This window comes from Bacteroides sp. A1C1, assembly GCF_004328515.1.
Taxonomy (GTDB): Bacteria; Bacteroidota; Bacteroidia; order Bacteroidales; family Bacteroidaceae; genus Bacteroides; species Bacteroides uniformis.
This window is the reverse complement of record NZ_CP036491.1, coordinates 3,229,602-3,287,272: the sequence shown is the minus strand read 5'-3', so window position 1 is coordinate 3,287,272 and position 57,671 is coordinate 3,229,602. Positions and strand designations below refer to the sequence as shown.

The following is a 57,671-nucleotide window of genomic DNA, read 5'->3' as shown; positions in this document are numbered from 1 at the left end:
CGTAGAGGAAGCATCAGGCTCTTTCCCGTTGTAGCGGGCAGCCAGCTCATAGGACTTTTCCAGCAGAGCCATCTTTTCTTCCAGAGTCTGGCCTTCCGCCTGTTCTTCCGCCGGCTTCCTTTCTTTTTCCAGATCCTCAATACGGCGGAGCAGATCGGCATTTGGCTGATTTTCATTCCGGGTATATACAGTGCCCAGCGAACGGTTCATATTCCGGTAGGCTTCTGCAGAGGAACGGATGGAGCCGGGGGCTTTCCCCTTTTCCGGTTCCGGCGGAAGTTCCATGTTTGCTTTTCCTGCGGTAAGACCGGCAGTATCCTGACCGTCCTTGTTGAGCAGTTCGGACATTTCCTGGAAGGTTCCCCTGCGCCATTTTTCCTTTTTTGCCAGTGCTTCCTGCTCGTAGGCGCTTACCTTGTTGCCCTCCATTTCCGAATCTTCCGGTGAAGGCATCTCCACGTTGAAACCCTTGCCTTTTTCCATTTCCGCCTTCTCCTTTTCCGACGGGCTGAATACCAGCAGGAGGAACCCCATGCACAGCAGGCAGAAAAACGGATAGACAATATACTTTGCGCGCCGGCGCTTCTCTTCGGGAGTCAGCGGCTTGTCATTTGACACTCCGAGCCGTTCCCTGATTTTCTGAAAGTCCATTTTCATGTTTATGGATGTTTGAATGAATGTTTCTTGTTCTTTCCGGCCGGAACACGACGGAACGGATATGTCCCATTGCCGGTCTTTGGCCCGGCTCCCCGAAACGGGATACACAGGAGAGAATCGAGTACAGGCAGGAGGCAGCAAGCAGGAACGAGGCCGTGCCTGCCAGAAGGATGCGCTGCTTTCCTGTCAGCCGCCGGCAGAACAGCCGTACCCGGCTGTCCGCATGGCCGAAGAATCCGCGTTTTCCCCTCATCGTTCCGCACTTCTTATGTCCTTATTCTCCAGCACGGTAAACTGCTCGATAATGAATCCGTTGGGATTGTCATCCGAACGTCCTGTGTTCTGAAGCGAGCAGGAAGTTACGAGGCTGCGCTCGGTCACGTTGCTTTCACGGATAATCAGCTGCCGGGCGTATGTCCGCACCTTGTAAGGGTAGGCGGCAAAGTCGCACACCACGCTGTCCACATGCACCACCTGGTTGATGTTGCCTGAAATCAGGCGGTTGTAATACCCTCTTTCGGCAAAATCCACATAGTAGTGATAGGCACTCTTGTCTGCCAGTTGCAGGGCACGGTTGATATTGTGCTCGATGGCATCCTTCTGGGGTGAGAGCGAGAAAAACAGTTCGTGAAAGCGCCTTACATGTTCCCGCGCCTCGGCAGGCCTGTTCTGTGAGAGGTCCTGCGAAAGGGCCATCATCAGCGATTTGCCCCCGTCAAGCACATAGATTTTCTCGCGTTGCTTCTCGGCAAAGCGGTATGAGCTCCACAGCGCATATCCGGTAACGAGCGCACAGCAGCAGGCAAAGACCGCCAGCATCAGGCGGATGCGCTTGAAGCTGCTCTCAATGTTTGTCAATGACTTGAATTCCATTTTTTTTGATGTCTGGTTTGAATGAATAAATATTTCCGGTATGAAGGGACATCCCGTTCCGACAGGTCACCGGACCCGTCATCTTGGGTTGCCCGACTCATGGGAAGGAGGCTCCGCAGGGTTTATTTGCCCCTCAGCCTGCCTCCGATATTCCCCAATACGGCACCGCCTGCTCCGGCTGCAAGACCGCCTGTCTTGGTGGCCGTACGGTTCAGGTTACGGCTGAAGTTTCCGGCACCGCCTGCCTGCACTATCCAGCCTGCTACCGTAGGCACGGTGAAGTATCCGATAATCCCGATCAGCATAAAGATGATATAGACACTATTCGAGTTGTCTATCGAGTAGTCCGGATTGTTCTGCAGTTCCTGAATGTCATTCTGAAGCATCAGTACCTGAAGCTTGGCAAGCAGGGTGCTGAACAGGTCGCTGACCGGAAGCCACAGGTAAACGGAAATATATCTCGTGAACCACTGTCCGAGCGTGGACTGGAATCCGTCCCATACACTGAAGGCGAACGCTACCGGTCCCAGTATCGAGAGTACGACCAGGAAAAAAGTCCTCACGGTGTCTATCAGCAGCGATGCCGCTGCGAATATCAGCTCCAGCAGGCTGCGGAATGCGTCCCGGATTTTCTTTTCCAGATTATACATCCCGACTTCCACATACATGCCCAGCCGGGAGGCGGTATCTATGGTTGACCAGCCCAGTTCATCCAGCTGACGGTCAAACTCCTCGTCACTTACCAGATATGCTGTTTCGGGATTGCGGAGCATGGCCTCCTTTTCCAGTTCCTCCTTTTGGATCCGGTACTGTTCCATATCCATCGTCTGCCCTTCGAGCATCTTGTGTGTGCCCTGCACGATGGGACTGAGAATATTGTTCAGCGTGCCGAGCACCAGCGTGGGAAAGAGCAGGATGCAGATGCCTATGGCAAAGGGACGCAGCAGGGGATAGACATCTATCGGTTCGGCACGTGCCATCGACTGCCATACACGGACGGCAACGTAGAACAACGCACCCAGTCCGGCAAGTCCCTTGCCCACGTCCATCATGTCCTCGCAAAGGGGAAGCATCTCGTCATACAGGGTTGCCAGTATGGTGTGCAGGTTGGCAAAATCTATCGACAACGGCATCATGGCTACCAGTATTTGGAGGTTTCATTCCCATAGAGCCGCATCACACGTTCCAGGTCGTTCTTCTTTCTGGCCCTGAGGTAGCTTACGGCTATGTTCTTGTTCGTATAATAGCTCACAAGGTTGCGGTAACGGCGCATCTCGTAATAGCAGTTGTCCACCACGTCCATACGGTCCTTGTCGGTCATGGACAGGGTACTGACATTGATAACCTGTTTCAGGTCCTGCAACACGCCGTTGCTCTCTTCCAGCAGGCGGGTGTAACCGAAGGCGATGGCGTCCAGTTCGCGCGGTGAGAAGTTTTCATCGTTCATCATCTTGCCGAAGTTGGTTACATAGATGTCGGACACGTCGCCCACCATCAGGATGATGTCACGCACCTTGCGGGCATCCTGTATCAGGTTGTTGACCGATTTCAGCTGGTCGTAATATTTCTTGGCCTGCTCATAGATCTTTACTGTCTCGGCAAAGCTTTCTGCCGTATTGACTGCCGTCTTTGAGGTATGGGCGATATTGTCCGACATGTTTATGATGCTTTGGGCCAGATTGCCGGGATCTGTCACCACCCATTGGGCGCGTGCTCCGGTAACGCCCAGTACAAATGCCGTTCCGATCAGAAGCGTTCTTGCCTTCATGCCCGTTCCTCCTTCCTTACATAGTCTCCGCCCGGTGAGAATGTCAGCACGTCGGCTGCCTCATTGTAGGACACATCGACACGGTAGCCCGTATTAACAAACAGGTTTCCGTTTTCTTCCACCAGCAGGTAAGTCTGCGGCTTCAGCTTTCGGGTTCTCCCGCTACGGGAAAACACCGTCACCTTATAGCATTCTCCTTCCTTGTATACCAGTACGTCAGGTCTGCCTTCCACGCTGGTCCACGTTCCGCAGATCTTGTCGCGGTCGATACCGCTTTCCGAACAGCTCTGCAATATCATGGCGGCCATGCTTATCAGACATACCGCCAGCCTCATAAGGGGTCTGTTTCTCATAATCGTTTTCATTTCGGGTTTGATACCTGTTTCTGTTCCTCTCGCTTTTTCTCCGCCAGACGGCGGATGGCTCCCTCCAGACTGCCCTCCGGCCCTCCGGCAATCCGTTGTACTTCCAGTTTCTCCGACTCCTCGGTCGTGAACGTGAAGTATTCTTCCTCGCTCACTTCCGTGGCATATACTGCCGAGCAGGTTCCTCCAAGCCCTATCCATACCTCCCGGTAGAAGCGTCCGGGATGGTTCGCCTGGTTGATGGAAAGAATCTGCCCTTTCTCTTTCTCGGTCAGACCGAGCAGCCGCTGGATGTGCTCGAACTTGTTCATGTATTTCCGCTGGTCAAGCAGGATCTTGCAGTCAGAGTTGTTGATGATGGCCTCTTTCACAATCGGGGAGCTGATAATGTCGTCCACCTCCTGTGTCACCACCACAGCCTCGCCGAAATATTTTCTGACGGTCTTAAAAAGGTACTTGATGTATTCGCTCATATTGGCGGACATCAGGGCTTTCCAGCATTCCTCTATCAATATCATCTTACGGATACCTTTGAGCCTGCGCATCTTGGCTATGAAAGTTTCCATAATGATCAGTGTCACCACCGGAAGAAGCACTTTGTTGCTGCTGATATTGTCCAGTTCGAATACGATGAACCGTTTGCCTGTCAGGTCCAGTTCCTTGTCGGAGTTCAGCAGGAAGTCATAGTCTCCGCCTCGGTAGAACGGTTCCAGAACGTTCAAAAAACCGTCAATGTCAAAATCCTTCTCACGCACCTTTTTCTCTTCAATCATTCTTCTGTAGTCATCGGCGACAAACTCATAGAAACCGTTGAAGTCCGGTCTGATGTTCCGGTTCTCCGAAATCTTTCGGATATAGGCGTTCACTGCTCCGGAAAGAGCGACCTCCTCCGAACGTTTCGGCGACTCGTCTTCCCGTTTCCACAAGGTCAGTATCAGCGTGTTGATACTGTCACGCTTCTCCACATCGAATTTTCCGGATTCGGTGTAGAACGGGTTGAAGGATATCGGATTGTCCTCTTCATACGTGATGTAAATCCCGTCCTTCCCGTTGGTACGGTCATGGATCATCCTGCACAGCCCCTGGTAGCTGTTTCCAGTGTCCACCAGCAGGATATGCGCTCCCTGTTCATAGTATTGGCGGACAAGGTGGTTGGTGAAAAAGGATTTTCCGCTGCCCGAAGGCCCGAGGATGAACTTATTTCTGTTGGTGATGATTCCTCGCTTCATGGGCAGGTCGGAAATATCCACATGCACCGGTATCCCGTTCTGGCGGTCTGCCAGCCGGATTCCGAACGGACTGGGCGAGCTCTTGTAATTGGTCTCTCCGGCAAAGAGGCATACGGCCTGTTCCAGGAAGGTATAAAAGGATTCTTCGGATGGAAAGTCGCCTGCATTTCCGGGGATTCCCGCCCAATAGATGACCGGTGTGTCAATGGTGTTATACCTTGGCGTGCATTCCATCATGGCCAGCTGGCTGCCCGTGTCGTTCCTGATGCGGCGGAACTCTTCCGCATCCTCCGCCCAGGCGATGACGTTGCAGTGGCATCTGACGGGAAGCACTCCTTTGGTATGTGCCTCATCAAGATACATCTCCGTCCACTCCTGGTTAATGGCATTGCTCCGGCTGTATTTTGACAACGAGAGCATATTGCGCGAGTTTTTCTCCATCATCTGCAGGATTTCCTGTGCGTCGTCGATGAACACGTATTGCGAATAGATGTGGTTGCATGACAGCAGCAGTCCTACGGGTGCGGCAAAGGAGAGGCGGCAGTCGCTGCGGTCCGTGGACATCCTCTCGTAGCGCATGTCCGTGGAAAGTCTGCCGGGCAGGTCTTCCGTATCGGAAAGGGTATGCAGGCAGAGGCGTTTGTCGCCGATGCGCATCCTGCCGGGCTTGAGGCAGATGTCCTGCAATACGGCGGTCTCATCCTCCAGCGAGAGGGAAAAGTATTTTTCCACCAGTCCGGGACGTTCCTTCGTACCGGTGATTTCGTCTGTTTCCAGACGGCGAAGCCTTATATGTCCGGAATCATTCATAATACGCTCGAACTGTTCCACCGCCTCAAGAAAGCGGGCGGCAGCATCCTTGTCGGTTATCTCTTTGGGCAACAGGAATCCCCGGCAAAGGGTATTGAAGTCACTCTTCCGGCGGCTGCGTTCGCGGGTTGTCTTCGTCAGGAACAGGTAGCATTTGTGATTCAGGTAAGGTCTTTCATTGAAATGCAGCTCATAGCTGCGTGTCAGGAAGCTCTGTTCTCCGTCATCGGTCTTCGGACGGTAGGTTTCCTTGACGAACCAGTCCTGTTTGCAGACGACACTATGTTCCGGCAATACCTTCACGGCTTTGATCCAGGAGGAGTGCATGGCCTCATACTCGTCTGCCGTTACCGTGTACAGTTCGGGCAGTTCCACTTCGAAAGCCACGGTCAGGTCTGCATCCTTGCTCACGATACAGCCGTTTTCTACCGATAGCAGGGGGAACCTGCGTTCCAGCGTTTCCGCCTTTAATACATTTCTCATGATTGTTGTTTTTTTCTTCTTCTTGTGAATAATCTGAAAACTCTCTTGCGGTGAATCAGATAGCGTGGATGTCGTTTTTCAGCCAGCAGCTTCATCAGCCCGTGTTCACCGTAACGGGCATTCAAACGGAATATCACCCACACCAACAGGCTGCCGGACAGGATTCCGAAGGATAAGCATATCCATTGGTCCACCCCCGTCAGGTAAAGAAAGACTACCATAAGGAGCACCATCGCAAGCCCTCCGGCAAAGACGAACAGGTATTGCGACTTGAGTCCTTTGAACTCGACGGGGTTGCCGGCACCTTTGTTTACCGGATATTCCATAGGCTTTAGAGGAAGAAGGAACGTAAGATGGTGGCGGCTACGATCAGAAAGATACAGGCAAAGAACCAGCTGGCGGCGGTTTTCGAAGTGTCGGGATCTCCGCTGGAAAATTTGCCATAGGTCTTGATACCGCCTACCAGACCAAGCACCGCACCGATGGCATAGCATAGTTTGGTGGCGGGATCGAAATACGAGGTCATGAGGCTGGTTGCCTCGTTGATACCCGCAAGGCCCTGGCCCTGCGCAAAGGTGTTTGCGGCGATAACCGCACACATCACAGAAAAAAGGATTCTTCTTTTCATTGTCGAATCGTTTGGGTAAGACATAAATTTGAATTCGACAACAAAGATAAATGGGGATAATGCGCTATGATTCAGAGGTGTCATCAGATGTCATCAAATGTCATCAGATGTCCTCTTTAAGCATAATATTTAAACGATAATTTTGGTACAAATATGGATTGTTTAAACTATTACATAGTTTTCTGTACTTCTGTACCATTATATAATTACCATTACAAAAGCCGGCAAATTCCATAAAGTTGATTTCTTGTCAAATACGACTATTATTGATATTGAATTAAAATCATTATATTTGCATATCAAACGCAGTTTTATGGCCAATGCAAACAGGTTAAAACAGTGCATCATGTAATGTAAAGAGCACGCCTTGAATAAAGTATTTTTAAGTAATATATCTGTTTATATTCAAGAACAATCAGACAGAGAACAATCACCTTCATACTTAGTAAGTATGAACAATGAAATTATGGTGCTTAAACAAAGCGAACAAAATATAAGGTCGTAAAATAAAGCATAATGTAACAAGTGCTTACAGGCAAAATATTTAATCAGTTAGTGTATGAAGAAAAACCTTAAAGATTTATATTGCCAACGCCCTCATGTCGTAATAGTTGGAGCAGGTGCTTCAAGAGCGGTCATGGGAAAATCTTGCCCAACGATGAATGAAGCCATTGAACAGGTCGGGTTAGATGGAATCCTTAAAGGATTTATGCTAGAAACGAAAAGCAGGAATCTTGAAGATATATATAGTGAGCTGTTTAGGCGTGGTGATGAGTGTAAAAATGCACGGATAGCAATGGAAAAAAAACTTTATGAATATTTTTCAAATGTGCAGCTTCCATCCTTCTTAACCATCTACGACCTTTTAATTCTTTCGCTCACAGAAAAAGACTGCATTGTATCCTTCAACTGGGATAGTCTTCTTATCCAAGCATATAACAGAGTGGCAAAGATTACCCGGAATAGACCGGAAATTCTGTTCTTGCATGGAAATGTGGGAGCTGGTGTGTGTAAAGATTGCATGACCTTTGGTCTTATACAAAACTATTGCAGAAAGTGTGGCAAACCGTATAACGTTGTTCCTTTGCTGTATCCTGTAGAACAAAAGGATTACAACAGCGACATCTTTATCCGTGACCAATGGAACGTTGCAAAGTACTATATATCGAAAGCAGGCAAGGTAACAATCTTTGGGTATAGCGCACCTTCTTCTGATAAGGAGGCAAGTGAAATACTTAAAGCTGCGTTCTCTAAACATGATGGTGTTCACAGATTGGATGCAGTGGAGATAATAGAACGTCCCGGATTCAGCGCAAATGAAATATCAGAAACTTGGCAGTATTTCTTTTCATTGACCAATTACCATTCTGATATTGTGGATTCCTTTTATAATAGCAGTTTGGCGCAGGCACCTCGCCGTACCTTGCAATACCAATACCAGCAATATATTAAAGGATGGTGGGGACAACCAAAGATACACTTCTCAAAACAAAATACTTTTGAGTCGGTGGAAACGCTTTTAAAACCACTTCTTGTAAATGAAGAACAAGGAGATTATTCTATAATTTAAGTCAATAACACTAACATTATCATTACAACCGAATGAATAGACTTGTTATCATAGGAAACGGATTTGACATGGCACATGGCTTTAAAACAAGTTATGTGGATTTCATCAACTGGTATTGGGACCAACGAGTATATGCTTTTGCCGGTAATACTACAAATGTATCAGAAGATTGCCTTTGTCGTTTGGTTATCAAAGATAATGTAAATATTAATTGCTGGAATGTTTTTGTCTTCACCCACTCATGTTTTTTTAAAGACATCTATCGTAAAGAAAGATACTCAGGTAGTGAAGTTATTCAGTATATCAAGGATCAGCCGGATGTTTTCTCTATTGAATGTTGCCCATTTTTCAAAACTATTCTGCAATCAATAGAAGTCAAAGGATGGGTGGATATTGAAAACGACTATTATCAACTGTTGAAAGCGGGAATGGATAACCCGGATTGTGATTATACGATCGGTGAGTTAAATGAGCAATTAGTATTTCTTCAAGAAAAATTAATTGAATACCTCCATACAATACAAACAGGCAATGTAAGGGATGACCTTCATAATGCAATAATTGACTTCTTTGACCCTGCTGATTTCTCAACAGAAGGAAAAAAGAAAGCTTTGGATAACATTGGATTTGACACATCTAGCTTTGCAGAAGTTAAATACAATAATGGAGAACGCAAAAAACTTCTCCCTAAACGTATCATGTTGTTGAGTTTCAACTATACAAAAACAGCTAAGATGTACAATAATTTCAATATTACCCACAATTATATTCATGGTGAGTTAGAAAAGCCTGAAAATATAATTTTTGGCTATGGGGATGAACTTGACAAAAGCTATCAGTCTATTCTTGATATGAATGACAATGAGTTACTTAGAAATGTCAAATCCGTTAAATATTTAGAAACAAGACATTACCATGATTTGCTGGAGTTTCTTTTAGCTGCACCTTTTCAAGTTTTGATAATGGGGCATTCTTGCGGAAACTCAGACCGAACATTACTAAATACCGTCTTTGAACATGAAAACTGTGTTTCTATAAAGCCGTTTTATCATAAATGGGAAGATGGCAGCGATAATTATTTGGAACTGGTTCAAAATATTTCCAGAAACTTTACTAATATGAAGTTGTTTAGAGATAGAGTTGTGAACAAGGAACAATGCAAAATCATGTAATAGAGCTCTAAATTTAAATGTGATTTCTATGATATCTGTTATGCACATAAAGTGCGACAAAATATTGTATAAAAGGAAGTAGGAAAAACGGATTTTCATCCATTGGAAAAAGTAAGGAGCTGACTTGGTAAACAGCTCCTTATTTTTTATAATTTATAGGCTTGCAGAGAAATTTTACTTAATAAATTAAGCTATAGTTTTTCCTGTTAGCCAATTAGGATAATTTTATTCTTTTACTTTTGATTCGTAAGCAACTGTGAGGAAGTATCCAATTTTCTGAGTTGTCCCCGTGATTTCTATGTTTTAAGTTTGTTTCTTCCTATTACTCTTACCAAAAGACAAACTTCAACCTTTTTCATGGATTATAAAAAAGACAAAGTCGGGGCACATAATAAAGATTCTACATATAATATTTAACGCATATGGAATTTTTGTAGCATAATAGCATTTACTTTCAGACTAGATTCCTCCAGTCAGTAACATGTTTGCTTTCTTTCCTCTCTCTTTTCAAAGGCAACGCATTCCCCTCCTTATCCACATACTTCCCCATCAGTTCCTCAATCAGCTTCTTGTTCTCCACCTGGGAGGAGAACAGTTCAAACATGTCCGTTTCCCGGATGGAATGCAGTGTCATGGCCGCCCTGTATGATTTGTTCTCGTCCGAGCCGGCACCATTCAGGTTAAGCAGCACGTCGCCTACATTGAGCAGGTCAGCAGGAGTAACCATCGGAGCAATGGCTTCCGTTTCGGGAGAGCGGCTGTCCAGTTCCTCCTGTTCTTCTTTCAGCATTCTCATCTCCTCCAAAGGCAGTTTGCATTCCACTTCATCTTCCGGAATATCCTTATCCGCTCCGATAAAATCACTTCCGGTTTCCAGTTGCTGGCTCATGTAAGGAGCGACGGTCTTCCCGGCATTCTCGTCCAGATAGACAAATCGGGTAGCTCCCATCACATCCTGTGCATTTCCCGGTTCACCGTTGTCTTTTTCTGCTTGTGGCCGATTGCGGGGAGTATAAAGCAGATCACAGATTTTACCTATTCTCTCTTTTTGTTTCCATACCTTATATAACAGATAAGCGGTACAGCCGAACCGTATTGATAAATAAACTATTTCTTCCATTCTATTGGCTTTTGAGTTGCTTCTTGATTATATATTTCATTGATGATATGCTGATACCTTTCCAGATGGTCTGACAGTACACTCCCTAAAAACATGGGGACAGACATTTCCGGTGCAATGACCGGCAATACTTTGGCAACAGTCCTGTACAATGTATCGTTAATATAGGTCTGCCTTCTTGCTCCCGATAGTTTCACTTTCAGAAACCGGCTCCGGTATTCATCTGAATCAGCCGCTCCATCCGGTGTTTTTTTTATTTGCTGTCTGGAAGAACCGCTTTTCTTCTCCTGTTTCTCCGGACAAGGTCCAGCCTGACTTTTTGTTTCCGGCTCCTTTTCCGGAGGAACCGTTCTTTCCAAAGCGGTCACATCTCCTGCCATCATGCGTTTCAATGCCTCCTCGTCCACTTGGTAATCCGTTCTTCTTTTGGTAGTCATAATTGTTTTTATTGAAGTTTCAGTATGGTTTCTATTTCCGCTGCCAGCAGGTCCAGACTGCTTCCTTTCATTGCGGAGGAAGATGGAGGGAACAAAGTGCTGCGGAACAGAGACCCTTTCATTCCGGAGTCTTTTTTGTAACGTTCTGCACTGGGAATGACGGTTTCCAGTACCGGCAATTTCAGCGAACGGAAAATTTCAGTATAGCCGTTATACAGGTCTTTGGAAACACGTTTGTCCATCCGGTTCCAGAACATATGGATACCACGCAAGGGTACATCCTTATGCCGGTGCATGTATTCCCGGATGGCAAGGACAAAAGACATACTGCTCCGCATTGCCATTCTTTCCTGCGTGATGGGGGTGAATACATAATCCATATTGATTACGGACTGGAATACACCTGGCACATTTACGGTGCCCGGAAGGTCAAAAAGGACAAGGTCATAATCCAGCTCCGACTTTTCAAGAAAGCGTCCGGCCGTTTCCCGGGCTTCTTCCGGAGTGGAGTTCAGGATGCTGTAGGCTTTCCTGCCGCTTGCTCCGAACTGTTCCACCAGCTGGTTTTGCAGATGCACGTTCTTTTCAATGTTTCCCACTTCCCAGTTCCGCATGGTACTGATGCTGTGCTGTGGATAATCACAATCCACCACCAGTACGTTATACCCCTTCAGGTAATGGAAGTAACTGGCGAGCAATACCGTGAACGTGGATTTTCCCACACCGCCTTTCTGGTTGCTCAAAGCGACAAATAAAGGTTCTTTCTTCATAGGCTTGAATTTAGAGTGTATAATTTGTTTCATATCTGTCCGGATTTTTTCGTTTCATCACACGGCAATGCATCCGTTGGTATATGGCAATGACGCATTGTTTGCCGGTTTGCATGAATACATTGCATACCATATTGCACCAGTGTAATACCGGTTGCCGATGGGCATTGCCATATAAGGTGCATTGCATTCATGCAATATGGGGTTCAATGTATCCCATACTGCATTGCACGGATGCAATGTATTCCGTCATGCAGAATTGTCGTGCAGCATATATGGCATTGCACATATAGGGATGATGCCGCATTCACATCATGCACCACCTGTGGCAGGCAAGCAATACCCCTTACAGGACAATGTTTCAATGTATGCCCTCATGCACTGTGCCAAAAGTAGCGGCTATTTTTGAAACTTCCACCAACATTTCCCCTACCTGACATCAGATGTCATCAGATGTCATCAAATGTCATATCAAACGCTGTTTACCAATCGGTTATCACTGTCTAATTTTGCAAAATCGGAATCAGACGATGGAAAAGAACTGACTTCGTCGGACCACAGCGTTCCGTGAACGTCGCGCTGCAATCCGACGAAGGAGGATTCTCTGTTCAAGCGAACAGAGCAAGTTGTGTTTTCGGCAGCCCGAAACTTTTCGGGCATCCCAAAACCAACTTGCCCGGCAAAAGCCGGGGGATTTTTCTCCAAAGTCGAAAAATCTGGAAAAAAGTCAAATCATAAATTCCCTAAAGTGCATGAAAGAAAGCTCAAGGAAAAAAATGGGACGAAAGCCCAAAGCAGATCCGGCCATACATCGTTACGGCATCAAGTTGACAAATGAAGAAAACGTACGCTTTGAAGCGGCATTCTCTGAATCCGGCATGAAAGAAAAAGCGGGATTCATCAAGAAATCCATTTTTGGAGGTCGCATTAAAGTTGTGAAAATCGACAAGGCGACAATGGACTACTACATCAAACTGACCGAATTCCACAGGCAGTTTCAGGCCGTCGGAAACAACTACAATCAGGTTGTCCGGACCTTGAAGAACAATTTCGGGGAAAAACGTGCGATGGCATTGCTCTACAGGTTGGAGAAACTGAGCATCGAACTGATGCTTGTATGTAAAAAAGTCATGGTGCTAACCCAGGAATACGAGCGGAAATGGTTGCAAAAATAAGTCACGGAACAAGCCTTTACGGAGCACTTGCCTATAACTACGACAAGGTAACGGCAGGTACCGCCGAGATTCTTTCGGGCAACCGCATGATTTCCGACAGATTGGGATTGCCCAGTGAGGACATACGTCTGGCATTGCTCTCTTTTGAGAACTACCTGCTGGCAAACCGCAATACGGAGAAGCCCGTCCTGCATATCTCCCTTTCTCCGGCACCGAAAGACCGGCTGACTGATGGGCAATTGGTAGAGTTGGCGGAACGGTATATGCAGAAGATGGGCTATGGGAATCAGCCGTACATAGCCTACAAACATGCCGATACCCATAATGCCCACATTCATATCGTCAGTGTCTGTGTGGACGGACAGGGAAAAAAGATCAGTGACGCCTACGAGCATCGCCGTTCCATGACCGCCTGTCGGGAACTGGAAACGGATTTCGGCTTGCGTAACGGAGCGGACACGGAAAGGCGGAATCCGAAAGCGGAACTAAAAAAGGTGGATGCTTCCTTGGGGGATGTCCGCCATCAGGTAGGCAACACCCTTAAAGCCGTACTGGAAAGCTACCGTTTCCAGACTTTCGGGGAATACAGCGCACTGCTTTCCACACTCAACATCGAGGCGAAACAGGTCAGGGGGGAATACAACGGCATACCCTACACCGGCATTGTCTATTCTGCCACGGATGATACCGGCAAGGTGGTCAGTCCGCCGTTCAAGAGTTCACGTTTCGGAAAACGCTTCGGGAATGAACTGTTGGAAAAGCGGATGTTGATGAATCTGAAAGCTCTCAAAGAGGGGAAATGGACACCCTCCATACAGGCGGACATCGCCCGTGCTTTGCGGCAGGCGGATTCACGGAAACGGTTTGTGGAACTGCTGGGGCAAAAAAATATCGATGTGGTGTTCCGTGAGAATGAGCGGGGACGTATCTACGGTGTCACCTTCATTGACCACAACCGACGGGAGGTTTTCAACGGTTCACGCATGGGCAAGGAGTTTTCCGCCAATGTGTTCAACGACTATTTCAAATGGTTGGAAAACATACCCGAAAAGGAACGGGGTGGACATTCCGCTACAGAGCTTTGGCAGCATCACCGTCACGAATCCTCTAGCACGCTCGAACTGGCGGCAGGCATTCTTTCTATGGAAACCAATCCGCGGGATTACGAGGAGGAAGCCTTTGCACGCCGCATGAAGAAAAAGAAGAAGGCCGGACGCAAACGTGGCATTTAGACAAAACAAGTATCAACCCATTTATATACAATTCTTATGCAGCAGGAAGACGATTTGAGGGCGCTTGCCAAGATCATGGAATTTGGCAGGGCCGTGAGTATTTTTCTTTTGGTGGTACACGTCTATGTGTATTGTTATCCGAGTATCACCGCGTGGAACTTGAACCTTGCGGTGATGGACAGGATTCTGGTGAATTTCAATAATACGACCGGGATTTTCAACTGCATTCTCTGGAGCAAACTGTTGGCAGTGCTTCTGCTGGCCGTTTCCTGTCTGGGTACGCACGGAGTCAAAGGTGAAAAGATAACCTGGCCTAAAATTTATGCGGCGCTGGTGGCAGGATGCGCACTGTTCTTTCTGAACTGGTGGTTGCTTGAGCTGCCATTGCCGCACGCGGCAAATACCGCATTCTATATTTTTACTCTTACGGCAGGCTATCTCGCCCTGCTGATGTCGGGGCTATGGATGAGCCGCCTTTACAGGCACAACCTCATGGAAGATGTGTTCAATATGGAAAATGAGAGTTTCATGCAGGAAACCCGACTGATGGAGAATGAGTATTCGGTAAATCTCCCGACGAGATTCTATTATAAAAAACGCTGGAATAACGGATTTGTCAATATTGTCAATATTTTCCGTGCTTGCATGGTTATCGGGACACCGGGTAGCGGCAAGTCCTATGCGATAGTCAATAGTTACATACGCCAGCTTATAGCCAAAGGCTTTGCTATTTACATCTACGATTACAAGTTTGATGACCTGTCCACCATAGCCTATAATTCTTTGTTGAAGAATATGGACAAGTATGAGGTCAAGCCCCGGTTCTATGTCATAAATTTCGACGATCCGCGCAGGTCTCACCGATGCAATCCTATCAATTCGGAATTTATGACGGACATTTCCGATGCGTACGAGGCGAGCTATACGATAATGCTCAACCTCAATCGCACCTGGATTGAAAAGCAGGGTGACTTTTTTGTAGAATCCCCCATCATTCTGCTTGCTGCAATAATCTGGTATTTGAAGATTTACAAGAACGGGATTTATTGTACGTTCCCGCATGCGGTGGAATTACTGAACAAGCCTTATTCGGACCTGTTCACCGTCCTGACTTCCTACCCGGAGCTGGAAAACTACCTTTCTCCTTTCATGGATGCATGGAAAGGAGGGGCGCAGGATCAGCTCCAGGGCCAGATTGCTTCGGCAAAAATCCCCCTTACGCGTATGATTTCCCCACAACTATACTGGGTGATGACAGGAAATGATTTTTCGTTGGATATCAACAATCCGAAAGAACCCAAATTACTTTGTGTCGGCAACAATCCGGACAGGCAGAACATCTATTCGGCTGCACTCGGACTATATAATTCCCGTATTGTCAAACTTATCAACAAGAAAAGACAGCTCAAATGTGCCGTAATCATCGATGAGCTTCCCACCATTTATTTCCGGGGGCTTGACAATCTGATTGCAACGGCACGAAGCAACAAGGTGGGCGTACTTTTGGGTTTTCAGGATTTCAGCCAGCTGACCCGCGATTATGGTGAAAAGGAGTCCAAGGTTATTCAGAACACGGTAGGAAATATATTCAGCGGGCAGGTGGTCGGAGAAACCGCAAAGACACTTTCTGAACGCTTCGGCAAGGTGCTCCAGCAGCGTCAGTCCGTTTCCATCAACCGTCAGGATGTTTCCACTTCCATCAACACGCAGCTTGACTCGCTTATCCCGGCATCCAAGATTGCCAATCTGTCGCAAGGTACGTTTGTCGGGGCTGTGGCGGATAATTTTGGCGAGAAGATAGAACAGAAAATATTCCATGCCGAAATTGTTGTGGACCATGCGGCGGTCAGTGCGGAAGAAAAGGCCTACAGGAAAATCCCTTTCATCAACGAATTCAAGGACAAGGACGGTAATGACATCATGATGCAGCAGATTCAGCGTAACTACGACCAGATCAAGTCGGACGCACAGGCCATCATCAACGAAGAGATGGACCGTATCAAAAACGACCCGGAGTTATGCAAGCGATTGGGGCTGGATAATGAAAAAACATCCAAGAAGGAGTAATCCTTCCTATCATTAAATATCAATGAAGTGCGTGGGGGGGGATTTTCCCGTCAATTCCCCCCCATACTATTAGGCCGAAGCTCTGCAATAGGGGTATTCCTTTCATCTACTTCCCGAACTCCACGACAATCTCCGTCACTTCCCCATGTACTCTCCGCACATTCAGCACCCGTGCAGGAATCCCATGGTTGAAGCAGCATTGGATAAATTCCATTCCGATGAACACTCCTGTATTGTATTCCCCTGTATCGTTCTTCGTGTTTTTGCAGAAAGTTACGGTTCCTTTCATCTTTTCATTCCTTCTCTTGCGGTATTGCGCTTCCTTTTCAAACATCATAAAGACTTCTCCTCTGACAATCTGCACCTGTTGGCCTTCGGTTTGTAGGAATTGCAGGTAACTTTCCAGCAGGTCTTCCGGGCATCCGCTATGGGATAGCATGTTTCTTATCCCTTGTATCTGAATCGAATTTTCCATTGCTTTTTATTTGGCTATGATTATCTTTTTATCCTTGATGACAAGTGTGTCTTTCCCGCCATGATTCGTCAGGCTTACATCCTTCAAGTCAATACGGCTGTTGGAGATGGAAAACTCCTGATGAATCGTATCGTTCCGCAGGAAGTGGATGTCCTGTTTGTATAGGTTCGGAATGGAAAAGAACAGGGCTATGATTCCGCCCATGCAGCATACCATCAACAGGGTAAAGGCAACAAACCACCGCTGGTATTTTCTGTCATCCAAAACCTTCACTTCAACCGGTGCTGGCTCTTCGTTGATTGTTGCCTTTTTCTGGTTGCATATCACGCGGCATCTCAAATTGGGGAATTCATGCAGGCTGAACAGGTCCGGAATCTGTTGCAGGAATTGCAAGTATTGTTTGGTTTCCATCTGCACTTCCAGTTCCATGGTTACACGGATGACACTTCTTTTCATTATCTTGGGTTTCCCCAATGCGCCTGCGGGCTTGGCGACATTGATGGGACGGATGTCCGATGCTCCGTTATCCATGCTCATGACAAGCTCCACTCCGGTGTTTCCTAAAGAGGGGGAATCCGTAGGATGGGTTCCAAAAGATGAAGAACTTTCTGCACCTTCATATTCCGCTATCAGGTCTGATAGTTCACGCACCTCAGTTACTGTTACGTTCTTTGCCTCTGCATTGGCAAAGGTTTCCACTTTGGTCTTGACCATATCGGTCAGAAAGGCTTTTATCTTGTTTTCGCTTTTCTTATGGATAAGGTAGCTGGGATACTTCTTCGTGAAGTTCCGGGCTACGTTTTCCATATAGTCCATTGTATAATCATAGTTACGATCAATAATCAGAAAAAATACAACGGATAGACTAAACAGGTTGGATGTTTGAAAATCATTCATACATTTTTCAATAAACAGTAATAATCAAATCTTTCTGGGTTTCAACGGCTTCATCAAAAATAAAATTCAAATCATCCATTTCTTCTTCATAATCATAATCACCAATGCCGTTTCCAGCTTCCAATGCAGTATATTGCTGTTTCTTGATTTCCAATTCTGACATCGGAATGCTTATGATATAAGGAAAATCGTCACTGAGTGGAATAGGTATGAAGCTACTCTGTTCGTCCAGTTGCCACAAGTTCTCGGCATTATAGATGATTCGTCCATAATATTCACAGACTTTTTCATATACATATCCATACATGAATGCCATGTGGGGAGAACGTTTCTCTCCGTTTACAATGTCAGCAAGTACACTGTAAGCATCTTCTGACGGACTTATTTCACTTTCAAAGTAATTATTTAAGCTGTCTAACTTCTCCTTCAGCGAAGAAGACAATTGGTTCAACAAATCCATATCATGCGAACCGTAAACGGCTTTTACTTTATTTGCATCTACCAAATAAGCATGAACATAATAACTCATATCAGTCTTGTTTTTAGTTGTTACTTACTTTTGACCATCTGCCCAATGAACCATATCGTATGGATAATATGGATGTCCTTTCAAAATACTATCATCAAGCCCCAATACTTTAACCAAAGCACCACTTTCAAAGCACCAATATCCATCATGGTTAATTCCGTATTTGTGATCATTATACCAAGATAAATCTGAATGTCCTCGATACCATTCTTTTTTGAGATATTTTTCCAAACGTTTCACTGCTTCTATTTTATCTTGTTTAGCTAATTCTGTTACAGCAATAACCGCTTGATAGGGTAACGGATATAAAACAGTGCCAGTTGTTTGTGTCCAATCAGGAAATCTATATCTAATGAAAGTATCATAGATATAATCTTTTACATCATTATCTTTTATCAATTGGACTAATTTTTGCATAGTATTATCATCATATTCCAACATGATGCCAATTGATAACATCCATAACATTTCAATATAAAATCCTTTTTCAGTCCAAAAACGTGGCATGATTCTAATAATTTCCATATAATTACCTTTCAAATCTTCAAGGTTCTTTCCTACAGAAAACTGCACTAACAAAGAACGAAGTCTAAAATTGAACAAAGAATCATATCCGATATGTTTACCAGAACGATGCAGTTGCTCATAATATAAAATTTCTTCATTATACAACTTTAGTTGTGATAAATATTGTTCTTCTGTAAAAAGTTTGTCTCTTATTTCCATATACATTTAATATTATAGTTATTATGGCCAAATCTCAGAAATGAAATCAGAAGTTTTTGATTTAATAGACTCATTTCCTTGAACTCTAATTTTTTTAGTTACAACTTTACCATTTTCAAAAATACGAGAAACAATCCTATCCACCTCTTCATTATCTAGTGCACGCCTAATTTTTCTTGATAATTCTATAGATATAATTCCTTTTTTTTCTAATCTAAGAATTTTATCTTTAATCCATATTATTCCCATCTGAGGACCTTTTTGGGTTTGACTAAGCATTGAGGTTTCATACTTAGTTTCATCAATAACAAATTTAGGCAATGGCGTCAAATTCTCATAAATTCCATCGATGCCTTTCCTAATTTTAGAATCCAAGCTGTTAGGTGCATCATCACCGATTCTCTTCAAATTATATCGTCTGCCATTTACACCTTTCTTTAAACTCTCACTAGTCAACAAATTAAGGCAGGATTTCATCTCTCCATAATAACCCTTTTGCTTATTGCTCGGTTCGTCTTTGTTACCACTTTGCAACAAAGATTTAAACCGTTCTTCCTCTTTTTCTAATATTTGTTTCATCTGCTTCACTTGGGCATTGACAACAGCCAGTTCTGCATCTGATATTTTTAAAGAAGAATTTGCTGTAAAGTTAGTATTCTCTTGAAAAACTTCATTCTTTTCTATTTCGTTTTTGACAAAATTTTCTGCACTACTTTGGACTGTGGGGTCGCTCTCTTTCCACACCTTCTCCCTAACCTCCAGATTATTCCTTTTGATAATCCCCGGTGACAAATACAGCACCATCATCATCGGAGAGTTTCCTACACTCATATACTCTTCTATTTTCACACAGAAGCAGTCCCAGAACCGGAAAATGTCCGCAATCTCCACTTCGTTGTAGATGAAATGGATTTCCCCGTTGTGCATGGCTCCTTCGTTCAGCCAGTCATAGAAGAACTGTTCTTCACCCTTGCACTCAAACGCAAGCGTAATCAGGTCTCCCTCGACCGGCAGACACTCCCGATTACCGATTTCCTCGCATACTTGGATGTGGAGTTGTATGATTTTTCTCAGATTCGGGTCATCATAGTGCCGGATGTGGCACCGATAGTTATAATAGAGTATCGGCACCTCCATTCCTCTTATTTTCAGAATAGTTTCATAAATCATGATAATACAGTTTCAGGTGAATGACTATGGTAATAGGTCACGGCTGATCCAATAGTATGTCTGCCCGTTGGACTGAAACGACTTGCCGGCGGCTTCGTCCAGCAGTTTCTTCTTTTCCTTGAAATATTCAATCAGCATGTCCAGCTCCGCATCCGTAATCATTTTCTTTTTCCGCAAGTCCTTGACACGGTAAACTTCAAAGAAAGGATAGTCGGTCGGACAGGAGGTAAACCTTTGCAAGACCTCTGACAGGGGCATTCTCAGGAAAGTCTTTCTCCCTACCTTGCAATATCTGTCCCTGTTGCGCTCTGAAAGGAAATGTCTGACCAGTTTTCTTCTTACACGTCGGGTTGAGGCATATTCCGGTGCGTTTAGGCTGTCCGTCTTTACACGTACGGTAGATTCTTCGGCATCTGTCTGTAGATAGTCGTCCGGACAGTCGCAGATATCCACCTTCGCTTGCTTTTTCTTTTTGACCGCTTCGTATTTATAGTCAACAATCAGCTTGGAGGGTGCTTCCACATACTTTTTCAACCGTTTGAACTCCTCTTCGTTGACAAGCAGATAATAGTCCAGTGTGGAGGACAGCGAGTCCGGCAGTACGATTGGCTGTGCAGGCAGGCTCCAGGCAGGTTCGGTATCCGGAAGTACGGATAGCATGGGTTGTACCCCCGACTGGCGGATATGGTAATAAGCTGTCATTGTCGAATCTGTCCTATATCGGTGTGTACCCACTTCGTCGAATGCCCTTGCCAGGCTGTTGCTCAGCAGGGTATTGTCAAACTTCACTTGTATCAGCATGGAATCCACGGCGGTGGTCAGTCCTTCCAGTTCCAGCGATTCGTTCTTTTGCGGAAACACCAGCCATCCCTGTGTCATGCTCCGGTTTGGAAAGTCCAGACAATAGGTGTTATGGTTCACCTCCGCATATTCGTTTTCATTTCTGATTTGTTCGGGATATACAATCAGTTCCCGTTTTTTCCGGCTGATGCGTGGTGCCGAGCAGTCTATCATGTTCCCGATTTGCAGCACGAAGTTGTTGAAGTTGTCCGGTTCTCCTCCGTAGAGCTGGAAGCCGATCATGCGGCAGTTGTTTTTTACCAGCTTGTTCACCAAGGTGGAGTCTGCCCACTCGCTGTTGAACCCTTTATCGCCGATGACAACCAGGATATTGGTTTCATCCGGACATTTGTTGAATTGCTCCACTCCGATCCGAAGGCCGGACCAGCTGCCGAATCGTCCGTATGTAGGCTTCAGTTGCTCGGCATTACGTGCTTTGGCGGAAAGGAAATCAAGCAGCTCCATGTAGTCGGGAGTCAGTTTGCAGATGGGGTCTTTCCGGTTGTCCGGTTCGTTGAAGGTAAGCACGGCACCGAACCTGAAAGAAAAGCTGTCGTCATTCACCAGTTGCGATTGCAGTCCCTGGATGGCATTCACCACGGCTGGAAACCGTTGGATGGTGTTCTCTTTTCCTTCCAGGACAAACATGAGGTTTATTTTTTGCAGGTCCTTCTCTATCTTGTTTTTGAAAGTCCCGTAATAGATTGGATTGCCGTTGACATTCAGCACATAGCTTTCCCGTTTATCGATGACCGGCATCGGAAGCCGGGTTTTGAAGCAGAAGCTCGTGTCATAGTTCCGGTAGGACAGTACCGGGCTGTAGCGGATAGCAGGCTGGCTGGCCGAAAGTTGCAGTTTCCACTTCAGGTCGTTGGATGATAGCGGCAAGGTATCTTTCCGTTCCCTGTCTTTAAAGACGAGCGTGCTGTCCGGCAGCGAGGTTAGGTCTATATGGAGCTGTTGTTCGGGGGCGGTCAGCAGGCGTCCGTCTATCCATCCGATGACAGCATGCCCTATGCTGTCTGCGTCAAGCTGCGGCTTGTCTGCCACGAGGGTGCATCCTTTGTCTTCCGATATTTGATAAGGATATACGACACTGTAAAATGGAATCTTGCCAGCCTCTTGTGTCAGGTCTGTATTTTTGAACAGTTTTACGGAGTCGTTGGCAAAATACGTTTTTGGGGTGGCCAATGCCACGCTGTCGTTCAGCATGACCACCTGTTTGTTTTTGAATCCGGTAACAATGTCGGTAAAGCCGCTCCGGGTCAGCAACAGGTCGTTTTGGTTGATCCATCCGCAGTATTTTGCCTGTTTCCATTCTTTCAGTTTCCCGTTTTTCAGAATGGCTGGGTCGTATTGAATGACTCTGAGCCAGTCTCCTTTTCGCTTGATGACGAGAAATGCGTCCATGTATTTCACAGACTGCATCTCGTTCTTTCCGCTCGGACTCAGATAGGTCGTTCCTGCTTCATTGGCAAAGACAATCCACGGGGTATGCTTGGGCAGTGTCTGGTTGCGGGGAGCCTTTACCCCTTCTATGGAATAGTTCCGCATATATTCACGGGGTACATTCTTTATCCGCGTAAAACGGTGTACCGGTCCGCAGGATGCCATACAGATGATGCACCCGCAAATCCATCCTCCTTTTATGAGTGTCGATATGCAATTCTTTTTCATGCCTCATTTGTTTTTTTGTTCGGAAAAGCGTTCGTGCTGTGTTACCATCAGCTGCATCACACATTCGTTGTTCAGGTTGTCTCCCATATCGACGAACACCTCGTCTATAAGGGTTTTCCTGCGTGCTATGATTTTCAGTCCTTGGCAATAGGAATAGAAATCATTCTTCTTGCTGTTGTTGACGGTTACCGCTATGTCCGGATTTCCGCAAAGGTATTTCTTCAGGATATAATTGTAATGGGTATTGAACGGCTTGCCGTCCACGATGGCTTGCAAGTGTTCACGGATGTCATTGCCGATGATGACAAGCACGTCTGTCGAGTCGTTCTCCGTATATTGGGGAAGGATTTCAATGGTGTGCCGGACCGGATATTGGGTATTCTCCGTAGTCAGCAGAACCTCGTATATGCCGGGTTCTGTATAGGCGTAGAGTGGGTTCTGCTCCCGCGAATCGACAATTCCGGATTCTCCGAACTGCCAGCGCCATTCTTTCGACGGACCGTATCCTTTGAAAGATACGATTTCTCCTTGAAAGGCGGTTGCCGGTGCTTTCATCCTGACAAGTTCGTCGCTTCCGTAATCATCCCGGCTCCTGTGTACTGTGATGATCTGTTTCCTTTCCAGTCCTCCGTCCACTTGAAGGCGTACTTGGTAGCGTCCCGGTTTCTTGAACACGTATTCTCCGCTCCGTTCGTGTGATATGTCTCCGTTGCCGAATTCCCAAAGCCAGGAGCGTGCGTTGCGGGTGCTGTCGGCATAATGGACCGTTTCTCCGGTTTCCACCTCTATGGGGGTCAGTGTCATACGCACGGTGCGGCTGGAAAAGAACAGCCGGATCAGTATGGCGACAAGGATGCACAGCAGCATGGCTGCGATTACGAACAGAATCTTTCTGGTATAAATTTTTCCCATGTCATTTGTTTTTAGTTCCTGAGCGCAAGTCTTCCTCCTTTTTCTGCAAGCCTATCTCGCACTCCTCCAGATTGGCTTTGAACAGACTTATGTTTTGTCCGATACTCCATAGCTGTTTCCTGTCGGACAGCCACATGGCATAAAAGTCGGCAATGTGCATGAACAGCTTGTATCGCTTGTCCCAGCTGTTCCTTTCGTATGTGTTCCGCAGGTTGTTTATCAGATAATGGATGTCGTCTTCTTCATACTGGGCGTAAACGCCCGGTTCAAATGTTTCTATTTTACGGAACAGGGAGTCCACCGGCAACTGGCTTTCCGCTTGTTCCTGCTGGAAATCCTTGATGCGGTTCATCTTGATCTTTACGAACTCTTTCTGCTCAAACATCTTGAAATCTGAGTTCCACATGAAGATTACCAGACAACACGCTACGGTTGTCAGGAAAAAGAACAGGAATACATAGGCATGTCCCATGAATATTTCCCGTTTGTTCATTGTCTTTCTGTTGTTGTCCATGGCTTTCCGTTTTATTGTTTGTTGCCGCCGGAACCCACATTCAGGTTACGCCTTGTTTTCCAGTTGTCTTGGATGCACTGCATCAGGTCTTTCTTCACCATCTCTTCCTGGATGTTCAGCAGACGGATGGAGTCTTTTACCCCGAGGAAGATGTTGAGGTTTTCCAGCAGCTGCCTGTAAAGCCTGCAATCTTTGGTATCCATGCCTTGGACATATTTGAGCAGGTTCATCTTGCGCGTACTGACTACGCTTTGCAGGAGCTTGTCGTTTATTTGCGGTGAAGTGTTCATCAGTTTCATGTACTGGTAGATGGAGTCCATGCTGTTCGACAGGGACAGCTCTTTGGCATAGATATGGTCATATTCCAGTGCCTGCTCCGTGATTCGCTTTACTTCTATGCCGGAGGTTTTCAGGAAACAGGCAAAGATGCTTACCGCAAGGATGGTGCAGCATGTCAGATAGCCCGCAAATCTCAGATAGGCTTTCCTTACTTCTGTGTTGTTTTTCGGTTTCATATAGGATGATGTTTTATATTCATAAATAGGTGCTGATACCCAGATAGGCGCCTTGTTCGGTTGGGGTTCCCAGCCTGAACCGGGCATCTTCCTGCTGGATGATGTAGCGGATCTGTATCTCCTTGTCCGAGGGGAGGAACAGTTCTGTCAGCGCATTCAGTATTTTACTGTCGGCGGCGCCGGGAAAGAAGCTTTCCATCCGTCGGGCGGACAGGGGACCGATTTCCACCAGCATCTGGTAGGTGCCGTCGGCAAAACTGTTTCCCAGAACCATGTCGTCTCCCAGAATGCAGCTCCCCAATTTGGGAATAAGGCAGGGATCCACTTCCACCACGCATTTGTCTCCTCTCTTGATATGCACGGGCACACCGGTCAGAATGGTCATGCACTCGCCGGTTTTGGAAAGGCTCGCTGTAATCTGTTCCATATAGGCCAGCATATGGACAAGCATGACCGCCAGATGGGTCGGCAGCAATTCCAGTACGGGCCATTGACCGGAAAAGATGCTTACGAAATCCGGATGTACGTTCATCTCGTCAATGCGGCGTTCCTTGTTCTGGAAGGCTACCAGCATATGGTCCAGGGAGATTTCGAAAGGCTTGAAGAAACGGCGGGCGAAAAATTCCTCTTCACGGTGGATGCGGATTTCGTCCAGCACCTGTTCCTTCGATATTTTCTCGGACTGGTAAAGGTTCTTGTGGAATATGCCTTCGGGCAGCTCGTCATAAAGGCTTCTCCTGTTCACATAAAGATACAGGTAATCCGTCAGGTCATAATGGGAATATTCCGGGTGGATGTCATGGATGTCTTTCGAGAATCCGCGCCGGATGTCTCCCCGTCTGAATATGAGGGTACGCTCTGCATCATACCCGGCCTCTTTCAGTCCGCTGGCCACCACTTCCGCCTTGAAGTCGGTATCCGGCAGGTTGAATGAATGGGAATGTTCGTCAAACCGTACTATTTTATCTTGTTCTTCCGTCATGTCCGTTCGCTTATAGGGGATTAGTCCAGTATGTTCCAGCGTGACTCGCTCGATTCTTTCGGTTGTCTGGAGCGTTCGGCGACAACGATGTTTTCCTTGTGCTTGCCGATATATTCCAGACGGCTGAGGGTTGTCCACAGGTCATTGAACAGGTATAGGAAACGTTCCGCCGTAACCATCAGTTGGCGGATATTGTGGTGGTTGTACAGCAGCCCGCAGTTTTCCCTCAGCAGGCCTTCGTAGGCACCGGGAGTGATGCCGTTCCATTCGTTGAAGTATTTCAGCAGATCCTCCTTGTCTTCCTTGTCCATGAAACTCAGGCATACATACAGGCGGTGAGCCAATGTGGAGAATACATTCAGGAAGTGTAGCGGTGAATAGTATTGCCCCTCGTTGCGGAAGGAGAAGTAGATATCGGATATGAACAGCATGACATGGCGGCACAGCATACCGATGTTGGTGGCCAGGCTGGTCTGTTTTTCTGCATTCTCCACTTTGGCAAGGATGTCAAACGAGGCCTTTTCTATGGAATCCACAAGTTGCCCGAATTTGGTATAGTAGCCTTTCAGATCCGGATGGCTGGACATGCTTGTGCATGGCGGGATGAAGTTTCCGTCCACTTCACAGCGGTTTCCGTTCTTGCGCAGGCGTCCGATCAGCAGAAAGTGTCTTCCCAGCTCGCTTCCGTCGGTCTGTCCGCTCGGCAGCACGCTCAACGCATATTTGGGTAAGGCATTGGGCTGGCGTGGACTGATTTCCTTCTCGTTCGGAATGCCCGAAGGAAGATGTTCGAAAGGGTCTGCCATCAGTATGACATCCCACCGTTTGTCCTTTTCTTCTTCCTCTTCTGTAGGGATATGGAAACTGGCGGTGAGTTCGTCATCCTCACCGGCATCATAATCTATCAGGTAACCTCCGGAAGTAAGGGCGTGGCAACGTTTCAATCGGACTTCCAAGGTGCCTGTAACTAGTTCCGTAATGCTGAAATCGCCGGAAACCGGTTCTCCTTTCTTGAATGGCAGGAGTCCGTAGGTATTGCGGTTCAGATGAAATGACTGGTATTCGCACAACCGGTCCGTAAAGTGGTCTTCCTGTTGGGTGAAATGCCCTTTGTTGACAGGCATTCCGTCCGCCCAGTTTACCAGCGGATATTTTTTCTTTTGGCTCTGTTTTCCTATCATAATGTTTCTATTTAATATTCGTTATACTTTATAAGTTCGTTTGCCACACGCTTGGCTATGATTACATCGTGTCTTTTCAGCTTGTTGCCGGCAAGTGTAACGTCGGGGTCTATATAGCGCCGTCTCTTGAAAAAGGACGGTTTGGTATAGAATACCCATTCGTAATAGGCTCCTCCTTCATTCTTATATACGATGGGCGAAGACGGTGATTTGAGGTTGCAGTCGTCAATCATGCGCTGGAACCACTGCCCGAAGATGACATCCTCGGATGCCTTGCCGGTTATGCGTTCCGATGCGGGGTCATCCACCCTGCGGAATATGTCCACATCCATTACGATGCTCCGTTCACGGTTGATGTACAAGGTATCCGAGTCATATTCCTCCGAATATTTCCATACTTTATAAATTTCAATGGGTATGTCGAAATAGCTGTTCACCGTTTGGGAATACAGGAGTGGAAATGCAAAGGGCAGCAGGCAGGTGGAGGCCCAGATGCCGTACTGGAGTTCGTTGCAGAGGTTGAACACTACGGAAAAGAGTCCGGCTCCCAGAAGCATGACCGTAACCGTCAGCAGGCATTGGATGCCGAAAGAAGGCATTTCCTTGCTTGATGCGAACACTTTGCGAAGGACGAGCCGGTTGTAATATCCGGCAGTCCAGTACAGGATGACCAGCAGGATATAGGCATAGGGCATGAAGTTATAGTCCATGAATCCGGACAGACCGGGCAGGGCAAGGATTATGCCACACAGCAGCAGATACGCAATCAGTTTTTTGTTGTTGAGCAGCTTGTTCTTGCGTGCGATAAAATAGGCTGCGATTCCGAAAATCACGGTCAGCAGCGGCATCAGCAGGTACGATGAAATGAGATGTTGGGTAACTGGGTTCATAAGTATGGTATTTATGCTTTATTGTATTCTATGAATATCCGGTAATTGAATGTGTCCGGCGAACAGGCCGAAAGTTTGGTACGCAGGTTGTCTTTTATCTGTTTTTCCTGCGAAGGCTCATCCAGTTTCGTTCCAAGAATCAGATGGACTTCTTTGGTTCGGATCAGTCCTTCGTGCGGCATCGGGCTGATTTCCACCCCGTTCCGGATTTCTGTTCGCACCAGCAGTTCGCCGAGTTCTTTTTTGCAGAAGCTGGCTATGTCGTTCTGTGTCAGGACACGGCCGTGCGAAATGAAGGCGTATTTGTAGATGTCAATCCGTTCTCTGTTTTGGGGGGCTTGTTTCCCGCCGTAGGTGGTACTGACCAGAGCCAGTGTCTTCGGGTCCAGGTAAGTGGTGGCGTTGGGGGACAGGTTTACGCCTGCCTGTATCCGGTTTCCTACCTCACAGTTGGTTGTCCAGTATTTGACGGTAATCTGCCCCTTGCCGGACAGTTCGTCAATCATAAGGTAATAAGGTGTTTCCCTGAACTCGTTCATGTTGTCTGCTGTCTGTTTCATTTGCGCCATCAGCTGCTCCATCTGGATGGTAAGTGCCTGTAGCTTAATGCTTGATACGGCATTGAAAGCATGGGTCTCGTCATCCAGCAGGTCGGACAGATAGCCGAGCAGCTCCTTGGCGGAACGGGAGTCGAAACGCTCGCATCCTCCTTTGCGGATGGAGTAGGTTCCATAGCTTTCCGTGGAATCCTTTGCGGGATAGAGGAGTTCATGGTAGTTCTTTCCGTCAGAATCCTTCACGCTGTGTACGGACAGAAGGGATTCGTAGCTGCCCGTGCGCAAGGGTATCACCCTGAAAGTTTCCTCAAGGGTGGTCGTCTGTTCGTGAAGCGTTTTGTTCTCTACAGGCACGATGTTGATGCCGGCATGAAGTTCTTCAAGAACTTCCGCAGTGAAATGGGCGGGGAACTGTATCTTCACCCATACCAGCTTGTCCTGCATCTTCTCCAGAACGGCCTCTTTGAAACAGGACCGCAGGGTGTCCGGAAGGTTTTTCCTGCAGGAACCGTTGAGTGGAAAGGACTGCGATACCTTCAGAAAATGTTTGCTGTAAATATCCATGACTTCCTTGTCTATGACGGACATCACGTCATAGTCTTGGAAAAAGGCACGGGTTGGTTCTTTCTGTATGGTTGTCTTTTCATGGATTCCCCCTTCCATCACGACTGTTTTCCCTTCTACGGACCATTCCGTACAGGGGAGTAGGAGCAGGTATTCATAGCTTTCCGTAAGGTTGGGAAAATCCAGATAGAAGGAAAAGTCTTCAAGGTCGGAAATGGATTCATCCACCGCCATTCCTAACCAGACGGTACGCGGAGGCATCCTTGTCTCTGCACGGGCAATCATGGTCTTCTCCAAGGTAGGGGCTATCCGGTAGAGAAGGTCGTCGCAGACCATATATTTCACGTCGGCTTTGTGCAGCAGGGTATCGCAGGCGGGATAAAACGATACGCTTCCGGTCGATAGCTTCCGGGTAAGCGAGTCGCTCTCGTAATACATGCCCGATTCCCGGGTTATCAGGTAACACGGTTCTATGGGATAGGCGTGTACGATGCCGTGTGCGGGAAAGGGTGAGGTAAGGATGTCCGGAGTAAGGATTCGGGCGGTCTTTTCCAGCAGCCTTGTCTCGATGGCGGTAAAATCCTCTCCCAGCATATATATCTCGTTGGACAACGCTTCCAGCAGGAGCTTGACAACCGGGTCGAAGTTTTCCGCCTTTTTTATTCCCCAGAAAGCCGCAGCGTATTTCAGCATACGGTTTCTGATTTGCTCTTTATTGTATTTTTCTGTACTCATAATCCTTTCATCGGGTTGAAATCGGTCCTAAATAGATTACATAATAGAAACACCGTTTTTCTCCGGTATGTACCAGGGTGCCATATACATATACTTGTACACGTTTCTTTACGGCGGGAGCGTCAAATACATTGTCCTGTCGGGTGGTATCATCAATGATGACACGTACATTTACACCCGTAAGCCGCTTCTCGTGCCGGGTAATTGCCTTGGTTATGTATTCCGAGAATTGTCCTTCCCAACGGGTGTGTGAGACAATGCTTTCAAAGTCGAGAAAAAAGATCTCACAGCCGAACTCCTTGTCAAAGGCATGTTCGCCGGGAGCCGTACTGATCAGCAGTTCGATAAACTGGTCGATAGACTCGATTTCCGAGCAGGATGCAAGACGGCTGTTTTCCACATCCTCGCTGAGCAGGGCTTCAAAATCCAGGGGCAATTTGCAAAACTTTGTTTCCATACTTGTCAGTGCCATTCGTTTTCAAATTCTTCGTCTATGAACTTCAGTGTTCTTGCGGCAAACAGAAGGACGATGCTGCTGGAATTGGATATACGGTCAACCTTGCGTTGCAGACGGATGCAGTTCCCATCCACAAAGCGCAAGGCAAATGCCGCTTGTTGGTCGGGTTGCTCCTTCTGGTAGATCCGTATTTCGCCGTCTTCACGGGAGTGGCTGTATGCGGCCCATCTCAACAGCTCGTCACCCGGCATACCGGTAAGGGTACAGGTAATGAATCCGCCGTAGGCTTCACCTTCAGGCAATCCGTCACGGTCTGTATTCCGCTTGAATTGCAGGTCGAACTCTTCAATGCTGTATGTCTCATGGCAGACGGACAGCCGCATCACGTAGCGGTCATCCGGCATTGAGGATTTTTTGTTTTTGAACAATGAAGTGAACCAGTTCATGATTATAAGTTTAAGTGACACGAATCGCCGGTCTCCATTTCCCGGAAGTGGATGAATAGTGATATACGGCTCTCTTTGGTTGTTGAATGCACATTGAAATCAAGGCATTTTGCTCCCTTGAAACGGATAATCTCTTTGGGAGTACCGGGCAGGCCGAAAGTGTTCATCACCTCTCCGTCCTTCAGGATTCTTGAATTGAACATCCATTCCAAGAGTTCCTCTGTAGGAAATCCGGCAATGCTTACCCGTATTTTACCGCCGTAGGTCTTCCCGGTTACCTTTCCGTTAGGAGTGGTTTCTTTCCGGAAGTCATACTCGTAGCCCAGCAGGTCGTATGCCTGCACTTCTTCATGCTCCGAGGGTTCGGCTGTCCAGAACTTGATATACGATTGTGCACTCATATCCTTATGTTTTTTTATTCTTCTTCACTCATCAGATTGGTTTGCAGCATGGTTGTCAGAGTCCGTTCCTCGTTCATGCGTGATTCAACGAACAGTACCGTGTCCTGGCTGTCCAGATGCTTGCGTACATAGGCTCGCAGGTAGGCTTTGAATGCCTGTACCTTTGTTCGGTATTCCTCTAAGGGAAGGACAAAGATGTCTTGCGTTCCTACCCGTTCCAGTCCGTATTTCTCCAGTTCTTCTTCCAATGACTTCTTTGATTGGTCATTGGAAATTGCATAAATAATTAATGTTTTATATTGTTTCATAACTATCAAATAACACTTTTTTTCCAGAAAGATAATACAACAAACAAAAACAGAGATAAAAACATATATATTATAATAATCAATAAATTTCCACTATGCAAACGTCTTTCATAATTTTCTATAATAGCTTTATATCTTTTATGCCACCCTAAATAAAAGCATAATAATATAAAAATTACACATAAAGAAATATTATACATGAGTTTTGTTGGATGTATCGCCAATTTATAGTATTCCAATAATCCCCATATTGTATGGATATTACAATTCAAGAATACAGAAAGAAGTAAAATAGCTGCATAAGTTGATATTTCCGATATGGAACTGCGCTGCCAAAATTTATAAAATTTAAAAAACAAATAATCTATAACTTTCATTTTATCTATTCATTTACTAAATCATCTACATAATCATAAAAAGTATCCCCATACAGGCCATCGGCAACTCCTGCAACAATAGCGATAGCCCATCCATAAACAGGAATGAATCCCAATCCTATTATTGCTGTTTTTGTAATAAGACTAGTTACTGTTTTTGTATTGGGATTTTCTTCTACATTCTTTATAGCATTAGATATAGAAATAACATTTCCTGTAATACCTATAAATTTACCACTTATTCTAAGATAATTTAAATACTTTGCATTTGTAGTGAAATTCCACCATTTAGACCTGATAACAATATCTCCTGTTTTTTTCAAACGAACCCTCTTTCCTGTTATAGTACGACTATTATATGGCATATATTTTCCTCTATCCAGCATAATATTGTATGCCCAATCAGCACTTGCGTCTATACAACTTATAGATGTATCTATAATGAGGTCTTTTGTAATTCTGTCACCAAAATCTTTATGCTTTTTACTATAACGTTTTTGTAATTCTTCTCTAATTTTACTGAAAGGTATTCTTTTCAATATTAAATTACCTGTAATATTATCTTTTATACCAATTCTTACACTACAATCAAAATCATCTATTTTTATACGAGTTTGATAATTATCAGAAGGAACTGTTATAGATTCATTACCAATAGTAAACGTAATCGTCTTGTTTCCATTCTCTTTTTTAATGCAATCTAATATATCTTGTTCAGAATAATTCATACTTTGAAAAACAGCTTCAGGAGATGTATCAATTATTTGAATAGCTAATGGATGTGAAATATAATTTCCAAACGTCCAATTAGGAATAGACCAGTCTAAAGGAAACTCTACAGCATCATATCGGGGATAAGTATATCCTACCCCCTTAATAAAGCCTGTATAAGGTACTTTCCATTGTTGTAAAATCAAAAACTCTTCAATGGATATATATTCTTTTACATAATTAGGCATATCATTTATTTTACCCACCGATTATCAAATTCAATACCATTCACGCTTACACTCTCAGGAGAGAGAATCAAAGTAGTTGACAATCCTTGCCCCAAAGCTTCGACAACCCGTTTCAGATTGACACAATACGCATTCGTAAATGCCACCTCAAATATCACCCCGGACGTTCCGGTCTTGAACAGAACTGCCCCGTTCTTTTTCACCCACGGTTTCACAGCCCATCCGTAGATGTTGCTTTTCACCGTCTGCGAAAGGGTTATCATGATTCGTCCTCCACGCACTTCGCCTTCCGGTTGGTTCTTTAGGTTATCTACAGGCTGGTGAAAACCTATTTTGAACTGTTCCACTGCATATTCGTCGCCGTCAACGCTGAATATGACATTCACGTTGCTGTCCACTTGCGGAAAATTAAAAAGTCCCATAACGTTGCTGTTTTTAAAACACCCACTGATTTTCAAACTCTTCTGTACCGAATGCCAGTTTCTGTGCCTGTACGGTCAGTTTGGTCGCAATATAGCTTTTGCCTTGCCGGATATAGCTGATTTCCATATCCACACAAGTCGCTTTCTCAAAGAGTATCTTTTCGAGTGTGGAGCCTTGGTTGTCATGAACTACGATGGCTCCACTCTGGTATTTACGGGCATCCAGCATCCACTGGATCATGTCACGGTTGGGAAGATGAGGGTAGGTTACATAAAACGTGCCGCCTTTTACCTCGGTCTGTGCCTGCCCTTTGATATCTATCCCTTGGGCAAATCCGAATTCGCAACCGATGAGCTGGTAGCTGTCCTTGTACATGTCGGTCAGTGAGGAGGCAGCCAGGTTGCCTATCTTTAAGAATACGGTATATCCAAACATACGATACTTGATTATTGGTGAATATTCCAGGTTAATTCATTCTGTTCGTCCAGACCTACCTCCAGACTTTTTCCTTTGCCCAGCTCCTCGTTGATGATAAGCCGTGAAATCGGTCTGCGCAGATAGTTACGGATTACACCGGCCACTTGGCGGGCACCGTATTTGGGTGTGAATCCTTTGTGTGCAAGCATCTTACGGGCATCATTGCTGATGGTGATGCCGATACCCTGCTTGTCCAGAAGTTTTCTGACTCCGTTGAACTGTATGTCGAATATTTTCAGGAGTATGTCTTCGCGGATGGGGGAGAACGGAACGATTTCAGACAGGCGTGCCAGAAACTCCGGACGGAAATACTGCCCCATCACCTCCATGATCTGGGTGGTTGACGGAACATTGCCGGACTCAAGTTGCTTGGTCAGCCACTCGCTTCCTACATTGGATGTGAACAGCACGATGGAGTTGGAGAAATCCCCTTCCTTGCCCAGACGGTCATGCAGTTTTCCTTCGTCCATGATTTGCAGGAAAATGTCATATACGGACGGATGCGCTTTCTCTATTTCATCAAAAAGGACAACGGCGTATGGCTGTTGCCGTATTTTATTGACCAGCATACCGCCTTCCTCATAGCCCACATATCCCGGAGGCGCTCCGTACAGCAGGGCGGCGGAGTGTTCTTCCTTGAACTCGGACATGTCGAAGCGGATCATGGATTTCTCGTCATTGAACAGGGCTTCCGCCAGTGCTTTGGCAAGTTCGGTCTTGCCGGTACCGGTGGGTCCCAGCAGGAAGAAGGAGCCGATGGGCTGTCCCGGCTTGTTCATGCCGCTACGAGATTCCAGGATGGCATCCGTCAATGTCTTCAGGGCCTGGTCCTGTCCGACGACGCGTCGCCTCAGATAATCTTCCATATTGAGTAGCCGTTCCTTTTCCTGCGACTGTATCTTGCCGATGGGGATGCCTGTCTTGCTGGCGACAACGGCGGCTACCTCATAGATACCCACCTCTTCTATTTTCTTTTCTGCAAATTGGAGGAGGACGTTCAATGCGTTTCTCAGATAGCCGGTCAGCTCTTCATACTCCTGCAATTCATGGATATCCGCTTCATCGGGTATGACTCCTAAAAGGATGGGGCTTAATTTGTTGTGCATTACGAAAAGCAGCGTTTTCAGTTCTTCGGTCTTTTCCTGAAGGTCCTTTTCGTCCTTTTCTATTTCATCCAGCCCGGACAGTAGGGTCTCCACATTCTTCTTTCCTGTTTCATTGACCATCTTGATGGCGGAGAGCGTCATGTCCAGCAGACCGATGGCGGAATCAGGCAGACGGCGGTCTTTGATATACCGTTTGGCAAGACGGACACATTCGGCTACGGCTTCGTTGCTGATTCTTACATGATGGTAGTCCACGTATTGTTTCTGCACGGAGTGTAGCATCTGGATAGCGGACTTTATGTCCGGTTCGCTTACCTGTATGACCTCGAAACGGCGGCTGAAAGCATGGTCCGGCTCGATTATTTTGCGGTATTCGTCAATGGTGGTGGCGCCGATGACGGTCAGATCGCCGTGCGACAGTTCGGATTTCAATACATTTCCCGCACCGGTATTTCCTTGTCGGTTGTCCAGCAATACATGGATTTCGTCAATAAACAGGATTGCATTGTCGATATTCCGCAATTCTTTCAGGATATTTTTCAGGCGGTCCTCGATTTCCCCCTTGTAGGTGGCTCCCGCAATCAGGGAGGCGTTGTCCAGTTCAAATACACGGGTTTCTTCCAGAAACGAGGGCACTTTATGGCTGACTATCTCCCAGGCAAGTCCGTAAACCAGTGCTGTCTTTCCTACTCCGGCATCACCGACAATCAGGACATTGGACTTGCTCCGGCTTCCCAGTATCTCCATGACCATACGGTTTTCACGGTCGCGGTTGATGACCGGATGCAGCTTGTTGGCCGCATCTTCGGTTAGATCCACACAGTATTTGCCCAAGAAGGAGGATGAGGCGGAAGTCGGGGCATAGGACTTCTCCGTAGTGGCGGAAGGACATGCCGGCTGCCCGTTACCTATATATATGGAATGGATATCCTTTTCCAGAATGGGGAAAGACCTGAGCTGGTCGCTGGAAAAAGCGACACCGGGCTTTGCCAGTGCCAATAGCACACAGATGGGATTGATGTCGAACAGCCCGAACTGGATTCGTGCATCGTCTGCGGCACGGAAAACGGCGTCAATCCGTTCCGAAGGCTTGATTTCGGACAACTGGGTGGATTTCGGGCATTGTTCGATATATACGTCCGCCCATTCCTCCAGATAGCCTAAATCCTTGCCTATACTTATTATAAAATCTCTTAACCCTACATCTTTATGAAGTAGAGCCTTCAACAAATGCGAGGGTGTATAACACTCATTCGCATTTTCACGAGCCACTGCAAGTGCTATGTTAAGCGCAATTTTTACAGAATCATCAAGATTGATGAAACCAACTCCTGTTTCCATAATCGTAAGATTTAAAAATTGCGCAGGAGAACATTGCAAATATAAGGCAAAAAAAATAATTCGGCTATTGTTGGCAGCGTTTTTTTTATGCTTATGGGCATATTTTCGGTAAAAACAAGAAAAAATCATCAAAAGTTCTTTGTAGTTTTCAGAAAATGCCATATATTGGGCGCAGAAATTGAAGGACAAAGATAGGACTGTAGCAGGCCTCCTTTGACCGGATATTTCAAAATCAACTTATTTTTTAATTTAAAACTTTGAGAATATGGCATTTAAAGCGTCATTTAAGTTTTCGGACTCAAGAGAGTTTGATGTACTGACCTGGAGAGTTAAGTTCAATCGTGATGTGGACCCCAAAGGCCGTCCGGCATCTGACATTTATGGTGGCACAATCTATGTGGAAGTCGAATCAACTCCCGATACCATTGTGCTGGATAAGATGTTCAAGCAGTACCAGCCCGTAAACGGAAACATCGTCTTCAAGAAAGCGGATGAAGATGCCAAAATGAAGGAATTGGTGTTCGAAAATGGTTATGTGGTGGATTACGAAGAGGCACTGAATGTGGCTAACCAGTATCCGATGACAATCAAGTTCGCCATTTCTGCACAGACCGTGAAGATGGACGAGGCTACATTTGTACAGGATTGGCCGGAAAACAACTAATGGTTGTTTCCTAATCAAAGTTTTAAGGTGCCGGAATATACCAATTCCGGTTATTTCGGCACCAAAAAACATACCGACCAGTCGGATTATTTATTTAAAATCATAGTTTAAGATAGTATGGGAGCAAGTTTTCTGAATTTGGTGGCTACTAAAGTAACCGTGAAAGGAGAAGAACAGAAATTCGTTTCACTGCATCTCCGTCAGGGTTTCAACCGGCATCACACCTTCACTGTGGTGGTGAATTATCTGTCGCCTAACAATACGTTCCAACAGACCCCGGAAAAATTCATCGGCTACATCGGGGAGACTGCCAGCATTTCATTTGTCCATAGGCAGACGGGTGAAAGTTATGACTTCGAGGGAATCATCACTCAAGTGGAAATGGTTGGAAGCATGGGCGAGACAGGCGGAGTGGCCATTCACGGAACAAGCCCTACGATACTGTATGAGAACAACAGGACACTCGATTCTTGGATGGATCAGTCCCTCTCTACCATAATAAAAGAGGCGACGCAGGAGTATGGAAAGGTCAATCTGGTTTCCAATCCCAAGTATGCGGCGCCCATACCCTACATGGCGCAGTATAACGAGAGTGTCTTTGACTTTATGAATCGCCTTTCGGCTCTTTATGGGGAGTGGTTCTATTATGACGGGACGAAAGTGTATTTCGGCAAGCCTGACAGGGACAATACGGAGAAGATTGTTTATGACATGGATTTGGAGGAAGTACGTCTGGTTGCCAATCTGGTACCGGGTAAATCCGCAAGATACGATTATGTAGCGCAGGAGAACAAACAGCATAATGCGGATACGCCTGCCAAACCGGATGGCATGAACGACCTTCAGTCTATTGCACACAGCTGCTCTGAGAAGGCATATACCGCAAAAACGACCTCGGCTGCCGACCCCCATGTAACGGACAAGGCGGAACTGGACGAACAGATGAGGATTGTAAAGAATGCGTCTGGTGCCAATCTTCTGAACATCAAAGGCATAGGAAAGACTTGCCGGATAAGGATTGGTGAAATCATCGACGTTTCTTTCCCTGACAGGATGAAACTGCCTCCTTTAGGCAAGTTCCGTATTGTCGGGATTGAGCATGAGGTACGCCGTGACGGACATTACTCCAATAGTTTTGTCGGTGTGCCGGACGGTACGGTACATATTCCTGTTCCCGATGTGAAGCGGCCGTTGGCGTTGCCGGAACTGGCTACGGTGAAGGAAAACAACGACGACAAGGGACAGGGACGTGTGAAGGTGGCTTTCGACTGGCAGAAAAACGGCAAGACAACCAATTGGATCAGGGTGCAGACTCCTAATGCGGGAGTAAGTGGTGCGGTTCCCAAGAATCGCGGATGGGTATTTGTTCCGGAAGTCGGCGATCAGGTTATGGTAAGCTACGAGCATGGCAACCCGGACCGCCCCTATGTTACGGGATCGGTGTTCCATTCCGGTTCAGGTAAAGGAGGGGACAAGGACAACAAGGTCAAGAGCATTATCACACGCAGCGGCAATGCCATCGTTTTCGATGATGAGACGGGAAGCATCGTTATTACCGACCAGACGGGAAAACAGCTGATCATGTTGGATGGCACGGATGCCATTACCGTCATGGCGAAAAAGAGCATTACCCTTACCAACGAGGCGGAATCGGTCATCGTAATGGATGATAAGTCGATAGGCTTGCAGGCCGATACCATTGCTCTCGAAGGCAGGAAAAGTGTAACATTGCTGTCCGGCAACGAATGTATGGTGCTCAGCAGCGAAAAGAGTATAATTAGCAGCAGCGGTACCAATATCAAACAGGAGGCGGCAAAGGATTACGATGTTGCTGCAAAGAACGGAACGGTCAACGGTGTAAATCTGATGATAGAGGGAAAGGGAAACGTAACGGTTTCGGGAGGAATAGTAAAGTTTAACTCATAATTCGGTTGGCCATGGGAGCAGCTGCATCTGTGATACAGGAATATTACAAAGCGGTCGATTACTGGGCGGACATAGTCGGCAACAGGGACTGGAAACTGTCTGTATGGATTGTCGGGCAGAACGATGTGGACTTGGTGGACAGGTTTCTGGAAATAGAACGTTCTCCGGTAGGGCAGTTCGATGACATATTCTTTCGTTTTGATACGCCGTACAGGGGGGATGACGAGGAATACACCGAACAGCTCTGGCAGGAATATGCGGGTTGGTTTTCAGAAAAGGTTGAGGAGAAGTATGATATTCTCAGGGCTCTGAGGCACGACGGGCTGCTGAAGGAAGAATACATTCCTGATGTGTCGGTTGAGCATACGGCGGGCAACTTGTGGAGAGAGATGTTGCGTTTCAAAGCATGTATCTCCAGGTTGGATGATGCCTTTTTCTGTCTGTACTTTCCTCCGGAACAGGAAAGGGGGTATTCCCGGGCAGGATGGTTCGGCAATGTGCTGAAAGAAGGTGTTCCGCAGGGAATCCGGATGACAACCATTGACTTGAAAAAGAATAGGAGTATCCGGCTGGGTGAGTCTCGGGAAGTGGTTTGCATACGCCCGCAGTTCGATATGGCGGCGGCTTTGCATAACCGGATGGCACGGTCGGATAGCGGTAACGACCTGATTGCACCTGAAAATCGGTTCAAGCAGCAGGTTACGGTTGTCATGGATTCTACACAAAAGCAGGATTGGAAATTATTGGACAGGGAAATCCGAAAACTGTTGGATATTGCACAGGAAATAAAGGATACGAATATCCGGATTTCCGCTCTGCTTATCGCATCCGAGGCATGTTATGCTATCAGGGAATATAAGCATAGCATGAAATACAGCGACGAAACCGTCCGGGAGGCGGAAAAGGCGATGCAGGGCGGTGAAACGGCAGGATATAGTTATTGGAAAATGGCTGTTTCCATGAAAGCGGCCATTCTGACAGCTGGGAAAAAACGGGAGGAAGCGGTTGCCTTGTATGACATGATGGCTAAAAAAGCCGTCATGCAGAAGGACCCTTATTATGTCATGGAAGGCTATCGCATGTGTGGTTTCCTGCGCTATGAGGATGGAAAGATGGAACAGGCTTTCGAATATTTTTTGCTTGCCCTGGCAGGAGGCAGCTACCTTTCTGCCGAAATCAGGCGGAGTTCCACGTTCGTTTATGCGGCGTATCTGGCTCTTCATACGGGAAGACTGGTTCGCGCTCCGATTGATGTCGGGATATTGGAACGGCAGCTCTGCGAATGGATTGGGGAGGATTGGAAGGAACTGGTGGACAATCCGGATATGCAGCAGGCGAAGGCCAGAAGAAGGGGAAGTTTTTTCAGTTGAGCGAGATTTAATTAATATATATTTTAAATTTAAAATTGAATAAGTATGGATCTTGGTAATTATGGAATCGGCGGAAACGAAGTGAAGATTGACGCTTCCGAAGGTATTGCGGAAATTCCACAAAATCGAACCTTATTGGTGGAACAGCTGACGAAGGATGAGCCGGTGGCTCCCGAAGTGGTTGCCGGTCTGACCAACATTGACGAAGTCTTTGCACATTTCCGGCCGGAAATAGATATCGAGTTCGCGGATGCGGACGGTGCTCCCGTAGAGGAAAATTTCCGTTTCCACAATGTCGGTGATTTTTCTGTCAGGAAAATGACGGAGCAGAGTTCATTCTTGTCCGGCCTGAATGCGGAAAAGCAGTTTGCGGACAGGATGGAGAAGTCGTTGCGTTCCAACAAGGTGCTGCAACGGGTACTGGAAAATCCGGAGACACGTGGAGCGTTTGTCAATGCGATTTCTGCCATTTTGGACGATTTGAAGAACAATGAGAAGTCTAACCCCACTAATGAATGATAGTTATGAGCGAACAGAATACACAAAGAGAAGCAGCCGTACAGCAGCAACAGGCTGTGGCGCAGTCCAGAAATCTGAACGCTGAATTGCAGATTCTGGCTAAGTTTGGCGGTTTCAATGTCTTGGAATCTTCCGTGGACGGCATACAGAACATGAATCCGGAGCGTAAGGCACGGCGGAACATATTCCTTTCCGACCCCGAACGGGCGGCTGAGCGCAAGGAGCTGGAAAAACGGCTTGAGATGTGGGTCGATATGTTGAAAGGCAACAAATCCATCAGCGAGATGGTGGAACTGTGCCAGAAGAAGTCTGCGGCGGTGTCCGGTCTGCTATCCCAGAACCAGCTGAAAGCGGTGGAAGAGGTCAGGCAGTTGGAGAAGTCCTACCGCACGGTCATGCTCTTCTACAAGAATACGGATTCCGACAAGATCAAGAATATCTCCATTGTGAACGCTTCGATGAGCCAGCTTACCGATTTGGACAACTCCTTCTTTATCGATGCCATTGCAAACGAGCTTCGTGCGAATTATGACCGTTTGGACTTGCGTACCAACTATTCCCTGCTGGTTATCCCGGGATATTTGGGTTCCAACAAGGTTGTTGAAAAATGGGCAAAGATTGCGCATGACAACAAGGTGATGATTTACACGGATTTCGCTGATCTGGAAAAACCGGATGATGTCATTGAAATGTTCTTTGATTCCAATCTTTCGGGAGGCGATGTGTACAAATCCAACGTATGTATGACCTGCAACTATTTGGTAGGACGGGGACGCTATGCGGAACTGGGCGAAACCGAAGACTTGCTGATTCCTCCTTCTGCGGCATTGGCCGGCAGTGTGTACAAGACGGTAATGGCACAGGTTACCGCCGGTAAGAAGTATGGTTCCATGAGCGAGGTGGACGGGGTGGCCTTCAACCTGAAAAAAAGCGAGATTTCCGAAATCGAGAAGATTGGCCTGATTCCGATGGTGAAGGAATACGGCAAGGTGATGGCTTTCTCTGCCAAGACATTGTTCAACGGGGACAACTTGGGATTGCAGACCTATTCCGTAGTCCGTGTGTTCGATTGGGTAACGAAAGTGCTGATGGATTTCCTCAACCGCCGTGCCTTTGAGAACTGGAACAGCAAGGCGGAAAGGGATTTGCGTGGTCAGATCAGCAAGTTTTTGGATAGCATACAGGGTCCCGGACGCTTGATTGAGAAATTCAAGATTCTTCGTTTCGAGCGCGATCCGAAGCAGAAAGACCGTATTTTCCTCGACATTCACCTGACTCCTTATTTCCCGGCAAAGAGTTTTGTCATCAAGTTGGAAGGTACAAAAGGGGATGACGAGAACGACTGGAACAGCGACTATGCACAGGATGCATAGGTAAGTCCTTACAGGGACAGCCGGAGTGTGTCGGTTGGAACGCCCGGTTGTCTCTTTTTCACATTCTAAAAAATTCTCACCATGTCAGATGTGTTCAAGAATATAGCTGACGCCGCCGGTAGCAGCAGCGTCAGACGGGGCTTTGCCGACCTTTTTTCAGCCTCCAAGGCGGCTTTGGACGAGATTCAGGCAGGTCTGGGCGGAATCCTTCCTTCCATGCCGGGTATGCCTGTCGCCAAGTTCGGTGACCTGTCCATCGGGATAGACATGCATCCTACCGTTACCCCTCCCTCTCCCATCATGCCTGTGCCTCATGTAGGCAAGGTGTACGACCTCATGGCAGACCTCATGGCCGGCATGGCGGCTGCCATGCCGCCTGCGGCTGATGGAGTGGCCGGAGTGGCATGCAACATCCTCAAGAGCATGGCTCCGTCGGTCAAGGTGCATAACCAGTGGATTGCGCAGGCAGGTATCGGCATCGTACATCTGCCGGCATTTGTATTGCATCCGGCCCCGTTGGTCAGCGGTATGTCCGAGTCCGAGATGTGGATGGGCAGTTCCACTGTCCTGGCGGACGGTGCGCCTTGTTCCTCCCTCACACATCCGGCACTCTCATGCAACATTGTGGGAATACCGACGATTCCCCGCAAGGGGAAGCCCAAGAAGGTGAGTAAGGCCCTGCTTGCCCCCACTTCCATGCTCTCCACCATCACATCCGTAGGAAATCCCGTGCTTGTGGGAGGACCGCCTACCATTGATGTATTTGCGCTGGCGATGAAGTTCGGGCTGAAAGGCTTGGGCAAGATGTGGAAGAAGATAGGCGACCGCTTCCAGAACCTGATCGACAGGCTGAGGAAAAAAGGCATGAACAGGCTGGCGGACATTCTCCAGCCCATCAAGTGCAAGACTTTCGGCGAGCCGGTGGACGCTGCTACGGGCAGGGTCTATCACACCAATGTGGACTTTGAGCTTCCGGGGCCGATTCCCGTCGTATGGGAACGTACCTACTACAGTGATGCCGCCGTGGACGGTCCGTTGGGATACAACTGGCACCACAGTTACAATCTGGGAATACGGCAGCTGGAGGAAGGGGCGTTCGCATTCCGCCATGCTGACGGACGGGAGTCTTTCCTGCCCGAGCTGAAACTTGGAGAATCCCATTTTGACCGCAAGGAACAATTGTTCTGGACGCTTGACGCTCAGGGTTATCAGCTTACAGACATCCGGGGACTGCAATACCGCTTTGACGGTCCTGAAAACCGTTTCGGCTACCGCATGGTGTCAGGCATTTCCACGAAGGACGGATTCCGGATCCGCTTCGAATACGCTTCGGGGGGAAGGCTGGCAGGAATCATATCCTCACGGGGAGAGTTCCTGAAAGTGGAAACCGACGAGTCGGGACGGGTACTCTGCGTTTCCGTAAATCAGGACGGTGAGGAGGTGAAGCTGGTCCGCTACCGTTACGATGACCGGGGCGACATGGTGGAAACGCTGGATGCGCTGGATGTCAGCAAGCATTTCGTCTATTCCGGCGGACACCTGCTGGTACGGCTCACCAACCAAGGGGGTATGTCCTTCCACTGGGAATATGAAGGTAAGGGGGAGAATGCCCGCTGTGTGCATACATGGGGCGATGGAGGCGTGATGGAATATTTCATCCGTTACGGCAAGGGATATACCCATATCCGTAACGGGGAAAATGCCGAAACCGAATATTATTACGGTAAGGACAAACTCATCTATAAGATAGTGGATGCCAACGGAGGAATTACCCGTCACCAATACAACAGCTTTCAGGAGCTGGAGGTCACGGTCAATCCCGAAGGCTATACCCGTAAGACCGCCTACAACGAGTTCGGCCAGCCGGTCCGGATTACGGACGAGAACGGGGAGGACACCTTCCTGGACTACGACGGCAATCGCAACCTCGTCTCGCTCTACACTCCGGGTGGAAAAAGGCTTTCATGGGACTATGACGGACAGGATCGGGTCGTCAGCCGGACCACACCGGGCGGAGAAACTGTGAAATATACCTACGAGGGAGGCGTATTGCGTACCATAACGGACGGACAGGGCCGGGTTTACACGCTCACGTTCAACGACAGGTACGACCTGGAGCTGCTGCAGTTTCCCAACGGGCTGTTCCGCCGGTGGGAGTACGACGGCAGGGGAAGGCTTGTGCAGGCGGTGGATGTGAAAGGCAACGTTACCCGTTATGCCTACGACCGGGCGGACAACCTGATACGGCTGGAAGAGCCGGACGGCAACGTGCACCGGTTTGAGTACGATGCCATGGGGAACATGGTACATGCCAGCGACAACATCCGCGAGGTCAGGTTCACCTATGGGGCGCTGGGGGTGTTGAAAAGCCGCGAGCAGGACAGACACTGGATTACATTCGGCTACAACAGCGAGTTGCAGCTCCGGCGCATCGGCAATGAGGCGGGCGACAACTATTTCTTCGAGCTGGACGGGCTGGGACAGGTCGTTACGGAAACCGGCTTCGACGGCCTGCGGCGTGAATACGAGCGCGATGGTGCGGGACGTGTCACCCGTGTGAACCGTCCCGGAGGAAAATGGACGGAATACCAGTATGATGGACTGGACAATATCCTGAAGGAGGAACAGTATGACGGGGAGGTCTCCCTCTACACGTATGACAAGGACGGCATGCTTGTCAAGGCGAAGAACAGCGAGAATCTGCTGGAGTTCACCCGTGACAGGAAGACGGGACTGATTATAGAGGAGAAACAGGGAGAACACACCGTCAGCCGTACCTATGACAGCGAAGGCAACTGCACCCGCATCACCAGCAGTCTGGGAGCGGACATCCGTCATACCTATGACCGGGAAGGCAACCTGCAGACCATGCAGGCGGGCGAAGGCTGGCAGGCATCGTGGGTGCGTGACAATACGGGGCTGGAGGTGCAGCGCACCTTCTCCGGTGGCGTAACCGTCAGCACCGAGCGCGACGGTTTCGGGCGCGAGGTGCGCAAGTCGGTCCGGTCGGGAGGCATCGAGCGTGGAGCATACCGCTATGAGTGGGGCATTGCCAACCGCCTGCTTTCCAAGGAGAACGAGCTGACCGGAACGGTCATGCGCTACGACTACGACCGTTTCGACTTCCTCATCCGGCAGGAAACCACCCAAGGCTCGGAAACGGACGTGATTTACCGCGTGCCGGACTTCGTGGGTAACCTCTTCGGGACTCCGGACAGAAAGGACCGCAAATACGGTGCCGGTGGAAAACTTTTGGAGGACCCGGATTGTTTCTATCACTACGACGATGAGGGAAACCTCATTTTCCGCGAGTTCAAGCAGTTGCAGGAAACGGGTGTAAGGTACGACCGGAAGCGCATGGAGAAGGAACGCGGCATCCGTTGTCTGGCAACGGGTACGGGATGGCTCTACGAATGGGCGTCCAACGGAATGCTGAAGAAGGTTATACGTCCGGACGGAAGACCGGTGGAGTTCCGGTATGATGCGTTGGGGCGCCGCACTGTCAAGCGGTATTTCGGAAAGACCACACGCTGGGTGTGGAACGGAAACGTACCTTTACACGAATGGAGCTATAAAGCCATTGGCTTACAATCGGACGAAGAGGAAAACATCCCTCCAAAAGAACCGGTAGAAGATATTACTACCTGGGTGTTCGAAGCAGGTACATTTGTACCTACGGCAAAGATACAGGATGGCAAGCAATATTCCATTGTGTCCGATTATTTGGGTACACCTATACAGATGTATGATGAAAAAGGATACAAAACATGGGAATGTACTTTAGATATATATGGGAAAGTCGTAAATTTTGAAGGATTTTTTTTAAATGATTGCCCTTTCAGGTTTCAAGGACAATATGAGGATAAGGAAACAGGACTGTATTATAATAGATTCAGATACTATTCACCTGAAACTGGTAGTTACTTTTCACAAGATCCCATAAGACTATATAGTTCTAATCCGACATTTTATGGATATATATATGATACCAATATTGGTGTTGATATTTTCGGATTTACAGGAACTTATATGTTTACAGATGGCAAGAAGTGGTATATAGGGAAAGGACCCAAAAGTAGAATGTACCAGTCTATGGATATTAGAGTTGGTGGATACACAAATGTCACAAAAGGACTACATATTGATTATGGTAATAATAATACAGGTCTCATGGTTGAAGCAGCACTTATGAGGCGAAATCAAGCTGTCACAAGCATAGATTTTCTAAACCAAATCAATTCCCCAGGAGAAAAGATGTTAACAGATGCATATCAGAAAAACAGAGCATTATACGATGATATAATGAAAAAAGCAGATGATTTTGAAGCTGAATTTAAACAATTAAAAGGAATAAAATGTCATTAGATAAAAATATACGAGAAAATATTGATGGAAAATATCTAACAATATATGCAGATGATTTTCTAGAAGGTATAGAATTTGCTAGACAAATAAAAATATCTCAAATTCAGTTTGTCAATATGTCCAATGATATATTGATTGACTTTATTAACATAGAAAAACTTTCCGAGTATTTGCAAGTAATATCATTTGTTGGCATTTGGGAAAATATCTCAAATTTAAATTCAATCTATTCTCTAAAAAATATAAAGAAAATATATATCCAACAAAAACAAAAATTTACAATAGATATCTCTAAATTTCCTAATATCATTCATTTGGGATGTGAATATTGGAGGGGAATTTTATTCGAGAATGCCCTTTCTTTGACAAGTCTTGTTTTGGTAAAATTTACTAACAACAATCTACAACAATTAAAAAAACTAAAGAAGTTAAATGCACTACATATATATTGTTCAAAAATTAAAGAATTAAAAGGGATTGAATATCTACCAATTGAAATATTATATCTTGCAAGAAACAAATATCTAGAAGATATTTTAACTATTGAACAACTACCACAACTAATTAAATTGACAATTGAAAAATGTAGCAATGCGTCAATAGATGCAATTCACTCTAACATCCTAAATAGGATAGATATACAAATAATAAAATGAAAGTTAGAATTTATGAGAAAATAACTCTGTATAATTGAATTCTGCGAATCAAGACGTTGGTACCCATTCCGGTGGATTTATAATCCCATTATGATACAGAATTCTAACACTATCAATAGGAGATGTAAGCCTAATAGGGAGTGATCTATGTTCAGTAAAAGTTTTCAAACGATAAGGTTTGGAAAACAATCTTTTAAAAAACGCCACTCCTATTTCCGTTTTGGGTGCAAAAAGGATATGTTTTCAAAACAGACAGACCGATTCATTCCTATTCTGTACAAAATAAACATGGGACACGAAATAGATGCGAACTTTATATTAGTTCCTATGTTTGTAATTGCAAAATAGTTTGCTAATAAAATAGCATAAGCCGTGAGTATTATTATATTTGATTTAAAAATCAACAAATATCCAATATTTAAAACTTATGCTAGTACAAAGAAACGAATTAAATTTCTCCATCCCTGCGGATTTATAATCTGCCGGTTATGAGTATTAGGATTGGTAATTCTTAAATTTCCTCTGAAAGTATATGGAGGTAAGCAAGATACCAATCTTTATAAATTTGCGATTGTTTAAAGGACTTAAAATAGAAAAGGTATAATCAAGCTGTACAAGAACTCTTATCTAAAACATAGCATAATGCAGATAAACAGGATATGAGTTTTTGGACAGCTTTCTATTTCTACTAAAAATACACCAAGACTGTACAAAGCATTACCCCACATCACTCAACTCATGATCCAAATCAAACCTCAACACATAAAAAACGCCATTATCCACATAGCCGAAACACCTGTTCCGCTGAGTGATTCTGAATTTCTTAATGCCTTTCTTCCATAGGTCATCTGAAAAATAGCGCTTGCTTTTCTTCTTCTTGTTATACGGTTTATAATCCAACCCATTATCTGTAGCAATGGCATTCCAGTCCAATTCCTCAAATTTACGGAATGAATCAATAAATTCGTTTTGATTCTCGCCGTCAATAAGGGAAAAACCAAGCGTGTCATCAATAAGACTGAAATCAAGCTTGCCTCCACTGAAACGAATGGTAATATACTTTTCGAGAGATAGTTCACCCCTTTCAAACAAGATAGAGTACAATTGCTTCTCTTTCCAGATATTACCAACCTCGATTGGTTCTTCATCTTTGGTTACGGCAACCGGATGCTTCTCATACCTGGATCTAATAAATGATAGAAGACAAACCGAGCGGGCTGCTGCTTCGGCAACTGAACTGCCGGATACATCGGTTTCACCTACTGAATATTGGGCATTGGAATCCTGTTGGGGAGCTTCATCCCAAAACGGATTACAGATGGCACGTGCCAATGTACTTTTATACAGCCTGGCTTCATCGATGATACGGGTTTCCGGTGCTGTCAGCAAATCGTGTAAAGTCTTGTCGGGAGTGGCTTGCGCAGCAAAAAAACTTCCTTGTTTGAACAGATATCCCACTCCATGTGAAAGGGCATCCTGCAATGCCTTGTGAAACGGAGGCATTCCGTTTTTCCAGAAATCCCGGCTGTCCAAAAACTGTCCGTTCAATGACAATTCATTGATAATGATACCGTCCATAGAGTCTTATAGCTTTAAAATGGCATCCAAATCAATATCAAACTGCTCAAACATGCCGGGAATATAGGATTGGATTCCTCCCTGTGGGGTAAATTCCACAAGTTCGGCATGGGTCAATCCATTCCCGTCTTGTCTGAAGTTGTACACGGCAACGTCAGACAAGGCCAACTTTTCCTGACTGATCAGGCGCCGGATACCGTTAAACAGGTGGTCGCTATGGCTCTCTATGATGATTTGCACACCGGCTTTCGCTATCTTTGCCATGAAATCAATCAGGTCGGCTTGTGCCTTGGGGTGCAGATGGATTTCTGGATTCTCCGTAATCACCATGCCGCCTTTCGGGGTCGCGAAACAAGCTATGATGACTTCCGTCATAAAGCTTACTCCGGTACCGACATGGTAAGGGAGAAGCTGTTTGCCGCTGCGCGTTTCATATTTTACGTAATGATTGCTTCCTACTGTTTCCACTACCAGCCGGTAACCGGTCAGCCTGTCCAGTTGATAATTCACCTGACCTTCCAGGGTTTGAGTGCCGGGAGCCAAGATCAATGCGGCATCCAGCGTATCCAGACGGTGCTTGGCGTAATAGTCTATCACAAATTCCCCGTTACGCCCCAGCTTGTTTTCCGAATCGGGATTAACGGGATGCATATATGCCCCACCGGGGCGTGTGGCAGGCAGGTACAGCAGGTTCTCGCTTCCGAGAACTCCCAGCAGGTTCGGAGATGCGTCAGCCGATTGTTCCACAAAAGTGGTTTGGAATGAGTCATCGCCCGGAGTAAAACAAAGCCGGGTCGGATCTTCTCCATGATACGAAATACAGATTTCGTATGACTTGGCATTGGTCACAAAGTTCCTTACATCATTGAAATTCGACGCTTCTGTTCTCCGGTTCTTCAGACCGTGTTTGCCTTTTTGCTCCGTCACGTTATCCGAAGCAATCAGCAAGGCTTGCAGTGCGGTAGATTTTCCCGATGAATTCGGACCTGCGAACAGGTTCAGAGGTTTTAATTCCAACGAACATTCCACCAGGCATTTATAATTGTTGACAGTCAGATTGTTTAGCATAAATTCAGTTCATGAATAAGTCGGTTGATAATTTCATAACGCTTATAGGTCTGCTTTCCGCTATCCACGGAGCGTGTGAGAGAATCCAGATAGGCATCATTGCACATTAATTGCATATAAGTATCCTGAACCTGACGATGGAATTGTTCCCCTTCTCCGTTCAATCTTGACAGAAGATAACTGAAACTCTCAAAGAAAGCCATGTTTATCGGCCGTTTCTTGCCCGGTAACGAAGGCAGCCTGAAGCCGCCTGACGGAAGCAGTTGTATAGCAAGCTCCATGGCACGTGTAAACCGGCTATCCAGTTCTTTAAACAAACCGTTTTCCGGCTCCAGCTGATTGAGAAAACGCATCGTTTTCCCCAAAAAATCCTCTACATTGCTTCGGTAATCCAGAGGCTCATGGGTGTCCGGGTCTATGGTGATATGCTGCTGCCACAAATAAAAAGCCGTAAAACGGAGTACCAGATACCTGTCTTTCATATGGTTGTCTGGAATGGAACCTTCTGTAGCTTCAACGAATACCTCTTTCTTGGCCAGCCGGTTGATCAGTTTCGTGGCATTGCCCTGATAGAGCGCATTGCGCATCTCTTGATTGTTAAGCCGCGTCCCGCCACGGTTCACCCGGTCAAACAAGTCAAAGGTAACCCGGTCACTGGTAGGTGCCTTAATCACATGCAAGGTAAGCGAACAGTCCTCTATTTTATTCTGCTCCAACGGAGTCAAATCTGCGAATCGGGAACCGTTCTTGTCCTTTAGGATAGTGAGTTTGTCCAAGGCAAATTCATTGTTGATAAAACTGAACAAGGTGCTCAGACGCTGCTTGCCGTCTACAATAAGATACACTCCCTTCTCATCTTCCTTCACATAAATCAGAGGTAGAGGAATGCCCATCAGTATGGATTCTATCAGCTCGCTTTTCTGTTTGGTCTTCCATACCAGTCCCCGTTGAAAATCAGGGGTCAGATTCAGCATCGGAGGAGTTTTTTCCCATTTCCGCTTCAGTTGGAACACGGAAGCCGATTCGCGGGCTATATTTAGCACTGCGTCCGGATATACGGTATTCGGCTCGTATGTCTGCTGGTTGGAAGCCGTCCGTATGGTATATTCTCCTTCAAAGTCCATTTACTCTCCTTTTTTCTTCAACAGATGCAAATATACGACGTTTTTTTGATACATGACTTGAAATCAATTGCCTTTTATGGATTGTCTTATGATTTTTGATAGAAAATAGTAGGAGAATGTTTTTCTTTTTTGATTTTAAATGATACATTTGCAAAAAGCAGACCGACCAATCGGTTTAAAAACAAGAATCAAAAAGTTTCATTATGCCGGATGTGTTCAAGAATATAGCTGACGCCGCCGGTAGCAGCAGCGTCAGACGGGGCTTTGCCGACCTTTTTTCAGCCTCCAAGGCGGCTTTGGACGAGATTCAGGCGGGTCTGGGCGGAATCCTTCCTTCCATGCCGGGTATGCCTGTCGCCAAGTTCGGCGACCTGTCCATCGGGATAGACATGCATCCTACCGTTACCCCTCCCTCTCCCATCATGCCTGTGCCTCATGTAGGCAAGGTGTACGACCTCATGGCAGACCTCATGGCCGGCATGGCGGCTGCCATGCCGCCTGCGGCTGATGGAGTGGTCGGAGTGGCGTGCAACATCCTCAAGAGCATGACTCCGTCGGTCAAGGTGCATAACCAGTGGATTGCGCAGGCAGGTATCGGCATCGTGCATCTGCCGGCATTTGTATTGCATCCGGCCCCGTTGGTCAGCGGTATGTCCGAGTCCGAGATGTGGATGGGCAGTTCCACTGTCCTGGCGGACGGTGCGCCCTGTTCCTCCCTCACACATCCGGCACTCTCATGCAACATTGTGGGAATACCGACGATTCCCCGCAAAGGGAAGCCCAGGAAGGTGAGCAAGGCCCTGCTTGCCCCCACTTCCATGCTCTCCACCATCACATCCGTAGGAAATCCCGTGATTGTGGGAGGACCGCCTACCATTGATGTGTTTGCGCTGGCGATGAAACTGGGGCTGAAAGGATTGTCAAAGCTCGGAAAAAAAATATCCCATCTGCTGCATGGATTGATAGACAAGGCGGGATTGAATCCCCGGCTTGCCAGGATTCTCAAGAAAACAGCTTGCATCATATTCGGTGAGCCGGTGGACGCTGCTACGGGCAGGGTCTATCACACCAATGTGGACTTCGAGCTTCCGGGTCCGATTCCCGTCGTATGGGAACGTACCTATTACAGTGATGCCGCCGTGGACGGTCCGTTGGGATACAACTGGCACCACAGTTACAATCTGGGAATACGGCAGCTGGAGGAAGGGGCGTTCGCATTCCGCCATGCTGACGGACGGGAGTCCTTCCTGCCCGCGCTGAAACTTGGAGAATCCCATTTTGACCGCAAGGAGCAGCTGGCATGGACACTCGACAGTCGGGGCTACCTGCTTACGGACATCCGGGGGTTGCAATACCGCTTTGACGGTCCTGAAAACCGTTTCGGCTACCGCATGGTGTCAGGCATTTCCACGAAGGACGGATTCCGGATCCGCTTCGAATACACTTCGGGGGGAAGGCTGGCAGGTATCATATCCTCACGGGGAGAGTTCCTGAAGGTGGAGACCGACGGATTGGGGCGGGTGCTTTGCGTTTCCGTGAATCAGGATGGCGAGGAGGTGAAGCTGGTCCGCTACCGTTACGATGACCGGGGCGACATGGTGGAAACGCTGGATGCGCTGGATGTCAGCAAGCATTTCGTCTATTCCGGCGGACACCTGCTGGTACGGCTCACCAACCAAGGGGGTATGTCCTTCCACTGGGAATATGAAGGTAAGGGGGAGAATGCCCGCTGTGTGCATACATGGGGCGATGGAGGCGTGATGGAATATTTCATCCGTTACGGCAAGGGATATACCCATATCCGTAACGGGGAAAATGCCGAAACCGAATATTATTACGGTAAGGACAAACTCATCTATAAGATAGTGGATGCCAACGGAGGAATTACCCGTCACCAATACAACAGCTTTCAGGAGCTGGAGGTCACGGTCAATCCCGAAGGCTATACCCGTAAGACCGCCTACAACGAGTTCGGCCAGCCGGTCCGGATTACGGACGAGAACGGGGAGGACACCTTCCTGGACTACGACGGCAATCGCAACCTCGTCTCGCTCTACACTCCGGGTGGAAAAAGGCTTTCATGGGACTATGACGGACAGGATCGGGTCGTCAGCCGGACCACACCGGGCGGAGAAACTGTGAAATATACCTACGAGGGAGGCGTATTGCGTACCATAACGGACGGACAGGGCCGGGTTTACACGCTCACGTTCAACGACAGGTACGACCTGGAGCTGCTGCAGTTTCCCAACGGGCTGTTCCGCCGGTGGGAGTACGACGGCAGGGGAAGGCTTGTGCAGGCGGTGGATGTGAAAGGCAACGTTACCCGTTATGCCTACGACCGGGCGGACAACCTGATACGGCTGGAAGAGCCGGACGGCAACGTGCACCGGTTTGAGTACGATGCCATGGGGAACATGGTACATGCCAGCGACAACATCCGCGAGGTCAGGTTCACCTATGGGGCGCTGGGGGTGTTGAAAAGCCGCGAGCAGGACAGACACTGGATTACATTCGGCTACAACAGCGAGTTGCAGCTCCGGCGCATCGGCAATGAGGCGGGCGACAACTATTTCTTCGAGCTGGACGGGCTGGGACAGGTCGTTACGGAAACCGGCTTCGACGGCCTGCGGCGTGAATACGAGCGCGATGGTGCGGGACGTGTCACCCGTGTGAACCGTCCCGGAGGAAAATGGACGGAATACCAGTATGATGGACTGGACAATATCCTGAAGGAGGAACAGTATGACGGGGAGGTCTCCCTCTACACGTATGACAAGGACGGCATGCTTGTCAAGGCGAAGAACAGCGAGAATCTGCTGGAGTTCACCCGTGACAGGAAGACGGGACTGATTATAGAGGAGAAACAGGGAGAACACACCGTCAGCCGTACCTATGACAGCGAAGGCAACTGCACCCGCATCACCAGCAGTCTGGGAGCGGACATCCGTCATACCTATGACCGGGAAGGCAACCTGCAGACCATGCAGGCGGGCGAAGGCTGGCAGGCATCGTGGGTGCGTGACAATACGGGGCTGGAGGTGCAGCGCACCTTCTCCGGTGGCGTAACCGTCAGCACCGAGCGCGACGGTTTCGGGCGCGAGGTGCGCAAGTCGGTTCGGTCGGGAGGCATCGAGCGTGGAGCATACCGCTATGAGTGGGGCATTGCCAACCGCCTGCTTTCCAAGGAGAACGAGCTGACCGGAACGGTCATGCGCTACGACTACGACCGTTTCGACTTCCTCATCCGGCAGGAAACCACCCAAGGCTCGGAAACGGACGTGATTTACCGCGTGCCGGACTTCGTGGGTAACCTCTTCGGGACTCCGGACAGAAAGGACCGCAAATACGGTGCCGGTGGAAAACTTTTGGAGGACCCGGATTGTTTCTATCACTACGACGATGAGGGAAACCTCATTTTCCGCGAGTTCAAGCAGTTGCAGGAAACGGGTGTAAGGTACGACCGGAAGCGCATGGAGAAGGAACGCGGCATCCGTTGTCTGGCAACGGGTACGGGATGGCTCTACGAATGGGCGTCCAACGGAATGCTGAAGAAGGTTATACGTCCGGACGGAAGACCGGTGGAGTTCCGGTATGATGCGTTGGGGCGCCGCACTGTCAAGCGGTATTTCGGAAAGACCACACGCTGGGTGTGGAACGGAAACGTACCTTTACATGAGTGGAGCTATAAAGCTATTGGCTTACAATCAGACGAAAAGGGAAACACCCTTCCAAAAGAACCGGTAGAAGATATTACTACCTGGGTGTTCGAGGCAGGTACGTTTGTACCTACGGCAAAGATACAGGAGAGCAAGCAGTATTCCATTGTGTCCGACTACTTGGGTACACCCATCCAGATGTACGACGGACAGGGCAACAAAACTTGGGACTGCACGCTGGATATTTACGGAAAAGTGCTTGCCGTTGATAAGGGAACGGAGTTTGATTGTCCGTTCAGGTTTCAGGGGCAGTATAAGGATAGTGAAACCGGATTGTACTATAACAGATTACGTTTTTATGATTCCAATATTGGGAACTATTTAAATCAAGATCCTACTGGTTTAATTGGAGGAAACCCAACTCTGTATGGATATGTAAAAAATATCAATGCACAAATAGACTTGTATGGATTATGTGTATATGAACTAGTAGCAACAAGTGATGGCTGGTATCCTGTATATGAAAAAGGAAAATTGAATCCAACATCATATGTACGATTAAATCAAGGTGATGTCTACAAAATAGGTGAATCTCAAAATCCCCAAAGTAGGTATTCTCAAGTAAGATTGGATGAAGCTAGGATAAATAAATCAACTGCCACTTCAGTAGCCATAGACACTAATGGAAAACCTAAATTAGATATAAATGGAAATATTATGACAGCTGGTTTGGAAATGGACATTGATCAAAATACAATTGGAAATACCAAACAAGCCGATCGTTCAATCGAAACTCAAAGAATAAAGACTTATGAACAAAATAATCATCATCTGCCTGCTGGTAATAAAACGCATCATTAATCATTAAAAATAATTATTATGGGACTATTTTTACGAATTACGTATCAATCACAAGGAGGAAGAACAGTCGAAAAAGCATTTATAAATCGTAAGGTTTTAGGCTATATTATAGATGGTTTAAACGATGGAGATTGGCAAGATTCAATTTCAATTAAACTAACGACTCATGATCCCCAATATAGTCATATTGCAATTGGCGCAATTCTTAGATTTTTCCTTTCAGAAAATATAGAAGGTGGCAATTTAAAATCATTTTATAGATACCTAAAAAAAGATGATAAACTTATAATAGATCAAATGCTTACAATAGATAAATATGATGATTTATCTGAAGATGAGACGAGAAAAGAGCTTTGTGATGATATATTTCTTTATTTTAAAGAAGTTATTTTAAAATATAAAGATCGCTTTCTTGATTTTGATGCCGTTACTTTTATTCCATTGCTTGAAGAAAGGTTTGAGGATATAAAAAACGGTAAACTAGTAAGTAAAAGGAAATATGATTCGTATTAATATACCACAGTTTTATCTATTCCTTTTCCCAAAAAATCAATGTATAAATTTCTTAGAAAAATGGGAAGGTATATGTTCAAAGCAAATGAACAGAATGTTTTTAAAATTGAGCATACTTTTGAATGGATAGACTTGATAGATTTAAAAATACGAACAGCAACAAATTATAACCGTATTGCTAAAAAAAATCAAGGGGAAGCTTTATCTTGTACCATCGATAAAGAAGGACGCATAAAGTTTCCTACAGTACCATAGCAACTATTGAACATTTTTTATATTATGGACATTTTTTCTAAAGAAATTATTATACCTATAACGGCAGCCATACTGGGCATTGCCGTTCCCTTGTTAATTGGAGTTATTCAGCGGATAGACGATAAGTATGAATCTACCCGCCTGATACAACTCTTTATGAACGAAAGAAGCACAAAGCATTTTCTTGGCTTGCTCGCTATTACCATATTTTTACTGTTCTATCAATTGGTCGCTCCACCTAACTATTTTGATTTCGGAGTTCTTACAAAGTACATAGATTATTCTGCCATTATTCTCGCGACAATATTCTGTGTACTGCTGACATTCAGTATATTTATGATTTTCAGGCTTATCTATATTTATAATGTGCCTGAAAAACTGCAAAAGCATCTAATCAAGAGGAACGATATTCCACGAAATACCAGAAAGGCATGGTTCGAACTTTTTATTGCCATGCTCAAACAGAACAACGTGGATGTATTGCGCGATTGTTTTCAAGAATTGTATAATTGGACCATGTCTTTACGTGAAGGAAGACAATGGACGGTAATGGAATATCCGCCGGAGTTATACGAAGGCATTATCTCTATCAATGAACAGCTGTGTATGCAACAAAAGGAGGCGGTTTCCATCAAAAACGGCAATGACATAGTCAACGTAATGCTGGATGGAGTCCAGTTCACCATAATGCATCAGAATACCTACCGTACAATCTGGACTTGTTTGAACCAGCAATTGTTTTACAAACGCAGTGAATGGATTATCAAATATTGGAATGCAGCCAATTCTCTTCTGCTTCTTCACCTTGCAGATTTCCAACTTAATGAGCGCATATATGTCTCCTATACCCCATCTGGACAAGCTATTGCCGATAGTAAAATGGTTGAGCTAAGGCAAAAAGAGCGGAAAGAATTTAAGGAGTTCCATATCGCATTGGGGGGACTTTTGCTGTTTAGAAAGGAGCACGAACTTTTAAATCAAATATTGTATTACACTAATAGCCAACCACCTCATTATGTTCTGATTCCAGGATCGCTGGCTGTAATTATTTCACTGTATATGGACTTGCTCTCATTCAGTCCCGATTCAATGTACAAATACGAGCAAAAATATCCATTTTTTGGCCTTCAGGCTGGCGTACGCAACAATAGCATCATCAATGGCTGGATACAGAAATACTTGTATATCCTAATGTTACGTCTGGCAACACTTAACCGCACCTATGTTTACGAGGATTTTTATTCACTGCCGGCTCTTCCTGAATCCTTGTCCGAAAAGAACGAATGGCTGGAAAATGTTCCGATTATCCTGAAACAGATTGAGCAGAATTCCATTCCATTGGAAGACATCACAACAATACTGCCATTGGATCAGTCGCGCATATACAGGGCTAAACATAAGCTGAAGAATGCACTGGAGTCCCTTTCCAATTCGCTTACTTCAGCAATACAACATCAAAAAGTTACTCAACAGCTGTCTGAAGATGAAATTCAGGATTTTTACCAAATAGCATCAGATAGTATTGGCAGAGAAATGAAGTGGATTACAGAAGTATCTGTCATAACTAATGATGAGCACAAAAACTGTAACAAGTTCGATTGTGTCGGAAGAATACGTCAGCTGATGCCGGCAGAGGCATTCTGTACGGATAAAACAATAGGATATGTCAATTTTAAGGAGTCTTTCAGTGCTGCTACACTATACTCTTTCAAAAACTGCTGGCTCCGAAGCTTCCAGTATCAGCCTAAAAGTGAATATAGGGTTTTTCCGGAGAATCTTGACAAGGCCTTCCAGACTTTAAGATTGACCGACAAACAGATAATCATCGGATTTCACTTCAACTGGTACAATGCTTATCCTCAGAATTTACGGAAGGAAAACGAGTATAAGTTCAAATCCCCTGACAACAGATTGTTGTATAGTCT

General features: G+C 46.5%; 53 protein-coding genes (2 of these 53 cut by a window edge). 17 read left to right on the top strand and 36 right to left on the bottom strand.

What is annotated here, in order from left to right; translation table 11 throughout:
* The 9 genes from traM to EYA81_RS13355 form a co-directional block, all read right to left on the bottom strand.
* Positions 1-657, bottom strand: partial view of a conjugative transposon protein TraM gene (traM, locus tag EYA81_RS13395; protein ID WP_036644683.1) — the 5' portion only. 651 nt of this gene lie to the left of the window's left edge; the window shows 657 of its 1,308 coding nt (coding positions 1-657); the start codon lies at positions 655-657; its stop codon lies beyond the left edge, outside the window.
* Complete coding sequence (locus EYA81_RS13390; protein ID WP_005802644.1) at positions 608-910, bottom strand: hypothetical protein; 303 nt, start codon at positions 908-910, stop codon at positions 608-610. Before EYA81_RS13390 ends, traM begins: the two co-directional genes overlap by 50 nt.
* Entirely contained in the window at positions 907-1,530 is a 624-nt protein-coding gene (gene traK, locus EYA81_RS13385) for a conjugative transposon protein TraK (protein ID WP_004288760.1), read from the bottom strand. Before traK ends, EYA81_RS13390 begins: the two co-directional genes overlap by 4 nt.
* 122 nt (positions 1,531-1,652) lie before the next feature.
* Positions 1,653-2,666: a conjugative transposon protein TraJ gene (gene traJ, locus EYA81_RS13380; RefSeq protein WP_005802642.1), complete on the bottom strand. Its 1,014-nt coding sequence runs from the start codon at positions 2,664-2,666 to the stop codon at positions 1,653-1,655.
* Positions 2,667-2,668: 2 nt separating this feature from the next.
* Positions 2,669-3,298 carry a DUF4141 domain-containing protein gene (locus EYA81_RS13375; protein WP_004288758.1) on the bottom strand — a complete coding sequence of 210 codons (630 nt, stop codon included), beginning with the start codon at positions 3,296-3,298 and terminating at the stop codon, positions 2,669-2,671.
* A complete protein-coding gene (locus EYA81_RS13370; RefSeq protein WP_036632189.1) occupies positions 3,295-3,651 on the bottom strand; it encodes a DUF3876 domain-containing protein in 357 nt (118 codons plus the stop codon). The genes EYA81_RS13375 and EYA81_RS13370 overlap by 4 nt, the downstream gene beginning before the upstream one ends.
* A gap of 8 nt (positions 3,652-3,659) precedes the next feature.
* Positions 3,660-6,185, bottom strand: coding sequence for a TraG family conjugative transposon ATPase (locus EYA81_RS13365; protein WP_036632168.1), 2,526 nt, complete (start codon positions 6,183-6,185; stop codon positions 3,660-3,662).
* Positions 6,182-6,511 carry a DUF4133 domain-containing protein gene (locus EYA81_RS13360; RefSeq protein ID WP_004288754.1) on the bottom strand — a complete coding sequence of 110 codons (330 nt, stop codon included), beginning with the start codon at positions 6,509-6,511 and terminating at the stop codon, positions 6,182-6,184. Before EYA81_RS13360 ends, EYA81_RS13365 begins: the two co-directional genes overlap by 4 nt.
* 5 nt (positions 6,512-6,516) lie before the next feature.
* Positions 6,517-6,897: a DUF4134 domain-containing protein gene (locus EYA81_RS13355; RefSeq protein WP_007838794.1), complete on the bottom strand. Its 381-nt coding sequence runs from the start codon at positions 6,895-6,897 to the stop codon at positions 6,517-6,519.
* A 475-nt stretch (positions 6,898-7,372) separates the two neighbouring features.
* Between EYA81_RS13355 and EYA81_RS13345 the strand changes: the two genes are divergently transcribed.
* Both EYA81_RS13345 and EYA81_RS13340 read left to right on the top strand, forming a co-directional pair.
* On the top strand, positions 7,373-8,383 hold the full coding sequence (locus EYA81_RS13345; protein WP_036632171.1) for a hypothetical protein: 1,011 nt from the start codon (positions 7,373-7,375) through the stop codon (positions 8,381-8,383).
* A gap of 32 nt (positions 8,384-8,415) precedes the next feature.
* Positions 8,416-9,555 (top strand): AbiH family protein, encoded by a 1,140-nt coding sequence (locus EYA81_RS13340; protein WP_036632174.1) that lies wholly within the window; start codon positions 8,416-8,418, stop codon positions 9,553-9,555.
* A gap of 454 nt (positions 9,556-10,009) precedes the next feature.
* On the opposite strand, the gene EYA81_RS13335 is transcribed toward EYA81_RS13340, so the two are convergent.
* Genes EYA81_RS13335 through EYA81_RS13325 form a run of 3 tightly spaced genes read right to left on the bottom strand, consistent with a single transcriptional unit; the run spans position 10,010 to position 11,915 of the window.
* Entirely contained in the window at positions 10,010-10,675 is a 666-nt protein-coding gene (locus EYA81_RS13335) for a DUF4122 domain-containing protein (protein WP_005802631.1), read from the bottom strand.
* Positions 10,663-11,112 carry a DUF3408 domain-containing protein gene (locus EYA81_RS13330; RefSeq protein ID WP_036632177.1) on the bottom strand — a complete coding sequence of 150 codons (450 nt, stop codon included), beginning with the start codon at positions 11,110-11,112 and terminating at the stop codon, positions 10,663-10,665. The genes EYA81_RS13335 and EYA81_RS13330 overlap by 13 nt, the downstream gene beginning before the upstream one ends.
* 8 nt (positions 11,113-11,120) lie before the next feature.
* Entirely contained in the window at positions 11,121-11,915 is a 795-nt protein-coding gene (locus EYA81_RS13325; protein WP_036632179.1) for a ParA family protein, read from the bottom strand.
* Between the two features lie 719 nt (positions 11,916-12,634).
* Between EYA81_RS13325 and mobA the strand changes: the two genes are divergently transcribed.
* Genes mobA through mobC form a run of 3 tightly spaced genes read left to right on the top strand, consistent with a single transcriptional unit; the run spans position 12,635 to position 16,356 of the window.
* The gene (gene mobA, locus EYA81_RS13310) at positions 12,635-13,057 is read left to right on the top strand and encodes a conjugal transfer protein MobA (protein WP_032936839.1); all 423 of its coding nucleotides are present in this window, start codon (positions 12,635-12,637) and stop codon (positions 13,055-13,057) included.
* A complete protein-coding gene (gene mobB / locus EYA81_RS13305) occupies positions 13,042-14,289 on the top strand; it encodes a conjugal transfer protein MobB (RefSeq protein WP_131225904.1) in 1,248 nt (415 codons plus the stop codon). The genes mobA and mobB overlap by 16 nt, the downstream gene beginning before the upstream one ends.
* 36 nt (positions 14,290-14,325) lie before the next feature.
* A complete protein-coding gene (gene mobC / locus EYA81_RS13300) occupies positions 14,326-16,356 on the top strand; it encodes a conjugal transfer protein MobC (RefSeq protein ID WP_117689318.1) in 2,031 nt (676 codons plus the stop codon).
* Between the two features lie 106 nt (positions 16,357-16,462).
* Here mobC and EYA81_RS13295 read toward each other — a convergent pair whose 3' ends face one another.
* The 5 genes from EYA81_RS13295 to tssD (EYA81_RS13275) are packed head-to-tail and all read right to left on the bottom strand — an operon-like array spanning position 16,463 to position 19,976.
* A complete protein-coding gene (locus EYA81_RS13295; protein ID WP_005858635.1) occupies positions 16,463-16,831 on the bottom strand; it encodes a hypothetical protein in 369 nt (122 codons plus the stop codon).
* 6 nt (positions 16,832-16,837) lie between these two features.
* A complete protein-coding gene (locus tag EYA81_RS13290; RefSeq protein ID WP_036632183.1) occupies positions 16,838-17,728 on the bottom strand; it encodes a hypothetical protein in 891 nt (296 codons plus the stop codon).
* Positions 17,729-17,735: 7 nt separating this feature from the next.
* Positions 17,736-18,257 carry a hypothetical protein gene (locus tag EYA81_RS13285; protein ID WP_036632185.1) on the bottom strand — a complete coding sequence of 174 codons (522 nt, stop codon included), beginning with the start codon at positions 18,255-18,257 and terminating at the stop codon, positions 17,736-17,738.
* A gap of 24 nt (positions 18,258-18,281) precedes the next feature.
* A complete protein-coding gene (locus tag EYA81_RS13280) occupies positions 18,282-18,983 on the bottom strand; it encodes a PoNe immunity protein domain-containing protein (RefSeq protein ID WP_036632192.1) in 702 nt (233 codons plus the stop codon).
* 21 nt (positions 18,984-19,004) lie between these two features.
* A complete protein-coding gene (gene tssD, locus EYA81_RS13275; RefSeq protein ID WP_242672425.1) occupies positions 19,005-19,976 on the bottom strand; it encodes a type VI secretion system tube protein TssD in 972 nt (323 codons plus the stop codon).
* On the opposite strand from tssD (EYA81_RS13275), the gene EYA81_RS19675 reads away from it, so the two are divergent.
* Positions 19,890-20,177 (top strand): hypothetical protein, encoded by a 288-nt coding sequence (locus EYA81_RS19675; RefSeq protein ID WP_242672426.1) that lies wholly within the window; start codon positions 19,890-19,892, stop codon positions 20,175-20,177. The two genes, tssD (EYA81_RS13275) and EYA81_RS19675, sit on opposite strands and share 87 nt — an antisense overlap.
* Here the strand turns inward: EYA81_RS19675 and tssR are convergent, their stop codons facing one another.
* From tssR to EYA81_RS13190, 16 genes are all read right to left on the bottom strand, one after another.
* The gene (gene tssR / locus EYA81_RS13270; protein ID WP_131225902.1) at positions 20,178-22,670 is read right to left on the bottom strand and encodes a type VI secretion system protein TssR domain-containing protein; all 2,493 of its coding nucleotides are present in this window, start codon (positions 22,668-22,670) and stop codon (positions 20,178-20,180) included.
* A 3-nt stretch (positions 22,671-22,673) separates the two neighbouring features.
* A complete protein-coding gene (locus EYA81_RS13265; RefSeq protein WP_004288733.1) occupies positions 22,674-23,582 on the bottom strand; it encodes a PKD domain-containing protein in 909 nt (302 codons plus the stop codon).
* A gap of 1 nt (position 23,583) precedes the next feature.
* Positions 23,584-24,096, bottom strand: coding sequence for a type VI secretion system transmembrane protein TssO (locus tag EYA81_RS13260; RefSeq protein WP_004288732.1), 513 nt, complete (start codon positions 24,094-24,096; stop codon positions 23,584-23,586).
* 11 nt (positions 24,097-24,107) lie between these two features.
* Positions 24,108-24,611, bottom strand: coding sequence for a type VI secretion system TssO (locus tag EYA81_RS13255; protein ID WP_004288731.1), 504 nt, complete (start codon positions 24,609-24,611; stop codon positions 24,108-24,110).
* Positions 24,612-24,630: 19 nt separating this feature from the next.
* Positions 24,631-25,593, bottom strand: a complete 963-nt coding sequence (locus EYA81_RS13250) for a type VI secretion system baseplate subunit TssG (protein ID WP_004288730.1) — start codon at positions 25,591-25,593, stop codon at positions 24,631-24,633.
* 20 nt (positions 25,594-25,613) lie between these two features.
* Positions 25,614-26,774 (bottom strand): hypothetical protein, encoded by a 1,161-nt coding sequence (locus tag EYA81_RS13245; protein ID WP_004288729.1) that lies wholly within the window; start codon positions 26,772-26,774, stop codon positions 25,614-25,616.
* 11 nt (positions 26,775-26,785) lie between these two features.
* On the bottom strand, positions 26,786-27,664 hold the full coding sequence (locus tag EYA81_RS13240; RefSeq protein ID WP_005802610.1) for a TssN family type VI secretion system protein: 879 nt from the start codon (positions 27,662-27,664) through the stop codon (positions 26,786-26,788).
* Positions 27,665-27,675: 11 nt separating this feature from the next.
* Positions 27,676-29,520 (bottom strand): type VI secretion system baseplate subunit TssF, encoded by a 1,845-nt coding sequence (locus EYA81_RS13235; protein ID WP_036631120.1) that lies wholly within the window; start codon positions 29,518-29,520, stop codon positions 27,676-27,678.
* Positions 29,521-29,527: 7 nt separating this feature from the next.
* A complete protein-coding gene (locus EYA81_RS13230; protein ID WP_004288726.1) occupies positions 29,528-29,992 on the bottom strand; it encodes a GPW/gp25 family protein in 465 nt (154 codons plus the stop codon).
* Positions 29,983-30,423 (bottom strand): type VI secretion system tube protein TssD, encoded by a 441-nt coding sequence (gene tssD / locus EYA81_RS13225; protein ID WP_051636107.1) that lies wholly within the window; start codon positions 30,421-30,423, stop codon positions 29,983-29,985. The genes EYA81_RS13230 and tssD (EYA81_RS13225) overlap by 10 nt, the downstream gene beginning before the upstream one ends.
* 2 nt (positions 30,424-30,425) lie before the next feature.
* The gene (gene tssD / locus EYA81_RS13220; protein ID WP_036631115.1) at positions 30,426-30,824 is read right to left on the bottom strand and encodes a type VI secretion system tube protein TssD; all 399 of its coding nucleotides are present in this window, start codon (positions 30,822-30,824) and stop codon (positions 30,426-30,428) included.
* A gap of 14 nt (positions 30,825-30,838) precedes the next feature.
* Entirely contained in the window at positions 30,839-31,132 is a 294-nt protein-coding gene (locus EYA81_RS13215) for a hypothetical protein (protein WP_036631113.1), read from the bottom strand.
* 382 nt (positions 31,133-31,514) lie between these two features.
* The gene (locus EYA81_RS13205) at positions 31,515-32,468 is read right to left on the bottom strand and encodes a hypothetical protein (protein WP_036631112.1); all 954 of its coding nucleotides are present in this window, start codon (positions 32,466-32,468) and stop codon (positions 31,515-31,517) included.
* Positions 32,469-32,473: 5 nt separating this feature from the next.
* Complete coding sequence (gene tssD, locus EYA81_RS13200; protein ID WP_036631110.1) at positions 32,474-32,890, bottom strand: type VI secretion system tube protein TssD; 417 nt, start codon at positions 32,888-32,890, stop codon at positions 32,474-32,476.
* Positions 32,891-32,903: 13 nt separating this feature from the next.
* Positions 32,904-33,326, bottom strand: coding sequence for a type VI secretion system tube protein TssD (gene tssD / locus EYA81_RS13195; protein ID WP_005858603.1), 423 nt, complete (start codon positions 33,324-33,326; stop codon positions 32,904-32,906).
* Between the two features lie 11 nt (positions 33,327-33,337).
* A complete protein-coding gene (locus tag EYA81_RS13190; RefSeq protein ID WP_036631108.1) occupies positions 33,338-35,815 on the bottom strand; it encodes an ATP-dependent Clp protease ATP-binding subunit in 2,478 nt (825 codons plus the stop codon).
* Positions 35,816-36,080: 265 nt separating this feature from the next.
* On the opposite strand from EYA81_RS13190, the gene tssD (EYA81_RS13185) reads away from it, so the two are divergent.
* The 7 genes from tssD (EYA81_RS13185) to EYA81_RS13155 all read left to right on the top strand — a co-directional run bounded on the left by tssD (EYA81_RS13185) (position 36,081) and on the right by EYA81_RS13155 (position 46,688).
* Positions 36,081-36,479, top strand: coding sequence for a type VI secretion system tube protein TssD (tssD, locus tag EYA81_RS13185; protein WP_007832783.1), 399 nt, complete (start codon positions 36,081-36,083; stop codon positions 36,477-36,479).
* 117 nt (positions 36,480-36,596) lie between these two features.
* Entirely contained in the window at positions 36,597-38,405 is a 1,809-nt protein-coding gene (locus EYA81_RS13180) for a type VI secretion system Vgr family protein (RefSeq protein ID WP_007832785.1), read from the top strand.
* An 11-nt stretch (positions 38,406-38,416) separates the two neighbouring features.
* Complete coding sequence (locus EYA81_RS13175; protein ID WP_036630349.1) at positions 38,417-39,775, top strand: hypothetical protein; 1,359 nt, start codon at positions 38,417-38,419, stop codon at positions 39,773-39,775.
* A 45-nt stretch (positions 39,776-39,820) separates the two neighbouring features.
* A complete protein-coding gene (locus EYA81_RS13170) occupies positions 39,821-40,294 on the top strand; it encodes a hypothetical protein (RefSeq protein ID WP_005802596.1) in 474 nt (157 codons plus the stop codon).
* Positions 40,291-41,667, top strand: a complete 1,377-nt coding sequence (locus tag EYA81_RS13165; protein ID WP_004288713.1) for a DUF5458 family protein — start codon at positions 40,291-40,293, stop codon at positions 41,665-41,667. The genes EYA81_RS13170 and EYA81_RS13165 overlap by 4 nt, the downstream gene beginning before the upstream one ends.
* 81 nt (positions 41,668-41,748) lie before the next feature.
* A complete protein-coding gene (locus tag EYA81_RS13160; RefSeq protein ID WP_131225900.1) occupies positions 41,749-46,032 on the top strand; it encodes a DUF6531 domain-containing protein in 4,284 nt (1,427 codons plus the stop codon).
* The gene (locus EYA81_RS13155) at positions 46,023-46,688 is read left to right on the top strand and encodes a hypothetical protein (RefSeq protein ID WP_051636084.1); all 666 of its coding nucleotides are present in this window, start codon (positions 46,023-46,025) and stop codon (positions 46,686-46,688) included. The genes EYA81_RS13160 and EYA81_RS13155 overlap by 10 nt, the downstream gene beginning before the upstream one ends.
* A gap of 717 nt (positions 46,689-47,405) precedes the next feature.
* Here EYA81_RS13155 and EYA81_RS13150 read toward each other — a convergent pair.
* The 3 genes from EYA81_RS13150 to EYA81_RS13140 are packed head-to-tail and all read right to left on the bottom strand — an operon-like array spanning position 47,406 to position 50,458.
* Positions 47,406-48,266, bottom strand: coding sequence for a hypothetical protein (locus EYA81_RS13150; protein WP_117689369.1), 861 nt, complete (start codon positions 48,264-48,266; stop codon positions 47,406-47,408).
* Between the two features lie 6 nt (positions 48,267-48,272).
* Positions 48,273-49,334 carry an AAA family ATPase gene (locus EYA81_RS13145; RefSeq protein ID WP_036631097.1) on the bottom strand — a complete coding sequence of 354 codons (1,062 nt, stop codon included), beginning with the start codon at positions 49,332-49,334 and terminating at the stop codon, positions 48,273-48,275.
* The gene (locus EYA81_RS13140; RefSeq protein WP_005858581.1) at positions 49,328-50,458 is read right to left on the bottom strand and encodes a DUF262 domain-containing protein; all 1,131 of its coding nucleotides are present in this window, start codon (positions 50,456-50,458) and stop codon (positions 49,328-49,330) included. The genes EYA81_RS13145 and EYA81_RS13140 overlap by 7 nt, the downstream gene beginning before the upstream one ends.
* Before the next feature lie 203 nt (positions 50,459-50,661).
* Here EYA81_RS13140 and EYA81_RS13135 point away from each other — a divergent pair, with 203 nt between their 5' ends.
* The 4 genes from EYA81_RS13135 to EYA81_RS13120 all read left to right on the top strand — a co-directional run.
* The gene (locus EYA81_RS13135; RefSeq protein WP_131225898.1) at positions 50,662-54,978 is read left to right on the top strand and encodes a DUF6531 domain-containing protein; all 4,317 of its coding nucleotides are present in this window, start codon (positions 50,662-50,664) and stop codon (positions 54,976-54,978) included.
* 18 nt (positions 54,979-54,996) lie between these two features.
* The gene (locus tag EYA81_RS13130) at positions 54,997-55,491 is read left to right on the top strand and encodes a hypothetical protein (RefSeq protein ID WP_036631734.1); all 495 of its coding nucleotides are present in this window, start codon (positions 54,997-54,999) and stop codon (positions 55,489-55,491) included.
* 72 nt (positions 55,492-55,563) lie between these two features.
* Complete coding sequence (locus tag EYA81_RS13125) at positions 55,564-55,746, top strand: hypothetical protein (protein ID WP_118067133.1); 183 nt, start codon at positions 55,564-55,566, stop codon at positions 55,744-55,746.
* A gap of 24 nt (positions 55,747-55,770) precedes the next feature.
* On the top strand, positions 55,771-57,671 hold the 5' portion of the coding sequence (locus EYA81_RS13120) for a hypothetical protein (RefSeq protein ID WP_036631740.1). The gene runs 373 nt beyond the window's last position; 1,901 of the gene's 2,274 nt are visible here — the first part of the coding sequence; its start codon is at positions 55,771-55,773; its stop codon lies beyond the right edge, outside the window.

Excerpts from the sequence above, each read along its gene's own strand:
- tssD (WP_051636107.1), bottom strand. The coding sequence starts at position 30,423 with ATGAACTGGTTCACTTCATTGTTCAAAAACAAAAAATCCTCAATGCCG.
- EYA81_RS19675 (WP_242672426.1), top strand. The coding sequence starts at position 19,890 with ATGGATTTCCCCGTTGTGCATGGCTCCTTCGTTCAGCCAGTCATAGAA.
- EYA81_RS13280 (WP_036632192.1), bottom strand. The coding sequence starts at position 18,983 with ATGGAAATAAGAGACAAACTTTTTACAGAAGAACAATATTTATCACAA.
- traJ (WP_005802642.1), bottom strand. The coding sequence starts at position 2,666 with ATGATGCCGTTGTCGATAGATTTTGCCAACCTGCACACCATACTGGCA.
- EYA81_RS13160 (WP_131225900.1), top strand. The coding sequence starts at position 41,749 with ATGTCAGATGTGTTCAAGAATATAGCTGACGCCGCCGGTAGCAGCAGC.
- EYA81_RS13190 (WP_036631108.1), bottom strand. The coding sequence starts at position 35,815 with ATGGAAACAGGAGTTGGTTTCATCAATCTTGATGATTCTGTAAAAATT.
- EYA81_RS13250 (WP_004288730.1), bottom strand. The coding sequence starts at position 25,593 with ATGACGGAAGAACAAGATAAAATAGTACGGTTTGACGAACATTCCCAT.
- EYA81_RS13155 (WP_051636084.1), top strand. The coding sequence starts at position 46,023 with ATGTCATTAGATAAAAATATACGAGAAAATATTGATGGAAAATATCTA.
- EYA81_RS13175 (WP_036630349.1), top strand. The coding sequence starts at position 38,417 with ATGGGAGCAGCTGCATCTGTGATACAGGAATATTACAAAGCGGTCGAT.
- tssD (WP_007832783.1), top strand. The coding sequence starts at position 36,081 with ATGGCATTTAAAGCGTCATTTAAGTTTTCGGACTCAAGAGAGTTTGAT.
- EYA81_RS13390 (WP_005802644.1), bottom strand. The coding sequence starts at position 910 with ATGAGGGGAAAACGCGGATTCTTCGGCCATGCGGACAGCCGGGTACGG.
- EYA81_RS13295 (WP_005858635.1), bottom strand. The coding sequence starts at position 16,831 with ATGGAAAATTCGATTCAGATACAAGGGATAAGAAACATGCTATCCCAT.
- EYA81_RS13265 (WP_004288733.1), bottom strand. The coding sequence starts at position 23,582 with ATGGGAAAAATTTATACCAGAAAGATTCTGTTCGTAATCGCAGCCATG.
- mobC (WP_117689318.1), top strand. The coding sequence starts at position 14,326 with ATGCAGCAGGAAGACGATTTGAGGGCGCTTGCCAAGATCATGGAATTT.
- EYA81_RS13285 (WP_036632185.1), bottom strand. The coding sequence starts at position 18,257 with ATGAGTTATTATGTTCATGCTTATTTGGTAGATGCAAATAAAGTAAAA.
- EYA81_RS13230 (WP_004288726.1), bottom strand. The coding sequence starts at position 29,992 with ATGGCACTGACAAGTATGGAAACAAAGTTTTGCAAATTGCCCCTGGAT.
- EYA81_RS13370 (WP_036632189.1), bottom strand. The coding sequence starts at position 3,651 with ATGAGAAACAGACCCCTTATGAGGCTGGCGGTATGTCTGATAAGCATG.
- EYA81_RS13245 (WP_004288729.1), bottom strand. The coding sequence starts at position 26,774 with ATGATAGGAAAACAGAGCCAAAAGAAAAAATATCCGCTGGTAAACTGG.
- tssD (WP_005858603.1), bottom strand. The coding sequence starts at position 33,326 with ATGTTTGGATATACCGTATTCTTAAAGATAGGCAACCTGGCTGCCTCC.
- EYA81_RS13205 (WP_036631112.1), bottom strand. The coding sequence starts at position 32,468 with ATGCCTAATTATGTAAAAGAATATATATCCATTGAAGAGTTTTTGATT.
- mobB (WP_131225904.1), top strand. The coding sequence starts at position 13,042 with ATGGTTGCAAAAATAAGTCACGGAACAAGCCTTTACGGAGCACTTGCC.
- EYA81_RS13125 (WP_118067133.1), top strand. The coding sequence starts at position 55,564 with ATGTTCAAAGCAAATGAACAGAATGTTTTTAAAATTGAGCATACTTTT.
- EYA81_RS13135 (WP_131225898.1), top strand. The coding sequence starts at position 50,662 with ATGCCGGATGTGTTCAAGAATATAGCTGACGCCGCCGGTAGCAGCAGC.
- EYA81_RS13235 (WP_036631120.1), bottom strand. The coding sequence starts at position 29,520 with ATGAGTACAGAAAAATACAATAAAGAGCAAATCAGAAACCGTATGCTG.
- EYA81_RS13260 (WP_004288732.1), bottom strand. The coding sequence starts at position 24,096 with ATGGACAACAACAGAAAGACAATGAACAAACGGGAAATATTCATGGGA.
- EYA81_RS13130 (WP_036631734.1), top strand. The coding sequence starts at position 54,997 with ATGGGACTATTTTTACGAATTACGTATCAATCACAAGGAGGAAGAACA.
- EYA81_RS13360 (WP_004288754.1), bottom strand. The coding sequence starts at position 6,511 with ATGGAATATCCGGTAAACAAAGGTGCCGGCAACCCCGTCGAGTTCAAA.
- EYA81_RS13165 (WP_004288713.1), top strand. The coding sequence starts at position 40,291 with ATGATAGTTATGAGCGAACAGAATACACAAAGAGAAGCAGCCGTACAG.
- EYA81_RS13180 (WP_007832785.1), top strand. The coding sequence starts at position 36,597 with ATGGGAGCAAGTTTTCTGAATTTGGTGGCTACTAAAGTAACCGTGAAA.
- mobA (WP_032936839.1), top strand. The coding sequence starts at position 12,635 with ATGAAAGAAAGCTCAAGGAAAAAAATGGGACGAAAGCCCAAAGCAGAT.
- EYA81_RS13150 (WP_117689369.1), bottom strand. The coding sequence starts at position 48,266 with ATGGACGGTATCATTATCAATGAATTGTCATTGAACGGACAGTTTTTG.
- EYA81_RS13355 (WP_007838794.1), bottom strand. The coding sequence starts at position 6,897 with ATGACACCTCTGAATCATAGCGCATTATCCCCATTTATCTTTGTTGTC.
- tssD (WP_036631110.1), bottom strand. The coding sequence starts at position 32,890 with ATGGGACTTTTTAATTTTCCGCAAGTGGACAGCAACGTGAATGTCATA.
- EYA81_RS13140 (WP_005858581.1), bottom strand. The coding sequence starts at position 50,458 with ATGGACTTTGAAGGAGAATATACCATACGGACGGCTTCCAACCAGCAG.
- EYA81_RS13335 (WP_005802631.1), bottom strand. The coding sequence starts at position 10,675 with ATGGAAGAAATAGTTTATTTATCAATACGGTTCGGCTGTACCGCTTAT.
- EYA81_RS13340 (WP_036632174.1), top strand. The coding sequence starts at position 8,416 with ATGAATAGACTTGTTATCATAGGAAACGGATTTGACATGGCACATGGC.
- EYA81_RS13215 (WP_036631113.1), bottom strand. The coding sequence starts at position 31,132 with ATGAAACAATATAAAACATTAATTATTTATGCAATTTCCAATGACCAA.
- EYA81_RS13255 (WP_004288731.1), bottom strand. The coding sequence starts at position 24,611 with ATGAAACCGAAAAACAACACAGAAGTAAGGAAAGCCTATCTGAGATTT.
- EYA81_RS13365 (WP_036632168.1), bottom strand. The coding sequence starts at position 6,185 with ATGAGAAATGTATTAAAGGCGGAAACGCTGGAACGCAGGTTCCCCCTG.
- EYA81_RS13170 (WP_005802596.1), top strand. The coding sequence starts at position 39,821 with ATGGATCTTGGTAATTATGGAATCGGCGGAAACGAAGTGAAGATTGAC.
- traK (WP_004288760.1), bottom strand. The coding sequence starts at position 1,530 with ATGGAATTCAAGTCATTGACAAACATTGAGAGCAGCTTCAAGCGCATC.
- EYA81_RS13345 (WP_036632171.1), top strand. The coding sequence starts at position 7,373 with ATGAAGAAAAACCTTAAAGATTTATATTGCCAACGCCCTCATGTCGTA.
- EYA81_RS13375 (WP_004288758.1), bottom strand. The coding sequence starts at position 3,298 with ATGAAGGCAAGAACGCTTCTGATCGGAACGGCATTTGTACTGGGCGTT.
- tssR (WP_131225902.1), bottom strand. The coding sequence starts at position 22,670 with ATGAAAAAGAATTGCATATCGACACTCATAAAAGGAGGATGGATTTGC.
- EYA81_RS13240 (WP_005802610.1), bottom strand. The coding sequence starts at position 27,664 with ATGAACCCAGTTACCCAACATCTCATTTCATCGTACCTGCTGATGCCG.
- EYA81_RS13290 (WP_036632183.1), bottom strand. The coding sequence starts at position 17,728 with ATGAATGATTTTCAAACATCCAACCTGTTTAGTCTATCCGTTGTATTT.
- EYA81_RS13325 (WP_036632179.1), bottom strand. The coding sequence starts at position 11,915 with ATGAAACAAATTATACACTCTAAATTCAAGCCTATGAAGAAAGAACCT.
- EYA81_RS13145 (WP_036631097.1), bottom strand. The coding sequence starts at position 49,334 with ATGCTAAACAATCTGACTGTCAACAATTATAAATGCCTGGTGGAATGT.
- EYA81_RS13330 (WP_036632177.1), bottom strand. The coding sequence starts at position 11,112 with ATGACTACCAAAAGAAGAACGGATTACCAAGTGGACGAGGAGGCATTG.
- tssD (WP_036631115.1), bottom strand. The coding sequence starts at position 30,824 with ATGAGTGCACAATCGTATATCAAGTTCTGGACAGCCGAACCCTCGGAG.